This window comes from Pseudomonas ceruminis (assembly GCF_021602025.1).
GTDB classification, from domain to species: Bacteria; Pseudomonadota; Gammaproteobacteria; order Pseudomonadales; family Pseudomonadaceae; genus Aquipseudomonas; species Aquipseudomonas ceruminis.
This window is the reverse complement of the sequence record NZ_BQHW01000006.1, coordinates 56,784-112,586: the sequence shown is the minus strand read 5'-3', so window position 1 is coordinate 112,586 and position 55,803 is coordinate 56,784. Positions and strand designations below refer to the sequence as shown.

Genomic DNA, 55,803 nt, shown 5'->3' with positions numbered 1-55,803 from the left:
GCCCACAGCCACCCCGGTGCAGGTCAACAGCGACGGCTCGATAGGCCTGGACTGGGCTCGGGTCATGACCCGCGCCCTGATCCTGCTGCTGTTCGTGGCTTCGATTCTCAAGCTTTCGGCGCAGAGCTACTCGCCGTTCCTCTACTTCCAGTTCTGAGGTTGATGACCATGACCCGGACATTACGCATCACTTACTCCCTGTCGTTTCTCGGCCTGCTGGTAGGCATGGGCGTCTGGTCCACTGGCGGTCTGCAAAGTTTCCAGCGTACCGAGCAGATGACCCTGCTCAACGGCAAGCTGGCCAAGGCTGCCGAAACCCATTACGACGACCAGTTCCCGATCAAACGCCTGGGCACCAACCTCTGGGCTGCCCTGGACTTCAAGCTGTTCAACGAAGGCCGTCCGGGCGTGGTGCTTGGCCGCGACCAGTGGCTGTTCAGTGATGAAGAATTCAAACCTGCTGCCGGCGCCGACCAACTGATGCAGGAGAACCTGGCGCTGATCCGTGGCGTGCGCGACACCCTGCAAAAGCACGGTTGTCAGCTGGTACTGGCGATCATCCCGGCCAAGGCGCGGGTCTACGCCGAGTACATCGGCAAGGAACGGCCCGCCAGTTTGCACGATGACCTGTACAACCAGTTCCACGCCCAGGCGCGTCAGGCCAACGTGTTCGCCCCTGACCTGATGGCATCGCTGGAACAGGCCAAGGCACGTGGCCAGGTATTCCTGCGCACCGACACCCACTGGACGCCGATGGGTGCTGAAGTCGCCGCGCAAGCCTTGGCCGAGGCGGTCAGCCGCCAGAGCCTGCTCAATGGCGACCCGCAGACCTTCATCACTGAAGCGGGCAACACAGCGCCGTACAAAGGCGACCTGACCAACTTCCTGCCACTCGACCCGCTGTTCAGCAACCTGTTGCCGACTCCGGACAATCTGCAACAGCGCACCACACACCCAGCCGAGGCCAACGGCGATGCCGGCGACGCGCTGTTCGCCGACAGCCAGATCCCAGTCGCCCTGGTCGGCACCAGCTACAGCGCCAACCCGCACTGGAACTTCCTCGGTGCTTTGCAGCAGGCGCTGCGCAGCGATGTCGCCAACTACGCCGAAGACGGCCACGGCCCGTTGCTGCCGATGCTCAAGTACCTGCAAAGCGATGCTTTCAAGAACGCCGCACCCCAGGTGGTGGTGTGGGAATTCCCCGAGCGTTATCTGCCAATGAAAAACGACCTCAGCAGCTTCGATCCGCACTGGATCGCGCAACTGAAAAACTCCCGAAAACCCGAAGAAAACCTGGCCCTGTCGTCCAATCGGACGGACCACTGAACGTAGAGAGGAACACGCACATGACTACCAAGACTTCCATTGCCAAAGCCCTCACCCTCGCGGCCGGCCTTTCTCTGGCTTCGATGCAGGCCTTCGCCGGGGCCGACGCCGCGCTGTACGGCCCGACCGCACCGAAAGGCTCGACTTTCGTGCGCCTGTACAACGCAGCTGGCAGCCCGGCGGCTGCCAGCGTCGGCAACACCCAGATCAAACAGGTCGGCGCCCAGGCCAGCAGCGACTTCAGCTTCCTGCCAGGTGGTGACTACACCGCCCAAGTGGGTGGCAAGAGCGTGCCGGTCAAGCTGGCCTCGGACAAGTACTACACACTGGTCAACAGCAGCAGCGGCAACCCGCAACTGATCGAAGAGCCGCCGTTCAAGAACAAGCAGAAAGCCCTGGTCCGCGTGCAGAACCTGAGCGACCAGTCGCTGACCCTGAAGACCGCTGACGGCAAGACCGAAGTGGTCACGCCGGTAGCCGCCAAAGGCCGTGGCGAACGGGAGATCAACCCGGTCAAGGTCAACCTGGCCCTGTACGCAGGCGACAAGAAGGTCAGCGACGTCAAACCTGTCGCCCTGGAGCGTGGCGAAGCCGCCGTGCTGTACGTCACCGGCAGCGGCAACAGCCTGTCACCGGTCTGGGTCACCCGCCCTGTGTCCACTCACTGATCCCCTGCCTCGTTAACGACCTTATTGGAGAAACAACATGATCCCGGTAATTCTTTCTGGTGGTAGCGGTTCGCGTCTGTGGCCGCTGTCGCGCAAGCAGTTCCCCAAGCAGTTTCTGGCGCTGACCGGCGAGCACACGCTGTTCCAGCAAACCCTCGAGCGCCTGGCGTTCGAAGGCATGGACGCGCCCATCGTGGTCTGCAACAAAGACCACAAGTTCATCGTTCAGGAACAGCTCGCTGCCCTGCAGCTCGAAACCCAGGCCATCCTGATGGAGCCATTTGGCCGCAACACCGCCCCCGCCGTGGCGATGACCGCCATGAAGCTGGTCAACGAAGGCCGCGACGATTTGATGCTGGTGCTGCCGGCCGACCACGTCATCGATGACCAGAAGGCGCTGCAACGCGCCTTGGCCTTGGCCACCGTTGCCGCCGAGCGAGGCGAGATGGTGCTGTTTGGCGTACCGGCAACCAAGCCTGAAACCGGCTATGGCTACATTCGCTCCAGCCAGGACGCCCTGCTGCCCGAAGGCGTGGCCCGGGTCGCGCAGTTTGTCGAGAAGCCTGACGAAAAACGTGCCGCCGAGTTCGTCCGGGCCGGTGGCTACTTCTGGAACAGCGGCATGTTCCTGTTCCGCGCAAGCCGCTTCCTCGAAGAGCTGAAAAAGCACGACACCGACATCTACGACACCTGCGTCCTGGCCTTGGAGCGCAGCCAGCAAGACGGCGATGTGCTGAGCATCGATGAAGCCACCTTCGCCTGCTGCCCGGACAATTCCATCGACTACGCGGTGATGGAGAAGACCCAGCGCGCCTGTGTGGTGCCGATGACCGCTGGCTGGAGCGACGTGGGGTGCTGGTCTTCGTTGTGGGAGGTGCACGAGAAGGACGCCGACGGCAACGTCACCAAGGGCGATGTGGTGGTACAGGACAGCCGCAACTGCATGATCCACGGCAATGGCAAGCTGGTGTCGGTGATCGGCCTGGAGAACATCGTCGTGGTCGAAACCAAGGACGCGATGATGATTGCCCACAAGGACAAGGTCCAGGGCGTCAAGCAGATGGTCAAGACGTTGGACGCGCAAGGCCGCAGCGAAACCCAGAACCACCTGGAAGTGTATCGTCCGTGGGGCTCGTACGACTCGGTGGACATGGGTGGCCGATTCCAGGTCAAGCACATCACTGTCAAGCCGGGCGCCAGCCTGTCGCTGCAGATGCACCATCACCGCGCCGAGCACTGGATCGTGGTGTCGGGCACGGCCGAGGTGACCTGTGACGAGAATGTGTTCCTGCTTACCGAAAACCAGTCGACCTACATCCCGATCGCCTCGATCCACCGCCTGCGCAACCCAGGCAAGATCCCGCTGGAGATCATCGAGGTGCAGTCGGGCAGCTATCTGGGCGAAGATGATATCGAGCGTTTCGAGGATGTGTATGGGCGCACCTCCACACCGGTGGAGCGAGGGGTTTCGGTGAAGACCATCGCGCAGTAAGCAGCGCCCTGGGGCCGCGTTGCGGCCCATTGCCGGCAAGCCAGCTTGCCGGCAATTGGAGGGCGCCAGCCCTCCCTGCTACGATGGTCGGACCGCCCAATCTAGGTCTGCACGCCCCATGATCATCGGAGCCCTGCTCATCCTCACCTGGCTGGTGCTGCTGCTACGGTACCCGGCCAAAGCCCTGCCGATCTCCCTGGCGGCCGCCTGTGGCCTGGCCCTGGTAGCCCTGCTTGTGATCTGGCAGGACAGCCGCGAAGCCTCTCAACTGGCGCGTCTGGACCTGCGTCTGACCTATGCCCCCGAGCAATGCCCGGCCGACCGCGCCCTGCGCGTGCGCATGAAAAATGGCAACAAAGCGCCGCTGACCGAACTGCGTTGGCGGGTGGGCGCCTATGCGCCGGGCGATACCGTCAACCTTGCCGAAAACACCTACAGCGCACCGCGCTATCGTGGGCCCGGTGAGCTGCAGCCTGGCGCTGAGTGGCAGGATTGCCTGCCATTGCCGCCACTGCGGTCCGGGTATCGGCCGCAGACACTGGAGTTTCGTGCCGAGCATCTGCAAGGCACCTTCGCCAATTGATCCGGTGCCCCGTGAGGAAGCAGCACAGACACCACCTTTAACTCAGACCCAAGGCCCTCCCCCATGCCCACCGTCCTGATCACCGGTTGTTCCAGCGGCATCGGCCGCGCTTTGGCCGACGCCTTCCGCGATGCCGGCCACGATGTCTGGGCCACTGCCCGCAAAGCCGAAGACGTCGAGCGCCTGGCCACTGCCGGGTTCATCGCCCGCCAGCTGGATGTCAATGACGGCGCGGCCCTGGTACGCCTGGCCGAGGAGCTGCAAACGCACCATGGCCGCCTTGACATCCTCATCAACAACGCAGGCTACGGCGCCATGGGCCCGTTGCTCGATGGCGGCGTGGACGCCCTGCGCCCACAGTTCGAAACCAATGTCTTCGCCGTGGTCGGCGTTACCCGCGCACTGTTCCCGCTGCTACGCCGCTCACGCGGCCTGGTGGTGAATATCGGCAGCGTCTCCGGCGTACTGGTCACGCCATTCGCCGGTGCCTACTGCGCCTCGAAGGCCGCAGTACATGCCCTGAGCGACGCCTTGCGCCTGGAACTGGCGCCCTTCGGTGTGCAGGTGATGCAAGTTCAGCCGGGGGCGATTGCTTCGCAGTTTGCCAGCAATGCCCAGCGCCAGGCCGAGCAGGTGCTGGCGGCGGACTCGCCATGGTGGCCGTTGCGTGAGCAGGTGCAGGCGCGGGCGCGGGCTTCACAGGACAAGCCGACATCGGCGGCGGTATTTGCCCAAGGGGTGCTGGCGGCGGTCAGCAAGCCGTCAGTGCCAGCGGTGCTGCGGTTGGGGAATGGCAGCACAGCCTTGCCGTTGATGGCCCGGTTGCTGCCGCGGCGGTTGCTGGATTGGGCGTTGCGCAAGCGCTTTGGCCTACTGCGTCCCCTCTGAGTTTTCGACTGCCGGTATCGACCCCTTCGCGGCAACGCCGCGAAGGGGTCGATACCAGATCCGGCAATCACGCAATGGAACGCAATACCCCGCCATCAACCCGCAAAGCAGCCCCCGTAGTTGCACTGGCCTGCACCGACGCCAAGTACACCACCATGTTGGCCACCTCCTCCACCGTCGCCAGCCGCTTGATCAGCGACGTCGGCCGATGCTCGGCCAGGAAGTTGGCTTCCAGCGTTTCGGTCGATACACCCTGCTCCTGCGCAAGTCTGGCAAAGAAGTCACCCACCCCTTCAGAACGGGTAGGCCCCGGCAATACCGCGTTCACCGTGACCCCGGTGCCAGCCAAGGTTTCGGCCAACCCGCGCGATACCGCCAGCAGCGCAGTTTTGGTCATGCCGTAATGGATCATTTCAGTTGGAATCTGCAGCGCCGACTCGCTGGACAGGAACACCACCCGCCCCCATTTGCGCTCGACCATGCCCCGGGCATAGTGGCGCGAAAGGCGCACCGCACTGAGTACGTTGACGTCGAAGAAGCGCTGCCAGTCTTCATCCTCGATCTCGAAGAACGGTTTGGGTTCGAAGATGCCGAGGTTGTTCACCAGGATGTCGGTATGCGGCACCTGATCGAACAGCTTTTGCGCACCGTCCTTGCTACCGAGATCGGCAGCGATACCGATGATGCGTGCTTGTGGCAAGCGTTCGCGCACGGCCTTGAGGGCTTCGTCGACACGGGCCTGAGTGCGGCCATTGAGGACCACTTCGGCGCCCGCCTCGGCCAGGCCGATGGCGATGGCCAGGCCAATGCCGGCGGTGGAACCGCTGACAATGGCGCGCTTGCCGTTCAAGGAAATATGCATCTGTGCTTCCTCTCTAACTGTGAGAATTCGTCGGCTGCTCATCGAACGCCTGCCAGCCACCACCCAGCGCCTTGTACAGCCCCACCAGCGCCTGCGACACCGCGGCCGAGCTGTCGATCCACTGCTCCTCGCTGGCCAGCAGCGCCCCTTGCACCGTCAGCACGTTGAGAAAGTCCACCGCCCCTTCTACATACTGACGCTGGGCGGTTTCCAGGGCGATGCGGTTCTGCCGCACTGCCTCGGCCAGGGAATCACGGCGCAACTGACTGGCGTTGTACAGGCGTAGCACATCGTCAATTTCATGCCAGGCGCCCAGCACCACCTTGCGGTAGTTCAGCGCGGCTTCCTGCTGCTGCGCCTCGCGCAGTTGCAGGGTGCCTTTGAGCCGGCCGCCCTCGAAGATCGGCAGCGACATCTGCGGCCCGAAGGCAAACCGCCGCGAATCCCAGCCACCGAAGTCTGACAGCTGCATGGCCTGGAAACCGACACTGCCCGACAGCCGGATGCTCGGGTAGAAATCCGCCTGCGCCACGCCAATGCTGGCGGTGGCGGCATGCAGGCGGGCCTCGGCCTGGCGAATATCCGGGCGGCGCTCGGCCAGTTCGGACGGCAAGCCAATGGCAAACGTCTGTTGCGGCGCGGGCAACTCGCCGCCCTTGAGCAATTCAGCCTGCAGGCTACGCGGCGGTTCGGCGGCGAGCAGGCTGAGGGCGTTGATCAGGTCATCACGTCGCGCTTGCAGGCTTGGCAGGCGCGACTCGATCGAAGCGACCTGGGCGCTGGCCTGGGCCACATCCAGGCGCGTGGCAACACCTTCGGCCTGACGATCCTGGGACAGCTTCAGGCTGTGCTGGGCGACCCTGAGATTGTCCTGGGTCACATCGAGGGTGCGCTGCACGGCACGCAGCTGGATGTAGTTGCCGGCGGTTTCCGACAGCAAGGCCAGCAACACGCCACGGCGGTCGTTCTCGGCCACTTCGACGCTGGCATCGGCAGCCTCGACCTGGCGCCGCACGCGGCCCCACAGATCCAGCTCCCAACCTGCCACCAGATCGCCCTGCCAAAGGTTGAAAGCCTCCTTACCCGCCTTGCCGGACGGGTCGCTCAGGCCTTCGGCACTGTTACGAGCACGGCTGTAGCCCGCGGTTGCGTCCACCGACGGTACTTCGTCGGCAACCACAGTGCTGCGCAAGGCACGGCTTTGCAGCAGCCGCGCGCTGGCCATCTGCAAGTCGAGGTTGCGTTCGACAACACGCTGGATCAAAGCGCTGAGCTGGGCATCGTGAAAGGACTCCCACCAGCGCAGTTCCAGCGGTTCGGCCTGGGGCTGGCTGGCCGCCGCCTCGCCTTGCAGCGGCGCCCACTGTCGCGGTGCCTGGCTGTCGGGGCGCAGGAAGTCCGGGCCCATGGTGCAGCCGGTCAGCAACATGGCCAGCAGCAACGGGCTCAAGCGTAATGCCGGTTTCATCGTGCGCTTACCTCTTTGCCGTCGAGCGTGTCGCCACGGGTGTCGATGGTTGCTTCCACCGACATGCCAACCCGCAGGCGGGCGAGCAGTGGCTGGCCGTCATCGAAAACGATCTTCACAGGGATACGTTGCACCACCTTGGTGAAGTTGCCGGTGGCGTTGTCTGGCTTGACTGCGGCGAAGGTCACGCCGGTGGCCGGGGCGATGCTTTCCACATGGCCTTGCAGTTTCTCGCCGGAAAAGGTGTCGACGCTGATGCTCACCGGCTGGCCTGGTTGCACGTGTGTCAGCTGGGTTTCCTGGAAATTGCCCACCACATAGGCCTGTTGCAATGGCACCACCGACAGCAGACGGGCGCCGGGGGTGACGTAGGCGCCGACGCGCAGGGCGCGTTCGCCCACCATGCCGTCCCCCGGCGCAGTGATACGGGTGTAAGACAGGTCGAGCTGGGCCTTTTCCAGGCCGGCTTCGGCACGCTTGAGCTGGCCATCGGCGCTGGCCACCTGGGCCGTGAGAATGTCCACCTGCTTGCGCGCCGCCAGCAGCGCTGCCTGGGCATTGGCCAGGCGTGCGCGGGCCTGATCGACGCCGCTGCGCGCCTGCTGGGCGTTCTGCACGGTGCCAGCCCCCTGCTCGGCCAGGCGGCTGTAACGGTTGACTTCATGGTCGGCGAAAGCCGCTTCGGCCTGGGCCGCTTTCACTGCGGCTTCGGCCTGGGCAATCAGCGCGGCCTGGCGTTCAAGCGTGGCGCGGGCATCGGCGCTTTGCGCCTGGGCTACCAGCAACTGCGCCTGCGCGGCATCCAGCGCGGCCTGATAGTCACGGGCATCGATGGTCGCCAGCAACTGGCCAGCCGTGACCTGCTGGTTGTCTTCCACCAGCACCTCCTTGATGAAGCCGGCGACTTTGGGTGCGACCACGGTGTAGTCGGCGATCACATAAGCGTCATTGGTACGCTGGCGGTGGTCGCTGCCAAATATCCAGGGCCCGATGACTCCGGCCAACACGGCCACGGCCAGCACCGAGCCAATGAACAGGGTTTTGCGATTGTTGGTCATTTCAGTAGTTCTCGAATTCATCCAGGGTTCAGGCCACCGCACGCGGCGGATAGACCCGGGTAGGCACGAAAGGAATCAGGCAGATCAGGGCCACGGCGATGCAGGCCATGACCAGATACAGGTCGGCCGAGGTCAGTACCAGCGCCTGGTCGTGAATACGCCTGGCCAGGCCAGCGGCGTTGCCGTCGACCAGCGGGGCGTTGCCCAGGCTGTCCACCAGGTGGTTGGAATGGAAATGTCGGCGTACGGTGCCAAGGGCGTCCAGCAGGCCACCGGCGATCACCGCGGCCAGGCCCTTGACCGTGTTGAACCAACTGGAGGCGAAGGGGCCTTCCTGCGGGGTCATGCCATTGGTGGACAGCATCAGCAACGGCAGCACCGCCATGGGCTGGCCGAACACCTGCAGCAGGTAGAACGGGTAGAAGTCGCCGCGGATCCATTCACTGGTCAGCAGGCTGCTGCCGACACAGGACACCGCCAGCATCGCCAGGCCAATGCCCAGCACCCAGCGGCAGTCCACCGCGCGGATGTTGCACAGTGCCGCCGTCAGCGGCAGGGCGATCAGTTGCGGCATTGCCACCAGCATCATCAACGGGCTGGTCTGCGCCGGGCGGTAGCCCTGAATCTGCGCAAGGTAGGCCGACGGGATGCTGCCCACGCCCGAGAGCACGATCAGTACACCGGCCAGTGTCACCAGGGCAAAACTCAGGTTGCGCCGCGACAGCATGCGCAACTGGAAGAACGGCAGCGGCTCGGACCATTCGTTGTACATGAACAGCACCAGCAACAGCAGGCCACCGCCGAGCAGCCAGCAGATCAGCGGCGAGTCGAGCCAGCCCCAACGGTCGCCCAGCGACAGGCCCAGCACGATGCAACTGATGGCGGGCAGGCCAAGTAGCACGCCACGCCAGTCGAACTGCTTGAAACGTTCCAAACGCAGCGGGTCCTGCGGCAACCCCCAACCGACACAGACAATGGCCAGGGCCGACGGCAGGATGATCTGCCAGAACGCCCATTGCCAGCCAACGTATTCGGTCCACAGCCCCGCCAATGGCGTGCCGAGGTTGGGACCGAAGGTGGCGGTCAGGGCGTAGCAGGCCAGGCCATAGACTTTGATACCTGGCGGCAGGAAGCGCAGGGCCACGCTCATGAGCATCGGCGGCAGGGCACCAGAGGCGAAACCCTGCAGTATGCGCAGCAACATCAAGCTGTGCAGGTTGGGAGCGAACGGTTGCAGCAGGCCGAGCACGGCAAACAGGCCAACAGCGCTCATGGTGAAGCGCCGCAGCGAGAAGGTCGTGGCCAGCCATGGCGCAAAGGCCATGGCCGAGACCGAAGCGGCGCTGTACACCGCCAGCAGCCAGGCACCTTCGTCGGCGCCGATGCCCATGGCCCCGCGGATATCGGCCAGGGAGATCTTGGTCACCGACTCGTTGAGGCCCGCACAGAGCACGGCCAGCAAAACACCGAACAACCCAACTACTACCTGCAGGCCGAACGCAGTCTGCGCAGGCGCGGCCGGCGCCGGGGCGGCGGCCATTGCAACAGACGGGGCGGACAGGGAACTCATGGGCAGACATCTCCAGCAACAAAATTGCGACTGGAGCAAGTCTAAGAAGGTCGAATGCTTACGAAAACTGACTTGTTGGCAGCTTTATATTGCGCCAGGCGCAATCGGCGATGTTGCGATAACGCCAGGCGTGTCAAGGGTCCATGCTGCCGCAAGCCTTCAGCGTCTGCCGCAGCCAGCGATGGGCCGGGTCGTTATCGAAGCGCGGGTGCCACGCCTGCATGACATTGACCTTTTCCAATGGCACAGGGATCTCGAAGGACCGCAAGGGCAGTTTCAGCCGGTTCACGCTATTGAGGATATTGGCGGGTATCGGCAGGATCAGGTCCGAGTCCGGCAGCGAAAACATCGCTGAATGAAAGCTGGTGGTGATCAGCGCCACTCGCCGCTCCACCTTGTGATTGGCCAGCGCCACATCGATAGGCCCATTGGCGCGGCCCCGGCGTGACACGCTTATTTGCGGGTAGGCGGCGAAGCGCTCAGGGGTAATTTCGCCATCGAAGATGGGGTGGCCGTCACGCGCCAGGCCCACGAAGTAGGTATTGAACAGGCTCTGAACCTTGATTTCCGGGCCCAGTTCAATGGCTGAACTGATGATCAAGTCGATTTGCCCATTGCGCAGCACCGCATCATCGTCGCCGCTGCCCTCTGGTACAAAGCGCAATACCGTGTGTGGTGCCTGGGCCAGCATCATGCGCAGCAGTTGGGCCCCGTACAGGGCGATGAACAGGTCGTTGGTGCGGATGTTGAAAGCACGATCGAGGTTGACCAGATCGACGTCGTCACGGCTGCGAAATACCTGCCCGGCCTGCTCCACCAGCCCGTGCACCTGCTCGCGCAGCGCCAGCGCCCGCGGCGTCGGCACCAGGCCGCGGCCGGCGCGGACCAGGATGGGGTCGCCCAGTGCCTCGCGGATGCGGCCCAAGGTACGGCTCATTGCCGCCGGGCTCAGGTTCATGCGCTGCGCTGCGCCGACCACGCTGCCCTCGTCGAGCAGGACGTCGAGGGCGACGAGCAGGTTCATGTCCGGGAGTTGCATGGCCGTTTTCCGTAACGAGGTTGGGAACGGCGATATTAACAGGTCGGATGATTGCACCAGACGCAATGCGCTCGTGCGTGTCGGGGCATTTATTCATTGGCCGTGTTCGGCTTTAAATGAAGCATTGGCAGGTCTGGCCTCTCGCGGGTAAGCCCGTGAAGAGGCCGACCCTGCAGACACCTCAGCCAGCCTCTGCCAAGGATCCCGCATGCCCAGCCCTGTCCTGATCGCCATCGACGCCTCCCCTGCCTCAACGGCCCTGCTCACCCTGGCGCGCCGCTACTGCCTGCCGGGCGAACACGAGTTGCATGTACTGCTGGCCATCGACGCGACCTTCGCCGTACACGATCACCCGACGGCCTACACCGAAGAGGAACAGGAGGAATACCCCGCCGCCTGCGATGAACAGCAACTGGCCGAAGGCGCCGTGGCCAACGCAGTACGCACACTGCGCGAAGCCGGCTTCGCCAGCCAGGGCTGCATGGTGGCCGACCAGCCGGTCGAAGCCATCGTCGGCAAGGCGCTGGAGCTGCGCTGCGAACTGATCATCATGGGCCACCGGCACCTGTCGAGGCTGGGGCGGTTGCTGGACCCGTCGATCAGCGCGAAAGTGATCGATCGCGTGCAGGTGCCGGTGTTGGTGGGCCCAGCCGCTTGAAAGGCCCACGCCATGCCCCCCGTTGTAGCGGGTAGCGCAGATCACTCCTCGCTCGGTTTCACCACCACCGTACACGTCGTCCCCGCGGCCAGCAAAAACCCTTCGGGCACTTCGTCGATGTGAATCCGTACCGGCACCCGCTGCGCGAGGCGCACCCAGTTGAAGGTCGGGTTCACGTCCGCGATCAGTTCACGGCTCTGCGGGTTGTCGCGGTCGTAGATGCCACGGGCGATGCTCTCCACATGGCCCTTGATGCGCTCGCCGCTCATCATTTGCAACTCGGCCTGGTCGCCAACCTTCACGTGGGGCAATTTGGTTTCTTCGAAGAACCCGTACACCCAGAACGAATGCTCGTCGACCACCGCCATGATGGCCTCGCCGGTGCGCGCATAGTCGCCCTTGTGGATATTCAGGTTGGTCACGTAGCCATCGACCGTGGCGACGATGTGCGTGCGCTTGAGGTTCAGCTCGGCCGCTGCCAGTTCGGCCTGGGCCTGTTGATAATCGGCCAGGGCGGAGTTGGCGATATTGCTGGCGTCGTCACGGTTTTCTTTGGAGATCACCAGGTTGTCCATGTCAGCGCGGCGCTTGGCGTTGACCTTGCGCATCTCCCAGGTGGCTTTGCGCGAGGCGACCAGCGCCTTGGCCTGGTCGACCGCCAGTTGATAATGCTCAGGGTCGATCTGGATCAGCAGGTCGCCTTTCTTCACCCGCTGGTTGTCCTTGACCGGCACATCCACCACGTAGCCGGGCACATCGGCGGCAACGTTGATGATGTCGGCGCGCACGCGCCCATCGCGGGTCCACGGCGTGGTCATGTAGTGCAGCCACAACTGGCGACCGATCACCACGGCAGCGGTCAGCACCAGCAGGGTAGCGATCAGGCTGAAGAACTTTTTCATCGACGGATTCTCACCAGTAGAGCGACAGCGCCAGGGCGCCGAACAGGCAGACGAACAGGGACAGGCGCAACAGCGCCGGGTGCCAGAAGAAGCGGTAGCCATCATGGCTGGCGATGAAGCGGTCCAGGCCCCAGGCCAGGCCCAGGGCGAACAGGAACATCAAGGTCATGGTGGGCATGTACACGCCATGGAAGGCGATCTCACGGGGCATGGTGCAATCCTTTCGCCGGTGCCAGTGGCGACTGTGGGTCGAGCAGGGAGGAACGGATGAAGTGCAGGTAGCTCTGCGCACGGCGCAGCACCGACGTGTCGAAATGGCGGGCGAAAGGCTCATCGGTGGCCTGCACGCGGCTGATGGCATGGTCCACCGCCACCAGGGCGCGCTCGTGGTTGCTGGCGTTGGGCTGCAGGAACAGCCGCGCCAGTGCCCGGCCCATGACACGGATGGCCTGACGCCACGGCTGCGACTCGGCATAGGCCGGGTGAACCGGCGCGCGCGCCTGTTCCTTGCGCAGTTCGATGATCGCGTGGCCGATCTCCAGCACGGTGAACATCCAGCCCATCAGCTCGCTCTGCACCTGCGGCTTGCCGGCCGCCAGGCCATAGGCTTGGTGCAGCAGATCGCGGGTGCGGCTTTCGAAGGCCGTGCCGATGCCGCGCAGGCGCCCGCTGATGGCGAACAGCACCTGCTCGCGCAGTTCCTGCTCAAGGCGGCTCCACAACCAGCGGCTATTGGGCGGCAGGATGATGGCCCCGGCTGCGGCGCAGACGAACATGCCGATGACCATGCCGATGTAGTCGTTGATGAAGGTGTACGGGTCATACACGGTGAGGTTGTTCGGCACCGAGCCAATCGCGAAGAACACCAGCAGGCCGATGCCGTAACCGGCATAGGCCGGGCGCGACGAGAGAAACGCGCCCAGCACGAACACGGGCGCCAGCACCATGCACAGCAGCGGGAAACCGTCGATCCAGGGGAATACGAAGAAGGTTTCGAAAAACCCGACAAACGCGCCGATGGCTGTGCCGCAGGCCATCTGGAACGACATGCGCTTGGGGTTCGGTGACGCCGCCGAAAGGCCCACCGTGACCGTTGCGATCAGGGTCATCATGGCACCGCTGGGCCAGTCACTGAGCAGCCAGTAGCTGCCCAGCAGCAACAGCACCGCCGAGGCCCGCACACCAGCGGCCAGTGACACCAGCCAGCTGGTCTGCGCCACATAGGGCTCATCCCATTGCTCGCGCTGGTGCCGGTGTGCGGCCAACGAGGCATGGGTTTCGGCGTAGCTGAACATCTCGTCGACGAAGCGGTAGAGCAGCTCGAACGCGGTGTGGAAATCGAGCAGGTCCGACTCGCTGGGGTTGGTTTGCAGGTACTCGGCGCGCAGGCCGCGCACCTGGGCTTGCAGGCCCTCTTTGTAGGCCGCCAATTCCAGCGTCAGGCGCAGCGCATCGGCGTCGGTCAGCGCCCGCCCTACATAAGGCTGGAGCAGCTCGACCAAGGTGTTCAGGCCAGGCTCGATGGCACCGACGATCTGCAGCGGGCCACGGGCACGCAGCCGCTCCAGCAACCGGTGCAGCGCGTTGAACCGCGTGGTGATGGCCATGAACTCGCTGTTCATGCGCACCAGGCGGCCAGAGCGCCTGCGCATGTGAGGGTCTTCGAACGCGGTGACGTTGCGCAGGCTTTCCAGCCCCACCGCCTCAGCGACAAAGCGCACGTTGCTGGTCTCGAAGCGGTCGCGCTGGCTGTCGCCGCGCAGCGCCTCGACCACCACCCCGGCGAATACGCCAAAGCGCTGGTACAGGGCGTTGCGCATGGCCGCGCTGGCCGATTGCGGCAGGATCGCGGCGCTGACGAAGGTCGAGACGAGAATGCCCAGGGCAATTTCCAGTACGCGCCAAACGGCAGCCATGAACGCCTGGTCGGGGTGCTCCAGCACCGGCAGGCCGATCATCGCTGCGGTGTAGCCTGCCAGCACGAAACCGTAGGCCCGGAAGGTGCGGTAGCGCATGGCACCCGCCGAGCACAAGCCCACCCACAAGGCCAGGCTGGGCAGGAACAGTTCGGTGTTCTGCGGGAAAATCGCAATCAGCGCGACCATCATCGCCGAACCGGCCAAAGTACCCAGTACCCGGTAGAAACTCTTGGCAAACACATGGCCGCTCTGCGGCTGCATGACGATGAACACGGTGATCATCGCCGTGCGCGGCTGCGGCAGTTCCAGGCGCATGGCCAGCCACAAAGTGATGAACGCGGCGGCCAGCACCTTGAAGATGTAAACCCAGGTCACCCCGTCGGTGCGCGCCCAGGCAAAGAAGCCCCGGCGCCATTCCAGGCTGTGCAGCCAGCGCAGGGGCAGGCTCGATGTACTCATTCGGGGTGGTCCGCCTTGCGGTCGAAAATGGCCAGGGTCGCCGGCGTTGTCGGCGCATCCTGGCGCCCATCCTCAGGCACGTCCTTGCCAGCCTGCAGGCCCCCACCCAACGCAGTCACCAGCTCGGCATGGGCCACCAGGCGTGCAGCCTGCACCTGCTGCTGCACCTGCTGCTGGCGGAACAGCAAGGTCTGGGCATTGAGCACGTTGAGGTAGTCGGTCAGGCCACGCTGGAAGGCGACCATGGCGATGTCGTAGGTTTTCTGCGCCGCCGCCACGGATTCGGCGGCGAAGTGCGACTGTTCTTTCATCGATTCCCGGCGGATCAACTGATCGGAGATGTTCTTCAACGCGCCAATCACCGTCTGGTTGTAACGGGCCACGGCCACGTCATAGCCCGCCGAGGCCACGCCCAACTGCGAGCGCAAGCGGCCACCGTCGAAAATCGGCAGGCTGATGGCCGGGCCTACGTTGTAGTTGAACTTGCGCCCGGTCAGGAACTCCAGTGGCCCGCCACCGGTAGCCATGAAGCCCAGGCTGCCGACCAGGTCGACGTTGGGGAAGAACCCGGCATGGGCGACATCGATACCACGGGCCTGGGCTGCCACCTGCCAGCGGCTGGCAACCACGTCGGGGCGCTGACCGACCAGCTCGGCCGGCAGCGCCGACGGCAGCTTGAGGGGCGCACCGAGGGTCAAGGTCGGGCGCTGGATCTGCGCGCCCTCCCCCGGCCCCTTGCCCGCCAGCGCCGCCAGCTGGTTGCGGGTCAGGGCAATCTCCTCGTTGAGGCTGTCGAGCTGGCGATGGGTTTCGGGCAGCGGCGCTTGGGCCTGGCTCACTTCGAAATGGGTACCGATGCCGGCGTCGAGGCGGCGCTTGGCCAGGGCCAGGATCTGCTCCTGCTGTTCAAGCTCGGCCTTGACGATGTCGCGCTGGGCAAAATGCAGGCTCAGCTGGATGTAGGCGCGCACTACGTTGTTCTGCAACTCAAGCTGCGCCTGGCGTGCCTCGGCCACGCTCATGTGCGCCTGGTCCACGGCCTGTTCGCTGGCGTTGCGTTCGCGCCCCCAGAGGTCAAGGGCATAGCTGAAGCCGATGGCGGCGTTGTTGTCCCAGGTGTTGGCACCCGACAGCGCGCCAGGGCCATAGAACGGGTCCTCGGGCCAGTTATGGCGTTTGAGCGTCGCCTGGCCATTGGCCTGAAGCTTTTCCGCCGATTCGACCACACCGGCCATGGCCTTGGCCTCGCGTACCCGGGCTGCCGCCATGGCCAGGCTCGGGCTACCGGCCACGGCCAAGGTGATCCAGCGGTCCAGTTGCGGGTCGCCATAGGCATGCCACCACTGCTGGTCGGGCCAGTGGGCGTCGGTGGCGGCGTCGCGAATGGCCGCATCCGTGGTCAAGGTATTGGCTTGCAGTGTCTTGCTTTGCGGGGCAATACCCCAGGTTCCGATACAGCCGCTCAAGGTGAGACTAAGGGCACAGGCACTGAACGCCTGGAGCGTTCTGATGATGCGACGCGGCACAGCTGCGATTTCCCGAGGAAGAGGTGGAGGGGCCGAGCAATTCTAGGTGGCCGCCGCACTGGCGATAAGCGTGGATTCCTGCGAATCTTTGTTACCAAAACAGCGATAATCAGCCTTTGGTCGAAGGCACATTTTCATCTTTACACCGTTACTTCATGACACAATTTTGTCCTCTACATCGAGAGTGACCCATGGACACCCTGCAAAACATGCGTGCTTTCAGTTGCGTAGCCCAACTTGGCAGTTTCACTGCCGCTGCGGCGCAACTGGACACGACCACCGCGAACGTGTCGCGGGCGGTCTCCAACCTGGAAGCCCATCTGCAAACCCGGCTGCTCAACCGTACCACCCGGCGTATCGCCCTGACCGAGGCGGGCAAGCGTTACCTGATGCGCTGTGAACAGATCCTCACCTATGTGGAGGAGGCCGAAGCCGAGGCCAGCGACGCCCATGCACGGCCAGCCGGGCAGTTGAAAGTGCACTCGATGACCGGCGTAGGCCAGCATTTCGTGGTCGATGCCATTGCCCGCTACCGCGAATCGCACCCTGACGTGACGTTCGACCTGACCATGGCCAACCGCGTGCCTGACCTGCTGGACGAGGGTTACGACGTGTCCATCGTGCTGGCCACCGAACTGCCGGACTCAGGCTTCGTCTCGCAGCGCCTGGGTATTACCTACAGCATTGTCTGTGCATCGCCGGAATACGTGGCCAAGCATGGTTTTGCGCACAAGCCCATCGACCTGTTGCAGCACGCATGCCTGCGCATGGTCAGCCCGGTGATCCCCTTGGAGAAGTGGCTGTTCGACGGCCCGGAGGGCCAGGAGTTGGTCAATATCACCAGCTCGCCCTTCCAGGTGAACTCCGCCGATGCGATGAAAACGGCCATTCGCAGTAGCATGGGCATGGGTGTGCTGCCGATCTATTCGGCCATCGATGGCCTGCGTGACGGCAGCCTGGTGCGGGTGATGCCCGAATACCGGCTGCAGGAGCTGAACCTGTATGCCATCTACCCGTCACGCCAGTACCTGGACGCCAAGATCAAGACCTGGGTCGAGTACCTGCGCAATTCGCTGCCGGAAATTCTCGCCGCCCATGAAGCGGACCTGAAAACCCACGAGTTGCTGATCGCCAACTGAACGCACTTCACGCGTCAAGAAACAGCAGATGGGTGCATGCGCTGCTTTTTCTTGGGGCGTGAAGCTTGTAGTTTGTAGCTTTTCCGTTGGAAGTAGCCCGATGAAAAAGACCGTCCTGGCGTTCAGCCGCATCACCCCGGCCATGGCCGAACGCCTGCAGCAAGACTTCAACGTGATCCTGCCAAACCCCAAGCTTGGCGACATCAATGCCCAGTTCAACGAAGCGCTGCCCGAGGCCCACGGGCTGATCGGCGTCGGCCGCAAGCTTGGCCGCGCCCAGCTTGAAGGCGCGGCGAGGCTGGAAGTGGTGTCGAGCGTCTCGGTCGGCTACGACAACTACGACGTCGATTACTTCAACGAACGCGGCATCGCCCTGACCAACACCCCCGACGTACTCACCGAGAGCACTGCCGACCTGGGCTTCGCGCTGATCATGGGCTGCGCCCGCCGTACCGCTGAACTGGACGCGTGGACCAAGGCTGGGCAGTGGCAAGCCACCGTCGGGCCGGCGCACTTCGGCAGCGATGTGCATGGCAAGACCTTGGGTATCGTCGGCCTGGGCAACATCGGCGCCGCCGTCGCGCGTCGTGGCCGGTTCGGTTTCAACATGTCCATCCTGTATGCCGGCAACAGCCGCAAGACGGCGCTGGAACAGGAACTGGGCGCGCAGTATCGCAGCCTTGAGCAACTGCTGGCCGAGTCGGATTTCGTCTGCATCGTGGTACCGCTGTCCGACGCCACCCGCAAGCTGATCGGTGCACGCGAACTGAAGCTGATGAAGCCCAGCGCATTCCTGATCAACATCGCCCGTGGCCCGGTGGTCGACGAGGCGGCGCTGATCGACGCGCTGCAAAACGGCACGATCCGTGGCGCCGGCCTGGACGTGTACGAAAAGGAGCCACTGAGCGAGTCGCCACTGTTCCAGTTGCCCAATGCATTGACCCTGCCGCACATTGGCTCGGCCACCGCCGAAACCCGCGCGGCCATGGCCAACCGGGCAATGGACAACCTGCGTGCGGCGCTGCTGGGTGAGCGGCCGCGTGACCTGGTCAACCCGCAGGTGTGGAAGGGCTGATAGCCATTGACGGTGAGAGGCCGGTGCAGGCAACCCTTACCACGCTTGCCTGCACCGCCCAGCCTCTCCGGCTTTTTTCATCCATGCCGCCTTCAGCGGGCCAGTGCAATGTCGGGCCTGACCTTGGGCTTGCGAAACACCAGCACGTTCCCTGCCATCACCGCCACCAGGCCCAGCAACGCCGGGGCCGTCCACTCGTAGCCTTCGGCAAACGCCGAGACGTTCAGTGCCACCAGCGGGAACAGCACCGTGCAGTAGGCGGCCCGCTCCGGGCCCATGCGCCCGACCAGCGTCAGGTAGGCGGTGAAGCCGATCACCGAGCCCGGTACGACCAGGTACAGCAATGATCCGACGTAGCGGGTGTTCCACTCCATGGCGAAGGGAATGCCGCTGACCAGGCAATACACCGCCAGCATCACCGCCCCATACACCATGCCCCAGGCGTTGGTGGTCATCGGCTTGAGCCCGGCCTTCTGTTGCATGCTGGAGAGCATGTTACCGGCCGAGAAGCACAGCGTGCCGAGCAGGGCCAGGCCCAGACCGTAGAGGGTTTCGCGGCTGGCCGCATGGTGCGAGAGCTCCGGCCAGAACAGCAGGCCCAGGCCCAGCAACCCTAGCGCACCACCGCCAAGCACATTGCTGGCGATCCGTTGGCCGAAGAAAACCCGTGCATTCAGTGCATTCCACAGCGTGGCGGTGGAAAACACCACGGCGATCAGACCGCTGGCGATCCATTGGCTGGCGGTGAGGAAGCACATGAAGTTGACGCAGAACAGGCACAGGCCCTGGGCCAGGCAGATCAGGTGGCCGCGCCGGTTCATCGGCTGCAGCCGGCGGGTCAGCAGCAGGATGGCGAACAGGATCAGGCCAGCCAGGGCGAAGCGGTAGACGATCGACACCGGGATGGCGACCACGCCCAGCTGCAGTTTCAGGGCGATCCAGGTGGTGCCCCAGATCAGGACGGTAAGCACGTACAGGGACAGGTTCATGGGGAGGGATCCTTGGGTCTTTCAACGTTGGTGCCCAGCACCTGTGGAAGCTGGCTTGCCAGCGATCGACGTCGCAGTGCTTCGCCAGGGCCATCAGTGTTTGCCAAAGCCCCGGGACCACGCTTGCACAAACTTGCGCTTTTCCCTTCCAGGTAGCTGTCACCACTGGGCAAGCGCAGTACGATGGCCGTCAGAGGAATCGCCCATGACCCCACTCAGCCAGTTGCACGTGTTCAACGCCATGCACGCCTCCCCCCATGCGCGGCTGGAGCTCAGCGCGCACCTGGGCGACGGCCTGGCTGCGGCGCTGTGGAGCAACCGCAACGATGCCCGCGACTACCAGGCACCGAGCCATCACACCCTGTCGTGTTACATCGCCGACGGCACCGGTACCTTCCGCCGCCAGCGCCCGGCCGCCAAGGGCGCACCGGACAAACTGTGCATCATGCCCGCCGGTCATGAGTCGAACTGGGTGGTCAACGGCGAGATCCGCCTGGCCCACCTGTACATCAGCGAGGCGCAGTTCGCCCTCGGTTGCGTGCGCCTACTGGACCGCGAACCGCGGGAGTTGCAGTTGCAGGAGGCGACCTTTCTTGACGACCCGCAGCAGTCGGCGCGTTTTCGCCAACTGATCCGCCTGGCGTGGGATGAGCCTGGCGAGCGCTTGCTGGCCAGCAGCCTGGCGCACGAAATCGTCGATCACGCGGTACTCAGCCAGGTTGGCCTGCGCCAGGGCTTGCGCCTCAAAGGGGGGTTGGCGCCGGCCCTGCGTCGACAGTTGGTCGAATACATCGAAGCGCACCTCGACCAGCCCATTACCCTCGGTGAGCTGGCCATGCGCTGCAACCTCTCCGAATATCACTTCGCGCGCATGTTCCGCAGCAGCTTTGGTTTGCCGCCACACCAGTACCTGCTGGCACGACGGGTGCACCGGGCTTGCCAACTGCTGCGCCTGGGCCAGCTTGCGTTGGGAGAGGTTGCGTTGCTGTGCGGGTTTGCCAGCGCCAGCCATTTCAGCAACCGCTTTCGCCAGGCGCTCGGCGCAACCCCTGGCGAGTACCGGGCGGCCTTCACCTGCTAAGCGGGCCACTTTGTGGCCCCGACACATCAGAACTCGAACGTGCTCGACAGGCTCACCTGCCGCGCATCCCCGATGGCGACGAAGTACTGGTTCACCGCCGAGCTGTAGTAGACCTTGTCGAACAGGTTCTTCACGTTCAACTGCAGGCGCACGTTGTGGTCCTCGAACTGGGTCTCGTAGGTGGCAAAGGCGTCGGCGACGGTATAGCTCGGCAGGTCGAAGGTATTGGTCGCGTTGCCCGAACGCTCGCCTACATAGCGGGCCCCGGCCCCCACGCGCAGGCGATCACCACCGAACAGGCTACCGAAGTCGTACACGGCCGACAGCGAGCCGCTGTGCCTGGCCACGTTCTGCAGGCGGTTGCCCTCCAGGTCCGGGTCCTTGGTCACCTTGGCATCAGTGAAGGCATAACTGCCGATCAGGCTCCAGCGCTCGCTGAGCTGGCCGGTCAGGTCGAGCTCGACACCGCGCGAATTGACCTCACCGGCGTTGCTGTACAAGGTCTCGCCACTGCTGCTGTCGAAGTTGGCCACCAGCACATTGCGCTTGGTGATGTCGAACAGTGCCAAGGTACCGGTGAGCCTGCCCGGCATGTCGAGCTTGGCGCCGAGCTCCCAGGACTTGCCTTCCTCAGGTGCAATCGATGAGTCCAGCACCAAGCCACCGGTCAACGGCGCAATGCTCGAGTTGGGCTTGAACGACTCGCTGTAGCTGCCATAGAACGACAACTGCTCATCGACCTTGTAGACCAACCCGGCATGCGGCACCCAGGCCTGGCCACCGGTGTCGGTGTTGGCCTTGAACGGGCGACCGCGGCCTGCGTACTGGTCGTACTGCTGGAAGCGCGCACCGGCCACCAGGATCCAGTGGTCGTCCAGGTGCAACGCATCCTGCAGGAACACAGCGTCGGTGCGCAGCTTGTCGGTCTGGTCGCTGTCGCTGGCGCGCACGGTGCTGCCTTCCACTTCCTGGCCGTAGACCGGGTTCAGGTAGCTGAACGTGGACTTCGCGGTCTGGCGTATCAGGTCGGCGCGGAAGATCTTGCGGTCTTCGTGATCCAGGCCGAACAACAGATCGTGCTGCATCCCGGCCAGTTCGACGTTGCCGCTCAGGCTCAGGGTGGCGAACTGGTCGCGACTCATCGCGTTGTGGGTGCCATCGATGCTGCGCGTCAACGTACCCTTGGCTTCGTTGACGCCGGTCACGCGGACCTGGCTGGCGTCGTAGGTCTCGCGGTTGAAGCTGTAACCGAAGTGCAGTTTCCAGTCGTCGGCCAAGTGGTGATCGACTTCCAGCCGGTAGAGGTCGGAGCGCCCTTCCATGTCATTGAAGGGCTCGTCCAGGCGCCGCGTGGCCGGAATGTCCAAAGGGTGGCCATTGCTGCCAAAGGCCGTACCGCGGTCGAAGGGGGAGAGAAACTCGCGGTGCTCGTAGGCCAGCACTACCTGGGTATCTTCGCCCAGCCAGGCCAGCGACGGCGCCACTAGTGACTCACGGTGCACGCCAAAATTGCGCCAGTAGTCCTCATCTTCGTGGTCGACGATCAGGCGGTAGGCGAAGTTGCTGTCGCCCAGTGCACCCGTGCTGTCAACCCCCCCGCCACTGCCGTTCTTGCCACTGCCATAGGTAGAACCCCGTACGGTCAGGGCATTGTACTGCTGCAGTTGCGGGCGTTTGCTGACCACGTTGATCACCCCGCCCGGGTCCTGGATGCCATACAGCAGCGAGGCCGGCCCCTTGAGCACCTCGACCCGCTCGGTGCTGGCGTTGAGGCTGCGGCCCTGCACGACCGGCATGCCATCACGCATGATCGAGCCGTCGCGGTTGTCGCCAAAGCCCCGTTTCATCACGGTGTCGGAGGTGCCGCCGAAGTTGTTGCCCTGGGTGATGCCGCTGACGTTGGCCAGGGCGTCATCGAGGTTGCGCGGCGCCTGGTCGCGGAGGACCTGGGCTGGCACCACGTTGATGGCCTGGGGGATGTCCTGGGTCGGGCCTTGGCCGCGCATGATCGAGGCATTGGCCGGGGGCTGGTAGCTGTAGGTGTCCATCTGCGAGTTCACCGTGGTGGCCTGCAGGTTGAGTGCGCCGGAAGTATCCACAGGCTCGAGCGTCAGGGTCCGGGCATCGACGCGGCGCCAGGTCAGGCCGGCGTTGCCCAGCAACTGCTGCAGGGCCTGTTCAGCGCTGAACCGGCCGTTGAGGGCCGGTGCCTGCACAGCGGGCAGTTCGAGGGTGTACACCACGCTTTGCCCAGCGGCACGGCTGAAGGCGTTGAGTGCCTGGGCCAGGGGCTGGCTGGGCTGGGCGAAGGTGTGCAGTTGAACCTGTTCGGCGGCCAGCGCGCCAGGGGCAACGGTGACGGCTGCAAGCGCGGAGAAGCCAAGCCAGAGAGGGACGCAACGCGGGGTGAACTTCATGGACGCTGACCTATGAGAGGGTTATTACTGCGAATGAATCGCACTTCCACTCATTACACGGATGCCATGCCCTGTTACCTCACCCGCTTTTGAAAATAATTTTTCCAGGGCTGACCCTGTTGCCGGCGATAAGGCCTGCTCACACAAACTACCTGACAACGGTCAGCCGCCCGAGCAACGTCTGCCTGGAAAACCCCATCACCTTGCCCAAGGAATCCAGCGCCACCAACGGCTCCTGAACCGGGAAACTGCCGCTGACCTTGCGCTGCCCCAGCTCACGGTCAAGCAGCACGATCCGCCCGGGGTAATAACGCCGCAAGTCCTCGATCACCTGGGCCAACGGCACCTGGTAGTAATCGACCCAGCCCTGGCGCCAGGCCAGGCGGCTGTCACTGTCCACGGTCAGGGTCTCACCCACGCGGCCACCGCCATATGCCACTTGCTGGTTGGCCGTCAGCTCACGGGCAGCCTGCCCCTGGGCCGGGGTGACGGCCACACGCCCACGGCGCACAGTGACCTGTGCGCCGTCAGCGTGGTCACGTACTTCGAATTCGGTACCGAGCACACGCACCTGCCCCCCCGCTGCTGCCACCACGAACGGCTCACCTGTGTGCGTGACCTGGAAGAACGCAGCACCATGCAACAGCCGCACACGGCGTTCACCCTGCTCAAAATCGACCGCAATGGCACTGCCCGCATCGAGGGTCACCTGCGAATGGTCTGCCAGCGTCACCTGGCGAATTGTTTCAGTGCTGCTGAAATCGGCGCGCAGGTCCTGTAACCAGTAACCCGGATGCCAGCCCCCCGCCACGCTCACAGCCAGTGCCAGGCACGCCGCCAGCGCCAGGGCGCGACGCCAGCGCCTTGGGGCAGGCGCCTTGGCCATGGCATCGAGGTAGCGCTGCAGGCCTGCCTGCTCTTGCTCGGCCAGGCGCGCTGCGGGCACCGCGCTTGTCTGCCACAGCGCCTGGGCGTGGGCATAGGCTTGGCGATGCTTCGGGTCGGCCAGCAGCCAGCGCTTGAACGCCGCGCTGTGCTGCGCCTCGGGCTGCTCGTTGATACGGATCAGCCAGTGCAACGCCGCTTGCGAGGGGTCGGCGGTAGTCATGTCTGAATGGCTCATCGACGGTAGCTCCCAGGCCGGCGCATGGACGCGGGCTCGGCAATACTCGCCTTGCACGCTTCAAGGGCGCGCATCATATGCTTTTCTACCGTGCTCTGGGACAGTTGCATGGCCTGGGCGATCTCGCCGTACTTGCAGCCATGAATGCGGTTGAGCAGAAAGATCTGCCGGGTACGCTCGGGCAAGGCCCGCAGCGCTGCCTCGATGCACTGCAGGTCATGATCGACTTCCAAGGCCTGCTCGGGCGCCTGCGCCGAACACGCCTCATCCAGCGGCAGCGATGCTTCAGCGACACGTTCGCGGCTGCCTTCGCTGCGCAGGTGGTCGATGGCCAGGTTGCCCGCACAACGCAACAGGTAAGTATCCAGCGCTTCAACCTTGACCTCAGGGCGGCGCCAGAAACGCAGGAACAGCTCCTGGACCAGGTCCGATGCGGTGGCCCGGCAGCCGACCCGGCGGCTGACCAACGCCTCCATGCGTGCACGCTGGGCCAGAAAGACCTCAACGAAGCGTGCGCGGGGGCTTTCGCTGTCGGGCTCGATCACAGCGTCACCCGGCCACGACGGCCAGCAGCGGGCCCAGCACCACGCTGATGGCAGCCAACCCCAGCAGCAGCCGCGGCTGATAAGGCAAGACAAACACCCACAGGGTCACCCCGGCCATCAACACGGCGATCCATTCCACCAGACCATGGGCCCAGCCACGCTGGTGTACCGAGAGCACCAACGACACCAGCAACAACAGCCAACCGGCACTGCGCAGGCTACGCAACTGGCCGGGGCCGGGCTTGCGCCCAAGCAGCTCGTTGAAGTGCTTGTCCATCGCCAGGCACAAGCCGGCGAACCCGGCGAAGCCGATCAGGGCAATGCTCAGCATCAATGCACCTGCGCCGCTTGAGCCGTTGCCTTGGCCGTGCGGGGCGCGCGTTTGGCAACCGGCTTGGGGGCACGCAGCATTTTCGCTGCGGCCCAGGCCAGGAACACGCCGGTGGCCAGCGCCGTGAGGTCGAAGCCCGCCATGGCCCAGTCGCCAACCGCCAGGGAGTGGTCCAACCCTTGCCCGGTGGACAGCGCGTTGAGCAACGGCAGCAGGGTAAACGCCAGCGCGCCCAGCCCCAATTGCTCAGCCCAGGCGCGGCGCCCCGGGCGCAGCAGCGCGTGCACCAGCGACAGCGCCCAGAGCACGAAGAAGCTGTTGATTTCCCAATCGGCACGGCCCGCCAACCCCACCGGCAGCAGGCGATTGGCCCAGAAGAATGCTGCCACGGCAAGCAGCAGGCCGCTCATGCTGGCAATGTTCAGCACTTCTACCAGCCGCAATTCGCCAGGGATGCGCTCGCTCTTGGCATGTTTGAGCTGGCGTTTGCCCAGCCACATTACCAGGCCCGTGCCGATCACCGCCGTTGCGGCCAAACCGAACACAAAGTACAGCCAGCGCAGCGCTGGACCTGCGTAGTTGCCCATGTGCAGGCCCGCAAGGCTGAAGGCGGTCATCATGGCCGGGCTCTCCGGTGCGCCCTGGCTCAGCAACACGCCGGTTGCCCCGTCGAATGTCCAGCTGGCGCTGCGCTTGTAGGCCACGTTATCGGCCGACGATTGGGTGAAGGTGACGCGGGCATTGCGATCGCCAGGGTTCTGCACCTGGATGAAGCCCATGCGGGCACCGGGGACCTGCGCCTGAACCTTGGCATACAGGCCTGCCAGCGGCACCAGGGGGGTGGCGACATTGGCCACCTGGGGCACCTCGTCGCGGCCGAACAGGTCGTTGAAATAGCCATCGCTGTTGCCGCCGTAACTCGCCAGGATACCGGCCGGCATGACCAGGTACATGAACAGCACCAGGCTGCTGTAGCTGATCATCAGGTGAAACGGCAGCACCAGCACGCCAATGGCATTGTGGCCATCCAGCCATGAACGCTGGCCCTTGCCCGGGCGGAAGGTGAAGAACTCCTTGAAGATCTTTTTGTGGGTGATGATCCCCGTGATCAGCCCGAGCAACATGATGAAGGCGCAGAGCGTCGACAGCCAACGCCCCCACGGATACGGCATCTGCAGCTCGAAGTGGAAGCGGTAGAAAAACTCGCCGCCGCGGCTGTCACGTGCCTCTACCGGCAGGCCGCTCTGGGCGTCCAGGCTCTTTCTGACAAAGCCCCGGCGCCCGCCTTCGGGGTCGCGCCAGCCCACATTCAATGCCGCTTCACGCTCACTGGGCAGGCGGATCATCCAGCTTGGAGAGTGCCCGGCGTTTGCCTGTAGGTAGCGCTGGGCCAAGCCCAGGCTGGCAAGTGGATCGAGTGCATGGCGGCGCACTTCAGGCTGTGCCCAGTGACTGATCTCATCCTTGAAGTACGACAACGTACCGCTGAGGAAGATGGCGAACAGTAACCAGCCGAAAATCAGGCCAGTCCAGGTGTGCAGCCAGGCCATGGCCTGGCGGAAGCCTTCCTTCATGGGTTTCTCATCCAGTAGGCGAGCCCGTTGACCATGCCCAGCAACAGGCTTGGCAGGATGACGCCCAACCAGGCGCGCCAGGCGCTACGGCAGGCGAAGCACCAGATGAAGGCCAACAGGTAGAAAACGAAAGATGACAGCAGGCCGGTCAGGGTGGCGTCGACCTGCGACAGCGGCACCAGCAGCGCAATGCAGATGCTGGCCATTGACGCCAGCAGATAGCCGCCCAACAACGCCGCCAGGCAGCGCGAAGCCACGGCCAGACGGTAGCTGACGGGAATTCCGGCGGCGGTGCGCTTCATGGCGAGGGTCCGGGAAAATTCGGGGTAGCAATAATAATGATTTCAATTCTCATAAGCAAAGACTGAAAAGGTCGGTTGCCGAGCGCCTGGCTATATCACTACAATGCGAACAATTCTTACTACCAGTTGCGCTGCAGGGCGCCGGAGTATCACGGTGCCCAGCGCCCTTTCTTCCACGGTCGAAGGCCTTTACCACGCCCATCACGCCTGGCTGACCAGCTGGTTGCGACGGCGCCTGGGCTGCCCGCAAAGTGCCGCCGACCTGGCCCAGGACACCTATGTGCGCATGCTCCAGGCGCGCGAGGCACCGCAGTTGGTGGAGCCACGCGCGTTTCTCGCCACCGTGGCCAAACGTGTGCTGTGCAATCATTTCCGCCGCCAGGAACTAGAGCGCGCTTACCTCGAAGCGTTGGCTCAGGTGCCTGAAAACGTGGCACCGAGCGAAGAACAGAAGGCAATCATCTTTGAAACCCTCCTGGCGCTCGACCGTCTGCTCGATGACCTGCCCCCGCTGATCAAGCGCACCTTCCTGCTGGCCCAGGTCGACGGCCTCGGCCAGGCCGAAATCGCCCGCGAGCTGGGCATTTCCCTGGCCACGGTCAAGCGCTACCTGAACAAGGCAGCGTTGCGCTGCTATTTCGCACTGTGAACACCTCGTTTTCTTCCCAAGTGGCCGAACAGGCCGTGCACTGGCTGATCGAGTCCCAGGGCGAGGATTTCGATCAGGCCCAGCAACAGGCGTTGCAGCAGTGGTTGCTGGCCGACCAGGAACATCAACGGGCCTGGGCGCATATCCAGCAGGTCAATCAACGCTTGCGGGGCGTCGCTTCGCCGGTGGTGCATGCAACGCTGCAGGCGCCCTCCTCGCCTGCCCGGCGCCGTGCCCTCAAGGCACTGCTTATGGTGGGGGTGGCCAGTGCCGCCGGGATGACCCTGCCTGGGTTCAACCCCTTGCCTGAGCTGATGGCCGACTACCGCAGCCCGGTCGGCCAACGTCGGCGGGTGCCGCTGGACGACGGCAGCGTGTTGCAACTCAATACGCGCAGCGCCGCCGACGTGCACTTCGATGGGCGCCAGCGCCTGGTGCGCCTGCTGGAGGGGGAACGGGCGCTGGATGTGGCACGCGATACGCGCCCTTTGTTGCTGAGCACTGCCGAAGGTGCGCTGCGGCTCGACAGTGGCCGATTCAACGTACGGGCGTTCGACGGTTTCAGCCTGGTCTCGGTGTTCAGCGGCACGGCCAGTTTCGCCGGCCAGGCGCTGCTGGCTGGGCAGCGGGCGCGGTTTACCGCACAGGGCTGGCGGGCCATTGCGCCGCTGGACCGCAGTAGCGGCGCCTGGGTCGATGGCATGCTGGTGGCTTCGCAGATGCGCCTGACGGACTTCCTGGCCGAGCTGGGGCGTTATCGCCTGGGGCAACTGGGCTGCAGCGAACGGGTGGCCGACCTGCGGGTTTCCGGTTCCTACCCGCTGGATGACAGTGAGCGGATTCTGCAGATGCTTGAGGTGGCCTTGCCCGTACGCGTGCGGCGCTTTACCCGGTACTGGGTCACGGTCGAATCGCGAACGGGTTGAGGGCTACAGCGGCGGTTGGCACTCCAGATTTTTTTCAATCGGCTGAGCCCTTTTTCCAACCTCGCGTGACAGAGAAGGCAGACCCCCTTCTCAAAGGACCTTTCCCGATGCCCCTGCGCCCCACCCGACTCGTCCAGACCGTACTGCTCGCCACCAGCCTGGGTGTTGCCACACCCGCCCTGTTCGCTGCCCAAGCACGCACCTATCACATCGCCGCCGGCTCCCTGGAAGAGGCCCTGAACCAGTTCGGCCGCGAAAGCGGTGCATTGATCTCGTTTGGCTCGCAACTGACCCAGGGCCTGGACAGCCAAGGCCTGCAGGGCAATTACGACGTCGCCAACGGCCTGGATGCACTGCTGCGTGGCAGCGGCCTGCAGGCCCGGCAAGAGGCCGACAACGCCTTCAGCCTGCAACCGGTTGCGCCCGCCAGTTCCGGAGCAGCGGTCGAGCTCGGCGCTTCGACCGTGGTAGGCGACTGGCTGGGCGAGGCGCAGCAGGACAATGTCTTCGAGCACCCAGGCGCTCGCGACGTGGTGCGCCGCGAAGCGTTCGAACGCAGCGGCGCCACCACCGCGCGTGAAGTGCTCAACCGCATGCCCGGCGTAAACGCCCCGGACAACAACGGCACCGGCAGCCACGACCTGGCACTGAACTTCGGCATTCGCGGCCTCAACCCACGCCTGGCCTCCCGCTCGACCGTGCTGATGGACGGCATTCCGGTGCCCTTTGCCCCCTATGGCCAACCGCAGTTGTCGCTGGCCCCCATCAGCATGGGCAACATGGATGCCGTTGACGTGGTCCGCGGTGGCGGCGCAGTGCGGTATGGCCCGCAGAACGTCGGCGGCATCGTCAACTTCGTCACCCGCGCCATCCCTGAAGAGGCGACGTTCAAGGCTGCCATGCAAAATCAGATCAGCCCCTCCTCCAGCCATGACGGCCTCAAGAACAGTGCCAACCTGTTGGTCGGTGGCACCAACGACAACGGCCTGGGCGGTGCCCTGTTGTACTCGGGGGTGCGCGGCGGCGACTGGCGTGAGCACAGCGACACCCAGATCGATGACCTGATCCTCAAGGGCAAGCTGCAATTGGACCCCGCCAACAGCCTGCATGCCATGGCCCAGTACTACGAGGGCGAAGCCGACATGCCAGGTGGCCTGAGCAAGGCGGACTTCGACGCCGACCCGTACCAGTCCACGCGCCTGAAAGACAAGTTCTGGGGCCGCCGTACACTGTTCAACTTCGGCTACGACTACAAGCAGGACGACCGCCAGTTCAGCGTCAACAGCTTCTTCACCAAAACCCTGCGCAGCGGCTACCTGGACCAGGGCAGCTTCATTTCCCTGTCGCCACGCGAATACTGGGTGCGCGGCATCGAAACGCGTTTTTCGCAAGGGCTCGCCCTGGGCCAGAGCTGGCATGAACTGGGTATCGGCTACCGCTACATCAACGAAGCCGGCCACGAACTGCGCTTGCGCGAACCGGTCAATGGCAACCTGCCTACCACCGCCAGCCGCAACGACCGCGACACCCGTGGCAGCACCGAGGCCCATGCCATCTACCTGGATGACCGCATCGACATCGGCCGTTGGACCATCACACCGGGTGTGCGCTACGAGATGATCGACTCTGCTCAGAGCAACTCGCTCAACGGCCAGCGCTACCAGGGCAGCTACAACACTGCCCTGCCGGCGTTGAACGTGATGTACCACCTGACCGACCGCTGGAACCTGTATGCCAATACCGAAGGCTCGTTTGGCAGCGTCCAATACAGCCAGATGCCCAACCGCGTCACCCGCGGCGAGGTCAAACCGGAGAAGGCACGTACCTGGGAAGTCGGCACCCGCTACGACAACGGCGACCTGCAAGCCGAGATCGGTGCGTTTCTGATCAACTTCGACAACCAGTACGAGAGCAACCAAACCAACGACTCGGTGATAGCCCGCGGCGAGACCCGCCATCAAGGCATCGAGACCAGCATTCGCTACGCCCTGGACAGCATCAGCCCGGCGCTGGCAGGCTTCGATGTACATGCCAGCTATGCCTTCGTGGATGCGACCATCCGCGAGGACGGGCCGAACAAAGGCAATCAGGTGCCATTCTCGTCGCGTCACAAAGGCGACCTGGGCGTGGGTTACACCGAGGGGCCATGGCAATGGAACCTGGATGGCAGCTTTCAGAGCAGCCAGTATGCCGACAACGCCAATACCCGCGCCGAGAGCGCAGACGGCAGTACCGGCCGCATCCCTGGCTACATACTGATCAGCACCCGAGCTGGCTACGACTTCGGGCCACAACTGTCGAACCTGAAGGTGGCAGTGGGGGTCAAGAACCTCTTCAACCGTGAGTACTACACGCGCTCGTTCGATGACAACAACAAAGGTAAGTATGTGGGTGAGCCACGCACCTTGTATGTGCAGACATCGGTCGCGTTCTGATCCAGAGGGGGCCGTTTTAAGGTTCCCCGCCTGAATTTGCAACAGAACATTTATTTTCACAAAGGGGTTGAATTCACGCCTCGGTTGCCTGACCTTAGAGTCAAGAGGCGAAAAAATTCCAGGGGCCTCAATGGCCTAGGCACGCCTCCATGCGAGCAAGCTGAATAAGGATTGAATCATGCAAATCCAGGTCAACAGCAGCAACCATATCGAAGGCAACATCCGTCTCAACGAGTGGGTGCGCAGTACACTGCAAGCCACACTCGAACGTTACGAGGAGGACCTCACCCGCATCGAGGTGCACCTGCGCGACGAGAACGGCGCCAAGCCCGGCCCGCATGACAAACGCTGCCAGATGGAGGCTCGCCCGAAAGGTCACCAACCCATTTCCGTGACCCACACTGCCACTTCGCTGGACCAGGCGGTCGACGGTGCTGCCAGCAAGCTGAACAACGCCCTGGAGCATTTCTACGGCAAGCTGCGCAGCAAGCGTGGGGTACTGGAACTGAATGACCCTGACGCCTGATCTGCACATATGAACGAGAACGCCCGGCCATGAGCCGGGCGTTTTCGTATCCGTTCTGGCAGGTCACTACTTGACCACCTGCAACCGTGGCTGAGGAAACAGGTTGTCCAGCGTCTCCAGCAACCGTGCGTAGTAGATGGGTTTACGGAAGAAATCCAGCACCTGCAGACGCAGCAGGTCGCTGACATCATCCATCCCTGCATGCCCCGACATGACGATCACCGGCAGATGCTGGCGGGCCGTATGATCACGCAGGCGCTTGACCAGGCCGATACCGCTTTCTTCGGGCATGCACAGGTCAGTGATGACCAGCGCCACGTCCGGATAGCGGGTGAGCTGCTGCAGGGCCGCCTTCACCGAAACGGCGGTATGGCACCAGAACCCCGCGTTTTCCAGCAGTTCGGCCAACTCCAGCAGGACCTCTTCCTCGTCGTCCACCAACAGTATTTGCTGACGCGAGGAAGAGTGCTGCATGCCTGACTCCTGTGCGCCGGGTTCGATGGCGCTGTTCAACGTACAGTGGGTTGGTCACAAAATCCCCTGGATGGTCGTGAACATCGCGCTGATCTTGCCGGAGATGCCGGTCACGAAGCCCGCCAGCACCACCGCCACCATCGCGGCGATGACGGCATATTCGATACCGGAAGCACCGTCCTTGCGGCGCACGAAGTTCTTGCAGTGAAGGATGACCTGTTTCAGCAACATGACCAGCTCCTTGCGGCGATGACGCCGACGTGAATAGTGTCAAAGTGACACCCATCTGCCATCAAAGAATTGCCAAGCTACGGGCGTCTGCAAATATAAAAAGGCATTAATCAACAAGTGATAACTAGAAAGTATTAATGAGCTCAGTTTTTATTAACCTACTGTTTTAATTGGTTTTTCACCTCGGTCTCAAAAAAAATCGCGGCCCTCATGGCGAACGGCGATGACTGCGCTACCGTGCAATAGCGAATAGTGACCTTTTGCCACTACTGGATCAGTGCATGGAGGCCCGCAATGAGCAGTCGCTTGACCCTGCTGTTGGCTGCCCTGTTTCTGCTGGCTGCACTGCTGGCAGGGTATTGGGGGTTTGCGCTGAGCCGCCCGGCCGTACAACCTGAGCCGGCCGCGCCGCTCATCGAACAGCCGGTTGCGGTGAGCCCCCCTACCGCCCCCCAGCCACCAGAGCCGCAGCGCTCGCCTGTTGTAGTGTTGCGCAAGGCGCTGCCAGCCAATACGCCAGTGACCGAGGACGATGTGCTGGTCGAGCGCCTGCAGGTGGTGCCACCCGGGGCCTTGCAGCAGGTCGAGCAGGTAATCGGCCGTAGCAGCGCCAGGCCCCTGGCCGCTGGTAGCTGGCTGGAGGAAGCGAGCTTCCAGGCTGGCGGGCCGCTGGCACGGATGATCCGCGCCCACGAACGCGCGGTGGCGGTGGGCGTGGACGAGGTGGTCGGCGCGGCTGGGCAACTGTACCCCGGTGACTATGTCGACGTGCTGGTGTACCTGCGCGAGGAAGCCAGCAACCCGCAGTCTTCCGCCCAGGTGGTGTTGCCGGCCCTGCGGGTGCTCAGTGTCGGCGAGCAGATGGGCCTGGCCAATGATGGCCGCCCGGCACAGACCGCCGAAGAGCAGAAGGCCCGACGCGAGCAGGCGCCCTCCGGCAACTTTTCAGCCACCCGCACCGTAGTCCTGGCGGTACCGCAAGCCCTGGCCAGCCGCTTGATGCTGGCGGCACAGGTCGGCACCTTGCGCCTGGCCGTGCGCAGCGCCGACGAACAGCGCCTGGCCCGCTACTGGTCCGAGCCCAATGCCAGGGTGCAAGTGGAAAACAGCAACCGCGAGCTCTATCGCTTCAGCCAACTTTCCCAGACCCCGGTGGCCAGTGCGGTACCCGGCAAGGTCGCAGCAGGCATGCAGATCATCCGCGGCGCGCAGGCCGCCGATGCCGACAAGACTCCCTGACAAGGCAAGGATGCAGAGATGCGTAGTTCCAGGCGTTTTGGCCCCAAGCGTTGTGATTCCTGGCGACCGTTCGCCCAGGTGTGCGTTGGCCTGTTCCTGGCGGCGGCACTGGCCCAGGCCAGTGCCGCCGCCAAAGGGTGCGACGCACTTGCCCAGTTGCCCACGGTGATCGAGATGGATCAGGGCCTGCAGCAGGAACTGCGGCTGCCCTTGTCGATCAGCCGCGCGGCCATCGGCGACCCCAAGGTCGCCGACGTGCAAGCCAGCGGCGACCGTGCGGTGCTGATCACTGCTGTAGGTCAGGGCAATACCACCCTCATGTTGTGGACTGCCTGTGCACCGGCGCCGCACCGGGCCATGCTGTTCATCAAGGGCAGAGCCAGCGTCGACGTGGCCGAAGGTGGCCTGCCGCCGTCGCTGGATGCGCAGTTGCCCAGCCAGGTGCAAGCCGATATCCGCTTCGTCGAAGTGCGCCGCAACAAGTACAAGGAGGCCGGCGCGCGCCTGTTCTTCAGCGGCTCCAACAACAGCCTGATCGGCTCCCCGGGTACCGTGCCCGGGACATCGATAACACCCGGTGCGGTGCCAATCACACGCCCCGCCATCCCCCTCGACGACAATGTGTTCAACATCGTCTGGGGCGGCGGCAGCAGTCGCTTCATTGCGGCCATCAACGCCCTTGAAAACAGCGGCTTCGCTTACACCCTGGCGCGCCCCAGCCTTACCGTGCTCAGCGGCTTGACGGCCAGTTTCCTGGCCGGTGGGGAAATCCCGATTCCAGTGCCCAGCGCCGGCAGTGACAACGTCTCGATCGAGTACAAGGAGTTCGGTGTGCGCCTGGCCCTGACCCCCACAGTGATCAGCCGTGACCGCATCACGCTCAAGGTGGCGCCCGAAGTGAGCGAGCTCGACTACACCAACGCGGTGAACATTGCCGGCACTCGGGTGCCGGGGCTGAGCGTCAGGCGCACCGACACCAGTATCTCCCTGGCCGATGGCGAGAGTTTCATCATCAGCGGCCTGGTCAGCAACAACACCCGTTCATCCGTGGACAAACTTCCCGGGCTTGGCAACCTGCCGGTCCTCGGGGCGTTTTTCCGGCAGTCGGCCCTGGTGCGTGAAGAAACCGAGTTGCTGATGATCGTCACCCCGCACCTGGTCCAGCCACTGGCCGCCAATGCCCGCCTGCCGCAGCTCCCCGGCGAGCACCTGCGTACCTACGACCCCAGCTGGGGGCAGCTGTTCTTCATGGAAAACGGCAACTTCGACGGCCAAAGCGGGTTATCACGATGAACGAGAGCCTCAACCAGACCTTTCTGGCCATCACTCGCAACGAAGAAGACATGCAATGGCTGCAGGCGGCGCTGGCCCCTCAGGGGCAGGTGATCGGCGCCAGTGGCGGCAGCCTCGATGAGTTGCTGGCGCTGGTCAACGCGACCTTCAGCAACCTGGTATTCATCGGCCTGGACCGCGAGCAGTTGGTCAGCCAGTGCGCGCTAATCGAGGGCGTACTGGAGGCCAAGCCGATGCTGGCGATCGTCGCCCTGGGCGATGGCATGGACAACCAGTTGGTGCTGCATGCCATGCGCGCCGGCGCCCGTGATTTCGTCGCCTACGGCTCACGCGCCAGCGAGGTGGCCGGGCTGGTGCGGCGTTTGGGCAAACGCATGCCCACCGTGACCAGCAACCCCAGCCTGGGCGGCCTGACCGTACTTTACGGCGTGCAGAGCAGCGCCGACGGGGCGTTGTTGACCACACACCTGGCGCGGGTGGTGCAGGAAAGCGGCCAACGGACCCTGCTGCTCGACCTGGGTTTGCCCCGGGGTGACAGCCTGGCCTTGCTCGGGCTAGAGGCGTCGTTCTACTTCGGCGATGCCCTGCGGCACCTGCGCCGCCTCGACACCACCTTGATCGACAGCGCCTTCACCCGCGACAAGAAAGGCCTGCGCCTGCTGTCGTATGCCGAGAACGACGAGCCGCTGCAGCAGACCAGCGCGGCCGAGCTGTACATGTTGCTGAGCGCACTGCGCCAACACTTCCAGCACATCGTCGTGAACCTCACCGGGCATGCCGACAGCGAAGCCCTGCGTACCATCGTCAGCCACTGCGACAAGCTCATCGTCTACACCGACCAGAACATCCTTGCCTGCCGGCGCAACCTCGAAGTGCTGGAGCTGTGGCGTGACCATGGCATCAAGCTGGAGCACGCCAGCCTGCTGGTGGACCGCTACCTGGCCACGGTCGCACCGGATGCCGACAGCCTGGCCAAGCGTTATGGCTTGCCGTTGCTGAAGATCATGCCGTACAGCCCCGAAGTTCGGATGAACGTGAAGAACCAGGGCCTGAGCCTGTTCGAACTGGCCCCGCGCGAAAACCTGACCCAGGCCCTGCGGGGTCTGGGTGAACGCCTGGCACAGCGCTCGGAAAGCCTTTCGCCACCGGCCTTCCCCTGGCTGCGTCGGCTGTGGGGGAGCAAATGAACAGCGACCAACCCTTTGGCGGCCAGCACCATGCCTCGGCCGATCCCCATGCACTCAAGCGTGCCCTGCACCGTTTTGCCATCGATGCCATCGAAGACAGCGGCCGCAACCTGCTGGAAGGCACCCGTCCGGCCCTCACCCAGTTCGTTCTGGAGCAGGTAGGCGATTACGTTGCCCGCCTGCGCCTGGCGCTGTCACGTTACGAGATGGAGCGTCTGGCCGAGGAACTGGTCGATGAGCTCACCGGGTTCGGCCCCCTGGAGGTGCTACTGCGTGACCCCAGCGTCACCGAAATCCTGGTCAACGGGCCGCACCGGGTCTTCGTCGAGCGGGCCGGGCAGCTGCAACAGACCGACCTGCGCTTTATCGACGCCCACCACGTCGAGCGGGTGATGCAGCGCATCCTCGCCCCGCTTGGGCGACGCCTGGACGAATCCTCGCCAATGGTCGATGCCCGCCTGCCCGATGGCAGCCGGGTCAATGCCATCATCCCGCCTGTGGCGCTGGATGGCCCCTGCCTGTCGATCCGTAAGTTCCGCCAGGACATGCTCAAGAGTGCCGACCTGCTCGCCACCCGTGCTATCGACCAGCACATCTTCGACTTCCTCGAGCGTGCCGTGGGTCGGCGCTGCAACATTCTGGTCAGCGGTGGCACGGGCACCGGCAAGACCACCCTGCTCAATATCCTCAGCCAGATGATCGCCCCGCGCGAGCGCCTGGTGACCATTGAAGACGTTGCCGAACTGCAATTGCACCACCCCCACGTGGTGCGCCTGGAAACCCGACCACCCAATGCCGAGGGGCACGGCGAGATCAAGGCCAGCGAGCTGATCCGCAACGCCCTGCGCATGCGCCCTGATCGCATCATTCTGGGCGAGATCCGTGGGACCGAAGTGCTCGATGTGCTGACCGCAATGAACACCGGCCACGACGGCTCGATGAGCACCGTACACGCCAACACCGCTCAGGATGCGTTGCTGCGCCTGGAAACACTGGTTGGCCTGAGCGGGCGCCAGATTGCCGAAAAAACCTTGCGGCAGATGATCTGTGCAGCACTTGACGTGGTGATCCAGTTGACCCGCCTGGCCGACGGCCGGCGTTGCGTCAGTGAAGTGCTGGAAGTGGTGGGTGTGCGCGACGACGTGTACGTGACCAACACTTTGTTCCGCCTCGACCGGCGCGGCGGCGACGCGTTCTTGCGGGAAGCACCGAACCCAGCGGGCAGCAAGTTGCGCCATGAAGGTGTGCAGTGACCGGCCCGCTGTTGCTGGCACTGGCGCCGCTGTTGCTGGGCGTGGCGTTGCTGTTGTTCCGCCGTGGCCTGTACAAGCGCAGCGAACAGCGCATTCTCCAGCGCCTGGGACGCGCGTTTGAGCTAGTACGCAGTGGCGCCCCCCGGCGTGACTGGCTCGCCCCCCTGCTGCAACGTGCCGGCCTGGGTGCAAGCGACTGGCACCCGCAGCGCTGGGTGCTGGCCTGGTTGAGCCTGGTGCTGTTGGCGTTGCTCAGTGCAGGTTGGGTCGCCGGCCTGATGCTGCTGCTGGGCCTGCCGCTGGTGGGGTACTGCATACTCGGTTGGTTGTGCCGCCAGCGCGTACGCCAACTGGTCGAACAGTTGCCCGCGCTGCTGGACTACAGCGTGCGCAGCCTCAAGGCCGGGCGCACCCTCAATGACGCCGTGCTCGGGGGCATCAACAGCGCCCGCGAACCGCTGCAGTCGACCATGGCGCGGGTGCGGCGCAACGTGCAGTTAGGCGTGCCGCTGGATGAAGCGGTCAATGAACTGGCCGAGCTGTACGACCGCGATGAGCTGCGGCTGTTCGCCATGGGTTTGCGTATCAACCAGCGCTACGGCGGCAACACCAGCGAACTGATGGAAAACCTGATCAAGCTGATCCGCGAGCGCGAGCAAGGCGCCCGCCAGCTCAAGGCCATGACCGGTGAAACCCGTATCACTGCGGTGATCCTCGGAGCCTTGCCGCTGTGCATGGTCGCCTACTTCCTGATGGCCAACCCGCATTACCTGCTGGCCATGTGGCAAGACAGCAGCGGCCAGATGATGCTGCTGTTGGCGTTTGCCCTGCAGGTGCTCGGCTGCCTGGTGCTCTGGCGAATGATGAGGAGCCTCTGACATGGCGTTACTGCTCTGTGCGTTGTGCCTTTTTGCTGCGGGCGTGTTGCTTGGCCTGCAGGCCGTTCGCCAATTGCGTGCCCGCCACCTGGTGGCGCGACGGCTACAGGGGCGGTTGGATCAGGAGGAACGGCTGGGGAACTGGCTGCACTGGCTGGGCAGCAGCCCCTTGGGGCAACGTCTGCAACAGCTCGACGGCGAAACCCAGGCCCTGCTCGACCGTGTCGGCTGGCGCCGCAGCCGCCAGCGTGCGCTGTTCGCTGCTGTGCAACTGGGGCTGCCACTGCTGGCAGTGGCGCTGACCTTGCTGTTTCAACAGGGGGTATTGGGCGGTGGCGTTGTGCACTGGCTGATGTGGCCGTTGTGCGCCCTGGGCATCGGTTACCTGTTGCCCAAGCGCCTGCTGGCAGCCGTCGCCAAACGCCGCCAGCAGCGTATTGCGTTGGAAGTGAGCCTGATGATTCCACTGCTGCGCATCCTCTTCGAAACAGGCCTGGCCGTTGAGCAGGCGTTGCGCGTGCTGAGCCAGGAGGGCCGCCCGCTGGTACCGCAGATCAGCGAGGAACTGCGCCAGGTGCTGCAGCGTGTGGACTCGGGTTTGGCGCTCGGCCCGGAGCTGGAAAAGACCGCGCGCATGCTGGCTGTGGACGAATTCATCGATACCTGCGTCATTCTCCAGCAGTTGCTGGTTCAGGGCAGCGGCGCGATGAAGTCGCTGCAGGGCCTGAAGGAGCTGCTCGATGACCGGCGCCTGACGCACATGCAGGAACGGGTATCGAAGATGTCGGCAAAGATGTCGGCGGTGATGATGGTGTTTCTGTTTCCGGCGTTGCTCATCGTGCTCGCCGGGCCTGGATTTTCCGCATTGGCGCGCGCCTTGGGCACCTGAGGAGAGAAGGATGAAAGCAATCCTGTTGTTCACCAGCCTGATGCTGCTTGGCGGTTGCGCTGGCCAATCGACAGAAGGCTTCGGCCAATTGTTCGGCACATCGACCTGCACCAAGCCTGATGCCGACCAGCAACTGGCGCTGAACCTGGCGGACGAGATGTTCAACGAAGGCCGTCCGCATGCCAGCCTCGCCCACCTGGAACAGTTGCCGGACACCCTCGCCCAGGTACGCCTGCGCAAGGCCAGGGTCTCGCGCCTGCTGGGGCGCAGCGAGGCAGAACCGTTGTACCGCAGCCTGCTCGGTGGCTGCCTGGCGGCTGAGGGTGAACACGGCCTGGGCCAGCTCGCCTCGGCCCGGGGCGACGACGTACAGGCGTTGCAGTACCTGCAGCGCGCGGTGCACCTTGCCTCCACCGACGAGCGTATGCGCAACGACCTGGGTGTGGTGTTGATGAGCCTGGGGCGTTTTGATCAGGCGCGGTTCGAGTTCCTGACCGCGATCGAACTGAAAGACGACAACCCGCTCCCGGCCGTCAACCTGGTGACCCTGTCGCTGCTACAGGGCAACTGGCAGCAAGCGACCGACTTGGTGGGTCGTCTGCGGCTCAAGCCTGGCCAGTTTGCCGAAGCACAGGCCCGTGCGAGCCAGATCAAGGCCACAGGCCGTGGCCCGATTGCCTCGGCCAGTGGTGCAGACGTGGTGCTCAACTGAGGAATGGAGGTAGTCATGATCAAATACCTGATAGTGCTGGCCTGCTGCGCCAGCGCCGCTATGGCACAAGCAGAAGCGCCCATCCGCGAGCAGCAGGCGACGCAGACAGCGACCGAAGCGCTGTTGCAGGTGCAGGCCAGCGGCGAGCAGGCCTCGAACCGGTTGCAGGTGCAGACGGCACGGGAGCGCGACCTGTCGATGCAGCGCTGGTTGGAAAGCTACAAATACGCCATCCCGGATTTCTTCCGCTGGACCAAGGTGTCGTCGAACAATTGACCGGCGCTTACTGCAGGCACGCACTGGTCAACAGAAAGCCCACCAGCACGTAAGGCGCGAACGGCTGCTTGTCAGCCGCCTGCCCTGCCCTGCGCCGCCGCAGCCCGATCCACAGCAGCAGCGCGGCGGCGGCACCGATGAACGTGCCGAGCACGTAATCCTGACTGGTGGCCAGGGCCAGCGCGCCGAGGAGCTTCACATCGCCGGCGCCGAAGCGGCCGAGCACGTAACCTGGGAGAGTCAGCAGCAGGACGATGGCCAACGCCCAGCCGGCATCACCGGGCTGGGCACCGATCCAGCTGCGCCCGGTGACGGCCAGCCACAGCAGCGCACAGGCGCCGACACCCAAGGTCAGAAGGTTGGAGATCTGCCGTTCGCGGATATCTTGTCCGCTACATGCGACAAGCCAAAGCAGCAAGGCAACACTGGATATTGGCAATTGGCCATCCCTGTTCGTCGAACGCTTCTATGCTGTAACTCAGGACTCTCGGTCAGGGTAGACGCAATCATGCAAGCAAACCCGGCAGGACGGCAAAAAGGGGCGGCAGCGATCGAGTTCGTGGCCGTCTTCATGATCTTTTTCGCGGTGTTTTACGGCCTGGTGAGCTACACCCTACCGATGCTGATGCTGCAATCGTTCAACCAGGCCAGCAGCGAAGCAGTGCGCCGCTGCGTCGCCCTGGACCCGAACAGTGCCAGTTATGCTGCCGATGTCCAGACCGTGGCACGGGAGGCGCTGCGCCAGCAGTTGGCCTGGATGCCCGCGGCATTAAACTTTCTGCCTGCCAGTGACGCGCAGGTGAGCCTGGACGCGAACCGATTGCTGAAAGTGACCATCACGTACCCAAGGGCAAAACTCACCAATGTGCTGCCGCTGCTGGTAATACCCGTAATTGGCGAAGTGCCACGCCTACCCGCGCAGTTACGCGCCGAAGCGAGCCTGCAACTGTGAGCGGCCTGTTCGACCGCTGGCTGGACAGCCATGCCGCCATGCCGATACCCCAGATGCCTCAGCCCGTCGGTCTGCAGGTATGGCTCAATGAGCACGGGCAGGTGCTGCGCCTGTCCGGGCCTTTACGGACACTGCTGGCCGTGCCTGGCCAACCCCCCACCCAAGTGCACGACTACCTGCTGCGGCACAGCTGGGTGGTGCTGGAAGGCACGCCTGCCGACTGGCAAGGGCAGCCGCTGGACCTGGATTTTCGCACCGTGCTCGGTCACCCCCTGCATACCCGAGGCTGGCTGCAACGGCAGGCGGACGGCTGGATGCTGCAGCTGTTCGACATCGGCGACTTGCTGCGCGCTGGCGACACTCAGGACCACTGCCAGGCTCAGCGGCAGCTGGCCGCCGGCATAGGCCAGGCGCTGCGCGACTGCAGCGCAGAGCGGCTGGCGCAGACCACCAGCGAACAACTACAACGCCTGGCGACGCACTGGCAGGCGGGCTCGGTACGGCTGATGCTGGCGAGCGGGTCGGGCTGGCGCACGCATGCCTGCAGCAACAGCACCTGGCCCTGGGCCAATGACGAACGCTTGCACCCCTGGTTGCAGGCGCTCCCCGCCAGTTTCCAGCAGGTGGCAGCTGAGTCAATGCAGTTGCAGGCGCAGGGCGCCGGCCTGTCGATGTTCGTCCTGCCCTATAGCCATGGGCATGAGGTTCAGGCTTGGCTGCTCTGCGCCGGTGCGCCTGCGGTGCCTGCCCCTGAGCCGGCCACGGCACTGCTGCTAGCCTTGGCCGAGCCCTTGCTGACACGCCTTCGACAACACCAGTTGCAGCGGCGCACCCAAGACCTCGACGCCTTGCAGCAGCAACTGGGCGCCGGCCGCTGGGAGTGGCCCTTGCAGGGGCCACTGCGGTTCGACCCAGCCTTGGCTGCAAGCCTTGGCCTGGACGCTGAGGCCAGCATCGAGCAGTGGCTGGCCCGCCTGCACCCAGCCGACCGCGAGGCCGCGCACATGGCGCTGGAGCAACTGTGCGATGGCGTTGCACTCAACCTGAACTTGCGCCTGCTGGCGCCTGACAACGTGGCCGGCCCACGCTGGCTGCACTGGGTCGGGCAACTGCAGGGCAGCCAGGCACAGGGTTTTCTGCTCGACATCAGCGCCCTGAAAGCCCAGGAGCTGCAAGCCGGCGCTGCCCGTGCCCGCCTGGAGAACCTGATCGCCAGTTCCCCGGCCGTGATCTATATCCAGCGCTACGCCGAAGGCGCGTTGCACACTGAGTTTTTCAGCGCCAGTCTGACGCCGATGCTCGGCTGGCCAAAAGACAGTGACCTGGCGCGTCAGCCGGGCCAGGCGGTCCATCCAGAGGACCGCGCGCTCTGGCTGGAAAGGACACGCAGCCTGCTGCGCGATGGCCATGTACGCAGCCGATACCGTCTGCGTGATCACCTGGGGGGCTACCACTGGGTGCTGGATGAGGCTCGCCTGCTGCGCAACGACCTCGGTCAGCCGGTCGAAGTCGTCGGCTTGTGGCTGGATGTGAGCGAGGCGACCGAAGCCGCCGAGCGCGTGCGCCAGAGCGAAGAGCGCTATCGAGTACTGGTGGAAGACTCGCCGGCGATGATCTGCCGCTACCGCCCGGACCTGACCCTGCTGTTCGGCAACCAGCCGCTTGCCGAACAGTTGGAGTGTACGCCGCAGCAACTGACCGAGATGAACCTGGGCCAATGGATGTCTGAGAGCCAGCGCCTGGCGTTCCTGCAGCGCCTTGCGGCGCTGACCCCGGACCAGCCGTTGAGCAGCGCGGAGATCTGCCTGCAACTCCCGGGGCGCCAGCATGCCTGGTGGGTGTGGGCCGACCGCGGGCTGTTCGATGACCAGGGCAAGCTGCTGGAAGTGCAAGCGGTGGGCCGCGACAACACCCAGGTACGGCACAGCCAGCAGCAACTGCTGCAAGGGGCCAAGATGGCCACGCTCGGTGAGTTGGCGACTGGGCTGGTGCATGAGATCAATCAGCCGCTGAACGTGATGCGTTTGGCCGTGGCCAATACCCTGAAGCGCCTGGAAAGCGGCATGGCCGATATCGAGTACCTGACCAGCAAGCTGCAGCGCATCGACGCCCAGGTTGAGCGCGCCGCCCGGCTGGTCGAGCATATGCGCGCCTACGGGCGGCGCTCCGAGGTCGAACGCCAGGCGTTCGCCGCCTGGGTTGCGGTGGACGGCGCGGTGGCGCTGCTGGCTGAAGGCCTGCGCGGCAAGGGCGTCGCGTTGCAGATCGAGGAGCCCGACGATTGTCCGGAAGTGCTTGGCCATGAGGACCAGCTGGAGCAGGTACTGATCAACCTGATGGTCAACGCCCGCGACGCCCTGCTCGAACGGCAGGTTAACCGCCCCCTGATCCAGGTATCCCAGCGAATCGAAGACGGGCGGCTGTGCTTGCGGGTGCAAGACAACGCCGGAGGGATCGACCCGCGCCTGCTCGATCGCATCTTCGAACCCTTCTTCACCACCAAGCCCGCAGGCGTTGGCACCGGGCTCGGGCTCTCGGTTAGCCACGGTATCGTCCAAGCCATGGGCGGCCGCCTGGAAGCGATGAACAACAGTGATGGCGCCTGCTTCCAGGTCGTCCTGCCGGTCTACAGCATCAGCTGAGCGCGGCCACCGGAACAACTGAGGTTGGCGCCCACCTCGGCATTGACCAGGTCGATGCCGAGCACTTTCAACAATACGTTCAGCAGCGGGTCGATCAGCGGGCTGAGCAACCCTTTGATCAACGGGTCGATAATGCCCCTGACCGTACCGAGCACACTGTCGGCCAGGACCAGCAGCTGACCGAGGCCGCTATTGCCGGTGGGTTTGTAGGCCTGTAGCTGGATGCCAAGCAATGTGTCACTGAGGCTGCCGACCACGTTGTCGTTGATTGTGCGCATGTTCATGTAGGCCGACGGCTGGCCGATGTTGGGTGGCATGCTCCCGGGGGCCTGGAAGACCAGCGGCTGCTCCACCGGACCACTGCCGAGCAGCTTGCTGTCGACTCGCACACCCAGGCCACCACCGGCAAAGGGCACACGCGGATCGCACGTCCCGAGGATCAACAGCTTGGTACAGCGTTTGGTACCGATATCAATCAACGGCAGCGCCTTGACTGCGGTAGTCCCGCTGGTGAAGAACGCATCGGGGGAGTCGAAACGCCCCACCGCAAGCTTGGCTGCAGAGCTCTGCGCGCGGGTCGTAAGGCGTTTGGGCGAACAACTGAACGTGTCGGGCGCCTGCGGGTTGAGACGCGTAGTGGCTTCGGCGACCTCCAGGCCGATATCCAGTTGTAGCTTGTCGGGAACCAGCACGATATCGCTGACGGTGCAGGGCACGCCTAGCAAGCAGAACACAGACTCCAGTGTGGAAGCGAGGTTGAGGCTGAGCAGGTTATTAAGCACATTGGTCAGTGGCGAGGCCAGGTCGAGCACCGCGTTGACCAGCCCGAAAATACCGCTGAGCAATGGTAGATCGAGTGAAATCATCGCCCGCACCTGGGCGGTGTGGACCCGCAGTTCATCGGTCCGCGGGTCACCCACCGACGAGATCTGCTGCGGCTCGATCACCTTCAGGCGGACCCGGCCGTTGACCAGCCCGAGCACGCTGATGGGCAGGTCGACATTGGCGGCGCTTTCGCTGGCCGCCAGCTGTATTACCCCCTGCACCAGTTGCAGCAACTGGATGCTGGCATCCAGGCCAGCCTGGGCGGTACCGTTCTGGATGTCGAGAATCTCACCCAGGTGCAGCAATGTGCTGTTGCCAGCCCCCAATGCGATCTTGCCCAGGTTGGTCACCACATCGGCTGCGGCACCGCTTTGCTGCAGCACCTTGACCGCTGCCTGCAACAGTTGCGTGGCAGTGGCATCGGCCTTGAGCAGTTGCTGGTAATCACCGACCTTCAGCTTCAGGTCGACGGCGAGTTGGTCGAGGTAGCTGAGTAACTTGAGGTCGGTGGCGGCGATGCCTTTCCAGCCCGCCAGGTCGAGCTGCACGCTGCCGCCCAGCGCACTGAGCAAGGCATTGAGCAGCACCGACTGGCGCGAATCGACGGTGGCCAGGGTCGTGCGGATGCTCAGCATGGCCTGTGGCGGCAAGGGTTTGGACGCCACGGCATGGGCATGCAAGGTGGTGGTCAGCGGCACCCCGCCCCCTTGCGCCAAGGTGTAGATGCCGGCGGCGAAACTGGTGGTGACCGTGTTGCTGACATCGACCCTGATCGCTTCGCTGCGGCTATTGTCGTTGGTAAAGCTGCGTAGGCTCTGGGCCCCGGTCTGCAGGTAACCGCAACTGGCCACCAGCGGGTTGCCTGGCGCGTGGCCATTACGGGTGGCGGCATTGCGGGCGATGGCCGTGGCCTGCGGCCCATTGCCAGTACACACTGCATACCGGCCTGCCGCTTCCAGTGCAGCCATGTCGGCGATGCGTTGCAACTTGCGTTGCTCAAGGTAAAGACGGCCGCTGTCGACCGCCACCAGCAGAAACAGCAAGGCCATGGCCAAGGTGGTCACGGCCATCAGGCCGATCGCGCCCCGTTGCCGGGCAGCAGAAGAACGAACCACGGGCACTCCTTTGCAGGCCTTTGGCCAAGCATCGCCGCTGCGATGACAGGAGTGTAGCTACAGTGATGGCCATTTGCCTTTAGGCGTGATCATTTTCATTGCTGCCGATCAGCGGCCCTGAACCAATCGGCCTGGGGTTGAGTCAACCCCTGCAATCCTTCACTGCAGATACCGACCATGCACAACCCCTTCGAGCAGATCAGCGCCGCCTTCGCCCCCGAATACCGGATCAACCTGAGCATCGAACGCCTGGACGGCAGCATCATGCTGACCCTGTCCGACGACGCGGGCGTGGTGGCCAAGCGGCTGATCAGCCAGGCCCAGCGCAACGACCCGGCGCGGCTGCAGCGGGTGATCGACAGCATCCGCCTGGGCCTGGCCATCGAACGGGGGCAGAACCCCTTGCAGGTACTTGCCGCCCTGACCCGCGACCCGCGCCATCAGCCGCGACACTTCATTGCCAACTGAGGGCTACTTGCCCTCCTCCACTTCCTTGCCGTTGGCGTCCAGCACCTTGGTCGAAGGGTAGCGATACGACGCGTAGCGCACCACCAGGATGGAGAACGCCAGCAACAGGATGCCGCCGCACAGGTACAACAGCCCCTCGTCCGGCGCCTTGTGGTGCGAGACATCGCCGATCAGCAGGCGCGTCAGCGCGGTGATCGCCACGTACAGCAGAAAGCGGATTGGCATATGGTTGGTCTTGAAGTAGATCCCGACCATCGCCCCCAGCTCCAGGTAGATGAACAGCAACAGAATGTCATCGACGCTGACCCCACCCTTGCCAAGCATGTCCAGGAACGTCATCACCGCCGCATAGGCGGTAATTGCGCCGATACCGAACAGCGCCAGGTAATGAAACGCTTCGACGCACAGATTGCCCAGCGAATCGGCTGAGCCATGCAGGCCTTTGCGCAGCTTTTCCGCCCATTTGATGTTCACGATGTCCCACTCCCCGATACGCCCTGAAGGATGATGCGTCACGCCTGTGACATTTGTGCCATGCAGTTAAAGGGCCAGGCCCCTGCGTTGGAAGGCGGCCGATTGCCGCAAGGCACCTGTGGGCAGGCTTTTTTACGGCAAGGGTTGCGCCTGGGGTGTCATTGCCATTACTGTATATGGATACAGTAATTGTTCACTTAACCGCAAAAAAGGCACAGAGGTGATGAATGGCCGTCGAAGTGGTGTACCGCAGCAGCCGCGACCCGGAGCGCTTGTTCATGGATAAGGCCGAAGCAGATCGTCACGACAAGATGCTCGAACTGGCCGAGCGCCTGGCCGAGGTGCTGCACAAGGCGGTACCTTCGCTGACCGAACAGCAGGTCGAAGAGGCTGGCATTTACATGGCCAAGAACCGCGATGTGTTTGCCCGCGCGTTCAAAAGCCAGCCAGATGCATTGGCCGAACTGCTCGAAGGCGCCTCAGCCGTATAACAACCGCTCCGCCAGCATCTGCGCCACACGTGCCGGCGAGCGTTTCTCGGCCTGGGCATGGGCGAACACTTCGGTCAGCCGGGTCGGTATGCGCGCCAGGTGCGCAGTGATGGTCCCCAGTTCTTCACCCCGGTGCTTCATCGCCACGTAGATCAACCCGCCCGCATTGATCACATAGTCCGGTGCGTAAAGAATGCCGCGCGACTCCAGCTGGTCTGCCACCTGCAAGGTGGTCAGCTGGTTGTTCGCAGCGCCAGCGACCGCCGCGCAACGCAGCTGCATCACGGTCTGCCCGTTGAGCACAGGGCCCACGCCACAAGGCGCAAAAATATCGCAGGGTGTACTGAGCAGCGCGTCGTTGGTAACCGGGTGGGCATTGAACTGCTCTACGGCCAGGCGCACGCGCCCCGGGTCCAGGTCGCTCACCAGCAACTCAGCCCCAGCTGCGTGCAACTGCTCGGCCAAGGCGTAGCCGACATTCCCCAGCCCTTGCACCGCCACCCGCAAACCTTCGAGATTGCCGCTGCCCAAGCGCGCCCGCGACGTGGCTCGGATGCCCGCGAACACGCCCATGGCCGCATGCGGCGATGGATCGCCCGAGGCAGTGGTACTGGTCACGTGGGGCGTGCTTTGGGCGATGCAGTCCATGTCCAGCGTAGAGGTTCCGCTGTCCACGGCGATGATGAAGCGCCCATGCAGGGTATCGATGAACCGGCCGAACGCTTCGAACAAGGCCGCGCGGTTTTCCACATGGGGGTTACGCATGATCACGGCCTTGCCGCCACCCAACGGCAACCCAGCCAGTGCTGCCTTGTAGCTCATGCCTTGAGCCAGGCGGATGGCGTCCGCCATGGCACTTTCGTCATCGGCATAAGGCAGGTAGCGGCACCCCCCCATTGCCGGGCCCAGGGTTTGGCTGTGAATCGCCACCACCGCCTTCAGGCCAGTTGGCGGGTCGACAAACAGGTGCAACGACTGGGTACGGGTGCTTTGCATCAGCGCGAACATCGACGGGCTCCCCAACGAGGTGCTCCTACCAGTATAGGCAGCCCCTCACGCACCAAGCTGTCACCGGACCACTGGACGAATCACCGGGCCAGGGCTAATACTCAAGCGAAGTGGAGAAGCCCCATGAACCCACGCCAAGCCTGCCTGGCCTGCCTGGAACGCGAGCCTGTCGCCCTGCTGGAAGCCGCCCTGTGGATCGCCGCCGAGCATGATCGAAAGGTCGAGCCCGCAGCGAGTTTTGCCACACTGCACAACCTGCAAGCTGAAATCAGTGCCAGCCTGCCGATGCTGCCTTTGAGCGAACTGGCCCAGCCGCTGCTGCGCCAGTTGAATGCGTTGGGGTTTCAGCAGGACGAATATCACCCCTTGCGCCCACAGGCGGCACTGCTGGACAAGGTCCTGCAGCGCCGCCGTGGCCAGCCGCTCGCGCTGGCCATCCTCACCCTGGAACTCGCCCAGCGCCTGTCGATCCCGTTGGAAGGGGTGGCATTCCCTGGCCACTTCCTGTTGCGCGTACCCGGCGCCGACCACCTGCTCGACCCTTGCGGCGGCCGGCGCCTGTACCCCAACGACTGCCGCGAGCTGCTTGCCCGCCAGTTCGGCCCCCAGGTCCCGCTCACCGCCGAGCACCTGCGTACGGCAAGCCCTGCGCAGATGCTGCAACGCCTGTCCCGTAACCTGCGCCAGTTGCACATGAGCAATGACAACCACCTCGCCGCCCTGATCGACGCTGAACGGGTCATGCAACTTGGCCCGGTGCAGGTCAGCGACTACATGACGCGCGCCTCGCTGTATCAACAGCTCGATTGCCCGCAGGCCGAGCGTTTCGACCTGGAGCATGCCCTGCTGTTGAGCGACGACCCGGTGCAACGCCTGAAGCTTTCCGAGCGCATCGGCAAGCTACCGGCAGCCAACCGTTCGATTCACTGAGCCGGCGTATCCACCTGGCACGACGGATGCGCCTTGGCAAAGGCCGGGTGCTCGGCGGCAAGCGCCGCAACCCGACGAATACGCGGGTAACCGCCCAGGTCGAGGTTGAAACGCTCGGCGGCATACAGCTGCGGTATCAGGTAGACATCCGCCAGCCCAGGCGCGTCGCCAAAGCAGTAGCCGCGTTCACCGATCAATTGTTCCACGGCCGCCAGGCCCTGGCCGACCCAATGGGCAATCCACTGGTTGACCTGCCCCTCGTCATGGCCCAGCTGACGCAGTTGGTTGAGCACACTGACGTTGTGCAGCGGATGAACATCGCAACCGATGATCGCCGCCACGCCACGGACCTGGGCCCGCGCTTCGGCACCCGCTGGCAACAGCGCAGGCTGTGGATAAACCTCGTCCAGGTATTCGATGATCGCCGGGGACTGCACCAGCAGCTGACCGCCATCGGTGCGCAAGGCCGGCACGCGGCCTTGCGGATTCACCGCGACGTAAGCGCTGCCGCGCTGCTCCCCTTGGAGCAGGTTGACCGGCAGGGCCTGGTATTCCAGGCCCTTGAGCGCCAAGGCGATACGCACCCGGTATGAGGAGGTGGAACGGTAGTAGGTGTACAGGTCCATGGCGCTGCTCCCTCAGTTGGCCGCAACGACCTTGCCGCGGCATTCACCAAAGCCGATGCTCGCCACCCCCTCTCGCTGGCAACGGGCACGCAGGATGACCTCATCGCCGTCCTCGAGGAACGTGCGCACCTCGCCGCTGGCCAGTTCCACCGGCTGTTTGCCGCCCACAGTGGTTTCCAGCAGGCTGCCATAGGCGTCAGGCGTGGGGCCGGACAGCGTGCCACTACCGAACAGGTCGCCTGGCTGCAACTGGCAGCCGTTGACGCTGTGGTGGGCGATCAACTGCGCCACGGTCCAGTACATGTTCAAGGTATTGCTCAGGGCCAGGCGGTGGGGCGGCAGGCCTTGCTCACGCATGCGTTCGGTGAGCAGCAACACTTCCAGCTCGATATCGAACGCGCCAGTGGCCTGGTCACGCGCGTCCAGCAGGTACGGCAATGGCTGCGGGTCACCTGCCGGCCGCGCGGGTTGCGCGCAGCGGAATGGCTCCAGTGCCTCGGCGGTCACCACCCAAGGCGAAAGCGTGGTGATGAAACTCTTCGACAGGAACGGGCCCAATGGCTGGTACTCCCAGGCCTGGATGTCCCGCGCCGACCAGTCGTTGAGCAAACACAGGCCTGCCAGGTGCTGCTCGGCTTCGCCAATGGCAATGGCCTGCCCCATCTCGTTGCCCTGGCCGATCCAGATGCCCAACTCAAGCTCGTAGTCCAGCCGCGCACACGGGCCGAAGCTGGGTTCGCTGTGACCTGCAGGCAGCGTCTGGCCCTTGGGACGGCGAACATCGGTACCTGAAGGACGCAAGGTCGAAGCACGGCCGTGATAACCGATCGGCACATACTTGTAGTTGGGGAGCAGGGGGTTGTCGGGGCGGAACAGCTTGCCGACGTTGGTGGCGTGTTCGATGCCCACGTAGAAGTCGGTGTAATCACCGACCTTGGCGGGCAGGTGTAGCTGGCAGTCACTGGCCGGATACAGCGCAGCCTCCAGCGTGGCCTGGTGTTCGCTGTGCTCACCCAGCAGCACCAGCAACCGCTCGCGCAGGGCCACGCGGGCCTTGCGACCCAGCGCGAAGAAGGCGTTCAGCGCCCCGCCACGGGTGGCCTGCACGGCGGCCTTGGCCTGGCCATCGAACAGGCCTGCGGCCAACACGGCCTCCAGGTCGAGAATGGCATCACCGATGGCCACACCACAACGCAGCGCTTCACCCGGACGGCTGAAGATGCCCAGCGGCAGGTTCTGCAGCGGGAAGTCGCGGTGCCCATTGGCATGCTCTACCCAACTACGGGCAATGGCGGTCTGGTTCATGGGTTATCTCCGGTTCGGGTTGAAGGTGCTCGGCAGCGTGGCCCAGCAACTGTCGTAATCGGCCTGCAATTGCGGGCTTTCGAGGGCATCGCTGCTCGGGCGCAGCACCTGGCTGGTCTCGAACATGAACGCCATGGTGTTGTCGATCTTGTGCGGCGCCAACTCGGCGGCGATGGCCTTTTCGCACGTCTCGGCATCAGGCCCGTGGGCGCTCATCACACCGTGCAACGACGCACCGCCAGGCAGGAAACCTTCGGCCTTGGCGTCGTAGGCACCGCTGATCAGGCCCATGAACTCGTTCATCAGGTTGCGGTGGAACCATGGCGGACGGAAGGTATTCTCGGCCACCATCCAGCGCGGTGGGAAAATCACGAAGTCCATGTTGGCCAGGCCGTGCACGCTCGTTGGCGAGGTCAGCACGGTAAAAATCGACGGGTCGGGGTGATCGAAGCTGACCGTGCCAAGGGTGTTGAAACGGCGCAGGTCGTATTTGTAGGGCACGTTGCTGCCGTGCCAGGCAACCACGTCCAACGGCGAATGCTGCAGCTCGCAGGCCCAGTGCTCGCCGAGGAACTTCTGCACCAGTTGCACCGGCCCTTCAGCCTCTTCGTAGTGCGCAACGGGCGTGAGGAAGTCACGCGGGTTGGCCAGGCCGTTGCTGCCGATCGGCCCCAGGTCGGGCAGGCGCAGTGGCGCGCCGTGGTTTTCGGCGATATAGCCGCGAGCGTGGCCCTCGGGCAGTTCGACGCGAAACTTCATGCCACGGGGTATCACGGCAATCTCCAGCGGCTCGACCTCCATCACGCCCAGTTCGCTGGCGATGCGCAGGCGGCCCTGCTCCGGCACCAGCAGCAACTCGCCGTCGGCATTGAAGAACACCCGGTCCATGGAGCGATTGGCGCAGTAGATGTAGATGCTGACCCCCGCCGGCTTTTGCGCCGCCGAGTTAGCCACCATCGGCCGCCAGCCCTCGATGAAATCGGTTGGCTCGCTGGGGATCGGTTGGGGGCTCCAGCGCAGGCGATTAGGGGTGATCTCACCCAGCGGCCCCGTCAGCGGCTGACGGGCCAGGCGCTCGAATCGCGGGTGCAAGGCCGAGGGGCGGATGCGATACAACCAGGTACGGCGCAGTTCGCTGCGGGCCATGGTGAACGCCGTACCCGACAGTAGCTCGGCGTACAGCCCGTAAGGGGCCTTCTGCGGTGAGTTCTGCCCGACAGGCAGCGCGCCGGGCAATGCTTCACTGGCGAATTCGTTGCCGAAACCGCTCAGGTAGTGAAGGTCGGGGGACGGGTCGCGGTTCATCGAAGCCTCCGGATTTTGTTTTTATCGTAATCTGATTACGAATAACGTAATTTGCTCCCTGCAAGGCGTCAAGCTATAAAGGCGCGACCTGCACATTCGGAAGTTGCCCAACCATGGCCAAAGCCAGCTCCCCCACCGACAACGGCAAACAGAAGGTCCGCTCGGCGGAAGTCGGCACCGACATTCTCAAGGCCCTTGCCGAGCTGTCCCCGTCCACCCCGCTGTCGCGCCTGGCAGAACACGTGCAGATGCCGGCAAGCAAGGTGCACCGTTACCTGCAGGCGCTGATCGCCAGTGGCTTTGCCGAGCAGGATGCCGCCACCAACCATTACGGGCTTGGCCGTGAAGCATTGCGGGTGGGGCTGGCAGCGCTGGGTAGCATCGACGTGCTGAAAGTGGCAGCGCTGCCGCTGTCGCAGCTGCGCGATGAACTCAATGAAAGCTGCTTTATCGCCGTGTGGGGTAACCAGGGCGCAACCGTGGTGAGCATCGAGCCTGCGGTCCGTGCCGTCACGGTAGTGACGCAGATCGGCTCGGTGCTGCCGCTGCTCAGCTCCTCCACCGGGCTGGTATTCGCCGCCTACTTGCCTGAGCGCGAGACCGTGGACCTGCGCGACCGTGAACTGGCCGCGCTGCAGCACAGCGCCAGCGACTACGAGGTATTGCTTGCCGGGATCCGCGAGCGTGGGCTGCACCATGTGCACGGGTTGCTGATGCCGGGCGTGGATGCGCTATCAGCGCCGGTGTTCAATGCCATGGGGCAGATCGCGGCAGTGATGACCGTTGTAGGGCCGACGTCGATCTTCCACGCCGATGAGCATGGCCCTGCGGCGCGGCGCTTGCTGGCAGCAGCGAAGGACACCAGCTGGCGCATGGGCTATTCGCCGACAGCCTGATGAGTGAACCCGGCACTGTTGCCCGAAACGTAAAGGTGAATGTCAGTTGGGGCTATTTTTCCTACCGGATCAAGCCCTTATTCTTAACTCACTGGCCGGCATGAAGGGCTCTACCCCCCGCCTTTCAGGCCCGCGAGGTTCACCGACGTAGATTTTGAAGCTCCTTGATCTAACGTCTCGATTGGCCGCTGCGTTTGCAGCGGCTTTTTTTATGGGTGAACCATTCTGGTATCGGTATGACCCGCAAACCGGCGAACACAGACCACAAAAAATCACCCCAGCGGGTACCTCTGCACGTTCGCCATCATTTGCTGCAGCGCCTGCAAGCTGTCTTGCGGATGCACTGCCTCGGCAAAATCACCGATCTGCGCCCAGCTGTCGGCCACCTGCTCCGGGGTAACCCCTTCACGGGGGTCGAAGCCCACCCCGAGGCTGCGCTCCCAACGCACCTTGCCTATCCAGCCCCCACCCACCTCGAACAATTGACCGCTGTCCTGGCACTGCTCGCTGCCCAGGTACACCACCAAGGGGCTGACCAGTTCAGGCTTGAGACGCTCGAACACCTGTGGCGGAATCAGCCCCTCGGTCATGCGCGTGCCACCCGTTGGCGCAATGGCATTGACCAGCACGCCATGCCTGCGCCCTTCGATGGCCAAGGTACGGGTCAAACCGTACAACCCCAGCTTGGCCATGCCGTAGTTGGCCTGGCCGAAGTTGCCATAGATGCCCGATGTCGAGGCCGTGAAGATCACCCTGCCCCAGTTCTGCTCGCGCAAATGCGGCCAGGCTGCACGGGTCACCTTGTACGCACCTTCGACGTGGACCTGATACACCTGGTCCCAGTCGCTGTCGTCCATCTTGTGGAATGTCTTGTCGCGCAGGATGCCGGCGTTGTTCACCAACACATCGACCCGGCCAAAACTGTCCATGGCCTGTTCGACGATGCGCGCGCCGTCGCTGACCGAATCATGGCTGGCCACTGCCGCCCCCCCAGCGGCACGAATCTGGGCCACCACCCGATCGGCTGCCGAAGCGCTGGCACCTTCGCCGTGGGTCGACCCTCCGAGGTCATTGACCACCACCTTGGCGCCCCGGGCGGCAAACAGCAGCGCATGGGCGCGCCCCAGGCCGCCACCGGCCCCTGTGACAATCACCACACGGTCTTGCAGACGTACCGGCTCGCTCATGCTCATGGCTCCCGCTCAGGTTGGACACGCTCGAGTGTCCGCCAGCCCCTGCCAGCGGACAATCAAGCTCGCCCAGGCTGAATGCCAGGCAATAAACCAGGAAGATGCCAGCCAGGTCAGGACCAGGCGACTTTCTGCGGCAGGTAACTCAGCAAGTGTTCGCGAAAGGCCAGGTAATGACGCAGTACCTGTACCGGCGCTTCGGTATGCGGGTAATGGCCAATGCCTTGCAGTTGCACGGTATCCGGGTTGGGCACCAACTGCCGATAGCGCTCTACCATGCGCGCACCAGACAGCGGGTCGACGGTCCCATTGATGAAGCGCAGGGGCACGCCTTCGCGTTGCAGGGCGCCTACCCAACGCTCGCGGTGCATCCTGCGCTCAGTCACGAAACCGACCAGCTTGTGCAGGATGCGGGTGCCGCCATTGGCAGCGATCAAGCTCCAGCAGTCATCCAGCGCGCTTTCACTGGGATGGGTGCAGGGCCCGTAGACGTGGGTGACATTGCGCACCAGGTCGTCGCGCCCGAACGAGCGCGCCACCAGCCACCCCAGGCGGCTGAGCAGCAGTTTCTGGATTAGCAGCACATGGCAACTTTCGGGGAACAAGCCGCTGTTGAGGAACACACAACTGGCGAGCGATGCACGGTCTTCGTGGTGCCGGCACAGCAACTCCTGCGCCACGCTGCCGCCGTAGTCGTGCGACAGCAGGTGCACGGGCTGGTCGACCTTGAGGTGGGCAAGCAACGCCTGTTGCAGGTCGGCTTGCTCCATCAGGTTGTAAGCGTGGTTGAGCGGCTTGGCCGAATCACCAAAGCCCAGCATGTCGCAGGCGATGACCCGGAAACGCTGGGCCAGCGGCGCCCACAGGTAGTGCCAATCCCAACTGGCGGTGGGGAATCCATGCAACAGCAGCAGGGGCTCTCCTTGCCCTGCGGTCCAGTAGCGGATGCTCTGGCCCCGGAATGAAAAACTCTGAGCCCGGGTACGCCAGACGCACAATGGTATCTCGGCCAAAGGCATCAGAATCGTCCCGGTGAATAACGGTTGAGGGTATAGGGCAAGGCTGCGGTCATTGCATGTCACCTCGGCACTTACATGTGCTCTCTATGTCGAGGCTGAGTCTAGTCAGCACCCAAACCGGTGAAACTTGCGTTGCCAGCCAGCTTGATGACCGAGCGAGTCAGTGGCACGAACGGTCACAGTACCCGCGTCAGCAGGGGGGCGGCGAACAGGTTGAGCAAGCCGGTGAGGACCATGACCAGACCGGCAACCGAGCCTTCTTCGCGCCCCACTTCCTGGGCACGGCTGACCCCCGCGCCATGCGCGCCAACGCCGAACAGCGCGCCGCGCGCCAGCGGTGTACGCAACGGTAACCAGCGCAGCAGCACACCCCCGAACATGGCGCCCAGCACACCGGTGAACATCACGAACACTGCCGTCAGCTCCGGTACCCCGCCCAAGTCATGGGCCAGCGGCATGGCGAACGGCGTGGTGATCGAACGAGGCACCAGCGACAGGCTGATCGCGTTATCCAGCGCCAGCAGATGAGCCAGCCCCCAGGAGCTGGCGATGGAGGCCGCACTGCCGGCCACCATTCCGACCAACAGTGCCGGCC

The 55,803-nt window shown here is 64.0% G+C and carries 56 protein-coding genes (2 of these 56 running past the window's edge); 28 read left to right on the top strand and 28 right to left on the bottom strand.

Going from position 1 to position 55,803, the window contains the following annotated elements; genetic code table 11:
* From L6D80_RS09580 to L6D80_RS09555, 6 genes are all read left to right on the top strand, one after another.
* Positions 1–157, top strand: the 3' portion of a protein-coding gene (locus tag L6D80_RS09580) for an MBOAT family O-acyltransferase (protein ID WP_054899217.1). 1,301 nt of this gene lie to the left of the window's left edge; only the last 157 of its 1,458 coding nucleotides appear in the window; the start codon falls outside the window, past its left edge; its stop codon occupies positions 155–157.
* 11 nt (positions 158–168) lie between these two features.
* The gene (locus L6D80_RS09575; RefSeq protein WP_176515708.1) at positions 169–1,326 is read left to right on the top strand and encodes an alginate O-acetyltransferase; all 1,158 of its coding nucleotides are present in this window, start codon (positions 169–171) and stop codon (positions 1,324–1,326) included.
* Between the two features lie 20 nt (positions 1,327–1,346).
* The gene (locus tag L6D80_RS09570; protein ID WP_054899216.1) at positions 1,347–1,994 is read left to right on the top strand and encodes an alginate O-acetyltransferase AlgF; all 648 of its coding nucleotides are present in this window, start codon (positions 1,347–1,349) and stop codon (positions 1,992–1,994) included.
* 37 nt (positions 1,995–2,031) lie between these two features.
* The gene (locus tag L6D80_RS09565; protein ID WP_054899215.1) at positions 2,032–3,486 is read left to right on the top strand and encodes a mannose-1-phosphate guanylyltransferase/mannose-6-phosphate isomerase; all 1,455 of its coding nucleotides are present in this window, start codon (positions 2,032–2,034) and stop codon (positions 3,484–3,486) included.
* Between the two features lie 118 nt (positions 3,487–3,604).
* Entirely contained in the window at positions 3,605–4,069 is a 465-nt protein-coding gene (locus L6D80_RS09560) for a hypothetical protein (RefSeq protein WP_054899214.1), read from the top strand.
* 63 nt (positions 4,070–4,132) lie between these two features.
* Entirely contained in the window at positions 4,133–4,957 is an 825-nt protein-coding gene (locus L6D80_RS09555; RefSeq protein WP_176515706.1) for an SDR family oxidoreductase, read from the top strand.
* A gap of 67 nt (positions 4,958–5,024) precedes the next feature.
* Here L6D80_RS09555 and L6D80_RS09550 read toward each other — a convergent pair whose 3' ends face one another.
* From L6D80_RS09550 to L6D80_RS09530, 5 genes are all read right to left on the bottom strand, one after another.
* The gene (locus L6D80_RS09550; protein ID WP_176515704.1) at positions 5,025–5,819 is read right to left on the bottom strand and encodes an SDR family NAD(P)-dependent oxidoreductase; all 795 of its coding nucleotides are present in this window, start codon (positions 5,817–5,819) and stop codon (positions 5,025–5,027) included.
* 13 nt (positions 5,820–5,832) lie between these two features.
* A complete protein-coding gene (locus tag L6D80_RS09545) occupies positions 5,833–7,287 on the bottom strand; it encodes an efflux transporter outer membrane subunit (protein WP_054899211.1) in 1,455 nt (484 codons plus the stop codon).
* Entirely contained in the window at positions 7,284–8,345 is a 1,062-nt protein-coding gene (locus tag L6D80_RS09540) for an HlyD family secretion protein (RefSeq protein ID WP_176515702.1), read from the bottom strand. The genes L6D80_RS09545 and L6D80_RS09540 overlap by 4 nt, the downstream gene beginning before the upstream one ends.
* Before the next feature lie 28 nt (positions 8,346–8,373).
* Positions 8,374–9,915, bottom strand: coding sequence for an MFS transporter (locus L6D80_RS09535; RefSeq protein ID WP_054899209.1), 1,542 nt, complete (start codon positions 9,913–9,915; stop codon positions 8,374–8,376).
* 133 nt (positions 9,916–10,048) lie between these two features.
* Complete coding sequence (locus L6D80_RS09530) at positions 10,049–10,954, bottom strand: LysR family transcriptional regulator (RefSeq protein WP_054899208.1); 906 nt, start codon at positions 10,952–10,954, stop codon at positions 10,049–10,051.
* Between the two features lie 208 nt (positions 10,955–11,162).
* Between L6D80_RS09530 and L6D80_RS09525 the strand changes: the two genes are divergently transcribed.
* The gene (locus L6D80_RS09525) at positions 11,163–11,612 is read left to right on the top strand and encodes a universal stress protein (RefSeq protein WP_176515700.1); all 450 of its coding nucleotides are present in this window, start codon (positions 11,163–11,165) and stop codon (positions 11,610–11,612) included.
* Positions 11,613–11,653: 41 nt separating this feature from the next.
* Here the strand turns inward: L6D80_RS09525 and L6D80_RS09520 are convergent, their stop codons facing one another.
* From L6D80_RS09520 to L6D80_RS09505, 4 genes are read right to left on the bottom strand one after another with little or no spacing between them, the layout of a single operon-like run.
* Positions 11,654–12,514, bottom strand: coding sequence for an efflux RND transporter periplasmic adaptor subunit (locus L6D80_RS09520; RefSeq protein WP_176515698.1), 861 nt, complete (start codon positions 12,512–12,514; stop codon positions 11,654–11,656).
* A 10-nt stretch (positions 12,515–12,524) separates the two neighbouring features.
* Positions 12,525–12,725, bottom strand: a complete 201-nt coding sequence (locus tag L6D80_RS09515; protein WP_008097766.1) for a DUF1656 domain-containing protein — start codon at positions 12,723–12,725, stop codon at positions 12,525–12,527.
* Positions 12,715–14,892 carry an FUSC family protein gene (locus L6D80_RS09510; RefSeq protein ID WP_054899205.1) on the bottom strand — a complete coding sequence of 726 codons (2,178 nt, stop codon included), beginning with the start codon at positions 14,890–14,892 and terminating at the stop codon, positions 12,715–12,717. The genes L6D80_RS09515 and L6D80_RS09510 overlap by 11 nt, the downstream gene beginning before the upstream one ends.
* On the bottom strand, positions 14,889–16,418 hold the full coding sequence (locus tag L6D80_RS09505) for an efflux transporter outer membrane subunit (protein WP_054899204.1): 1,530 nt from the start codon (positions 16,416–16,418) through the stop codon (positions 14,889–14,891). The genes L6D80_RS09510 and L6D80_RS09505 overlap by 4 nt, the downstream gene beginning before the upstream one ends.
* A gap of 191 nt (positions 16,419–16,609) precedes the next feature.
* On the opposite strand from L6D80_RS09505, the gene L6D80_RS09500 reads away from it, so the two are divergent.
* Both L6D80_RS09500 and L6D80_RS09495 read left to right on the top strand, forming a co-directional pair.
* On the top strand, positions 16,610–17,557 hold the full coding sequence (locus tag L6D80_RS09500) for a LysR family transcriptional regulator (protein ID WP_054899203.1): 948 nt from the start codon (positions 16,610–16,612) through the stop codon (positions 17,555–17,557).
* A gap of 100 nt (positions 17,558–17,657) precedes the next feature.
* The gene (locus tag L6D80_RS09495; RefSeq protein WP_176515696.1) at positions 17,658–18,632 is read left to right on the top strand and encodes a 2-hydroxyacid dehydrogenase; all 975 of its coding nucleotides are present in this window, start codon (positions 17,658–17,660) and stop codon (positions 18,630–18,632) included.
* A gap of 92 nt (positions 18,633–18,724) precedes the next feature.
* Here the strand turns inward: L6D80_RS09495 and L6D80_RS09490 are convergent, their stop codons facing one another.
* On the bottom strand, positions 18,725–19,621 hold the full coding sequence (locus L6D80_RS09490) for a DMT family transporter (RefSeq protein WP_176515694.1): 897 nt from the start codon (positions 19,619–19,621) through the stop codon (positions 18,725–18,727).
* A gap of 205 nt (positions 19,622–19,826) precedes the next feature.
* Here L6D80_RS09490 and L6D80_RS09485 point away from each other — a divergent pair, with 205 nt between their 5' ends.
* Positions 19,827–20,702 carry a helix-turn-helix domain-containing protein gene (locus L6D80_RS09485; RefSeq protein ID WP_176515692.1) on the top strand — a complete coding sequence of 292 codons (876 nt, stop codon included), beginning with the start codon at positions 19,827–19,829 and terminating at the stop codon, positions 20,700–20,702.
* Between the two features lie 26 nt (positions 20,703–20,728).
* Here L6D80_RS09485 and L6D80_RS09480 read toward each other — a convergent pair whose 3' ends face one another.
* The 6 genes from L6D80_RS09480 to L6D80_RS09455 all read right to left on the bottom strand — a co-directional run bounded on the left by L6D80_RS09480 (position 20,729) and on the right by L6D80_RS09455 (position 26,994).
* Positions 20,729–23,119 carry a TonB-dependent siderophore receptor gene (locus L6D80_RS09480; RefSeq protein ID WP_176515690.1) on the bottom strand — a complete coding sequence of 797 codons (2,391 nt, stop codon included), beginning with the start codon at positions 23,117–23,119 and terminating at the stop codon, positions 20,729–20,731.
* Positions 23,120–23,267: 148 nt separating this feature from the next.
* The gene (locus tag L6D80_RS09475) at positions 23,268–24,242 is read right to left on the bottom strand and encodes a FecR family protein (RefSeq protein ID WP_176515688.1); all 975 of its coding nucleotides are present in this window, start codon (positions 24,240–24,242) and stop codon (positions 23,268–23,270) included.
* Complete coding sequence (locus L6D80_RS09470) at positions 24,239–24,787, bottom strand: RNA polymerase sigma factor (RefSeq protein ID WP_156358049.1); 549 nt, start codon at positions 24,785–24,787, stop codon at positions 24,239–24,241. Before L6D80_RS09470 ends, L6D80_RS09475 begins: the two co-directional genes overlap by 4 nt.
* A gap of 4 nt (positions 24,788–24,791) precedes the next feature.
* On the bottom strand, positions 24,792–25,118 hold the full coding sequence (locus tag L6D80_RS09465; RefSeq protein WP_054899197.1) for a DUF3325 domain-containing protein: 327 nt from the start codon (positions 25,116–25,118) through the stop codon (positions 24,792–24,794).
* Positions 25,118–26,692: a PepSY-associated TM helix domain-containing protein gene (locus L6D80_RS09460; RefSeq protein WP_176515686.1), complete on the bottom strand. Its 1,575-nt coding sequence runs from the start codon at positions 26,690–26,692 to the stop codon at positions 25,118–25,120. Before L6D80_RS09460 ends, L6D80_RS09465 begins: the two co-directional genes overlap by 1 nt.
* A complete protein-coding gene (locus tag L6D80_RS09455; RefSeq protein WP_054899195.1) occupies positions 26,689–26,994 on the bottom strand; it encodes a DUF3649 domain-containing protein in 306 nt (101 codons plus the stop codon). Before L6D80_RS09455 ends, L6D80_RS09460 begins: the two co-directional genes overlap by 4 nt.
* Positions 26,995–27,097: 103 nt before the next feature.
* On the opposite strand from L6D80_RS09455, the gene L6D80_RS09450 reads away from it, so the two are divergent.
* The 4 genes from L6D80_RS09450 to L6D80_RS09435 all read left to right on the top strand — a co-directional run bounded on the left by L6D80_RS09450 (position 27,098) and on the right by L6D80_RS09435 (position 31,530).
* Positions 27,098–27,643, top strand: coding sequence for a sigma-70 family RNA polymerase sigma factor (locus tag L6D80_RS09450; RefSeq protein WP_176515684.1), 546 nt, complete (start codon positions 27,098–27,100; stop codon positions 27,641–27,643).
* A complete protein-coding gene (locus L6D80_RS09445; RefSeq protein WP_176515682.1) occupies positions 27,640–28,569 on the top strand; it encodes a FecR domain-containing protein in 930 nt (309 codons plus the stop codon). Before L6D80_RS09450 ends, L6D80_RS09445 begins: the two co-directional genes overlap by 4 nt.
* A 107-nt stretch (positions 28,570–28,676) precedes the next feature.
* On the top strand, positions 28,677–31,004 hold the full coding sequence (fecA, locus tag L6D80_RS09440; RefSeq protein WP_176515680.1) for a TonB-dependent Fe(3+) dicitrate receptor FecA: 2,328 nt from the start codon (positions 28,677–28,679) through the stop codon (positions 31,002–31,004).
* A 178-nt stretch (positions 31,005–31,182) separates the two neighbouring features.
* Positions 31,183–31,530, top strand: coding sequence for an HPF/RaiA family ribosome-associated protein (locus tag L6D80_RS09435; protein WP_054899191.1), 348 nt, complete (start codon positions 31,183–31,185; stop codon positions 31,528–31,530).
* A gap of 66 nt (positions 31,531–31,596) precedes the next feature.
* Here the strand turns inward: L6D80_RS09435 and L6D80_RS09430 are convergent, their stop codons facing one another.
* Positions 31,597–32,004, bottom strand: coding sequence for a response regulator (locus tag L6D80_RS09430; RefSeq protein WP_054899190.1), 408 nt, complete (start codon positions 32,002–32,004; stop codon positions 31,597–31,599).
* Between the two features lie 54 nt (positions 32,005–32,058).
* On the bottom strand, positions 32,059–32,235 hold the full coding sequence (locus L6D80_RS09425; protein ID WP_054899189.1) for a Flp family type IVb pilin: 177 nt from the start codon (positions 32,233–32,235) through the stop codon (positions 32,059–32,061).
* Between the two features lie 294 nt (positions 32,236–32,529).
* Between L6D80_RS09425 and cpaB the strand changes: the two genes are divergently transcribed.
* The 8 genes from cpaB to L6D80_RS09385 are packed head-to-tail and all read left to right on the top strand — an operon-like array spanning position 32,530 to position 39,962.
* A complete protein-coding gene (gene cpaB, locus L6D80_RS09420) occupies positions 32,530–33,474 on the top strand; it encodes a Flp pilus assembly protein CpaB (RefSeq protein WP_054899188.1) in 945 nt (314 codons plus the stop codon).
* A gap of 18 nt (positions 33,475–33,492) precedes the next feature.
* Positions 33,493–34,767, top strand: a complete 1,275-nt coding sequence (locus tag L6D80_RS09415) for a type II and III secretion system protein family protein (protein WP_176515678.1) — start codon at positions 33,493–33,495, stop codon at positions 34,765–34,767.
* The gene (locus L6D80_RS09410; protein ID WP_054899187.1) at positions 34,764–35,954 is read left to right on the top strand and encodes a CpaE/TadZ family protein; all 1,191 of its coding nucleotides are present in this window, start codon (positions 34,764–34,766) and stop codon (positions 35,952–35,954) included. The genes L6D80_RS09415 and L6D80_RS09410 overlap by 4 nt, the downstream gene beginning before the upstream one ends.
* Positions 35,951–37,207, top strand: a complete 1,257-nt coding sequence (locus L6D80_RS09405) for a TadA family conjugal transfer-associated ATPase (RefSeq protein ID WP_176515676.1) — start codon at positions 35,951–35,953, stop codon at positions 37,205–37,207. The genes L6D80_RS09410 and L6D80_RS09405 overlap by 4 nt, the downstream gene beginning before the upstream one ends.
* Positions 37,204–38,085, top strand: a complete 882-nt coding sequence (locus L6D80_RS09400) for a type II secretion system F family protein (protein WP_176515674.1) — start codon at positions 37,204–37,206, stop codon at positions 38,083–38,085. The genes L6D80_RS09405 and L6D80_RS09400 overlap by 4 nt, the downstream gene beginning before the upstream one ends.
* Position 38,086: 1 nt before the next feature.
* Entirely contained in the window at positions 38,087–38,974 is an 888-nt protein-coding gene (locus tag L6D80_RS09395; RefSeq protein WP_176515666.1) for a type II secretion system F family protein, read from the top strand.
* A gap of 10 nt (positions 38,975–38,984) precedes the next feature.
* Positions 38,985–39,686 carry a tetratricopeptide repeat protein gene (locus L6D80_RS09390; RefSeq protein ID WP_054899183.1) on the top strand — a complete coding sequence of 234 codons (702 nt, stop codon included), beginning with the start codon at positions 38,985–38,987 and terminating at the stop codon, positions 39,684–39,686.
* A 15-nt stretch (positions 39,687–39,701) separates the two neighbouring features.
* Entirely contained in the window at positions 39,702–39,962 is a 261-nt protein-coding gene (locus tag L6D80_RS09385) for a DUF3613 domain-containing protein (protein WP_054899182.1), read from the top strand.
* 7 nt (positions 39,963–39,969) lie between these two features.
* Here L6D80_RS09385 and L6D80_RS09380 read toward each other — a convergent pair whose 3' ends face one another.
* The gene (locus L6D80_RS09380) at positions 39,970–40,395 is read right to left on the bottom strand and encodes a prepilin peptidase (RefSeq protein WP_176515721.1); all 426 of its coding nucleotides are present in this window, start codon (positions 40,393–40,395) and stop codon (positions 39,970–39,972) included.
* A gap of 75 nt (positions 40,396–40,470) precedes the next feature.
* Between L6D80_RS09380 and L6D80_RS09375 the strand changes: the two genes are divergently transcribed.
* Together L6D80_RS09375 and L6D80_RS09370 are read left to right on the top strand one after the other, a co-directional pair.
* Entirely contained in the window at positions 40,471–40,914 is a 444-nt protein-coding gene (locus tag L6D80_RS09375) for a TadE/TadG family type IV pilus assembly protein (RefSeq protein ID WP_176515664.1), read from the top strand.
* A gap of 38 nt (positions 40,915–40,952) precedes the next feature.
* Positions 40,953–43,556: a PAS domain-containing sensor histidine kinase gene (locus tag L6D80_RS09370; protein ID WP_176515719.1), complete on the top strand. Its 2,604-nt coding sequence runs from the start codon at positions 40,953–40,955 to the stop codon at positions 43,554–43,556.
* Here L6D80_RS09370 and L6D80_RS09365 read toward each other — a convergent pair.
* Positions 43,541–45,496 carry a pilus assembly protein TadG-related protein gene (locus tag L6D80_RS09365; RefSeq protein ID WP_223849184.1) on the bottom strand — a complete coding sequence of 652 codons (1,956 nt, stop codon included), beginning with the start codon at positions 45,494–45,496 and terminating at the stop codon, positions 43,541–43,543. The two genes, L6D80_RS09370 and L6D80_RS09365, sit on opposite strands and share 16 nt — an antisense overlap.
* 177 nt (positions 45,497–45,673) lie before the next feature.
* Here L6D80_RS09365 and L6D80_RS09360 point away from each other — a divergent pair, with 177 nt between their 5' ends.
* Entirely contained in the window at positions 45,674–45,964 is a 291-nt protein-coding gene (locus L6D80_RS09360) for a DUF3509 domain-containing protein (RefSeq protein ID WP_054899179.1), read from the top strand.
* 3 nt (positions 45,965–45,967) lie between these two features.
* Here L6D80_RS09360 and L6D80_RS09355 read toward each other — a convergent pair whose 3' ends face one another.
* Complete coding sequence (locus L6D80_RS09355) at positions 45,968–46,438, bottom strand: phosphate-starvation-inducible protein PsiE (RefSeq protein WP_054899178.1); 471 nt, start codon at positions 46,436–46,438, stop codon at positions 45,968–45,970.
* Between the two features lie 227 nt (positions 46,439–46,665).
* Here L6D80_RS09355 and L6D80_RS09350 point away from each other — a divergent pair, with 227 nt between their 5' ends.
* Positions 46,666–46,929 (top strand): YebG family protein, encoded by a 264-nt coding sequence (locus tag L6D80_RS09350; protein ID WP_054899177.1) that lies wholly within the window; start codon positions 46,666–46,668, stop codon positions 46,927–46,929.
* Here the strand turns inward: L6D80_RS09350 and L6D80_RS09345 are convergent.
* Positions 46,918–47,937 carry a Leu/Phe/Val dehydrogenase gene (locus L6D80_RS09345; RefSeq protein ID WP_054899176.1) on the bottom strand — a complete coding sequence of 340 codons (1,020 nt, stop codon included), beginning with the start codon at positions 47,935–47,937 and terminating at the stop codon, positions 46,918–46,920. The genes L6D80_RS09350 and L6D80_RS09345 overlap by 12 nt on opposite strands.
* A gap of 123 nt (positions 47,938–48,060) precedes the next feature.
* On the opposite strand from L6D80_RS09345, the gene L6D80_RS09340 reads away from it, so the two are divergent.
* Positions 48,061–48,867 (top strand): SirB1 family protein, encoded by an 807-nt coding sequence (locus L6D80_RS09340; protein ID WP_054899175.1) that lies wholly within the window; start codon positions 48,061–48,063, stop codon positions 48,865–48,867.
* Here L6D80_RS09340 and maiA read toward each other — a convergent pair.
* From maiA to hmgA, 3 genes are read right to left on the bottom strand one after another with little or no spacing between them, the layout of a single operon-like run.
* Positions 48,861–49,493 (bottom strand): maleylacetoacetate isomerase, encoded by a 633-nt coding sequence (gene maiA, locus L6D80_RS09335; RefSeq protein ID WP_176515662.1) that lies wholly within the window; start codon positions 49,491–49,493, stop codon positions 48,861–48,863. The genes L6D80_RS09340 and maiA overlap by 7 nt on opposite strands.
* 12 nt (positions 49,494–49,505) lie before the next feature.
* Positions 49,506–50,798 (bottom strand): fumarylacetoacetase, encoded by a 1,293-nt coding sequence (fahA, locus tag L6D80_RS09330; RefSeq protein ID WP_176515660.1) that lies wholly within the window; start codon positions 50,796–50,798, stop codon positions 49,506–49,508.
* Between the two features lie 3 nt (positions 50,799–50,801).
* The gene (hmgA, locus tag L6D80_RS09325; protein WP_176515658.1) at positions 50,802–52,103 is read right to left on the bottom strand and encodes a homogentisate 1,2-dioxygenase; all 1,302 of its coding nucleotides are present in this window, start codon (positions 52,101–52,103) and stop codon (positions 50,802–50,804) included.
* A gap of 113 nt (positions 52,104–52,216) precedes the next feature.
* On the opposite strand from hmgA, the gene L6D80_RS09320 reads away from it, so the two are divergent.
* Positions 52,217–52,999: an IclR family transcriptional regulator gene (locus L6D80_RS09320; RefSeq protein ID WP_054899171.1), complete on the top strand. Its 783-nt coding sequence runs from the start codon at positions 52,217–52,219 to the stop codon at positions 52,997–52,999.
* Positions 53,000–53,271: 272 nt separating this feature from the next.
* On the opposite strand, the gene L6D80_RS09315 is transcribed toward L6D80_RS09320, so the two are convergent.
* The 3 genes from L6D80_RS09315 to L6D80_RS09305 form a co-directional block, all read right to left on the bottom strand.
* On the bottom strand, positions 53,272–54,186 hold the full coding sequence (locus L6D80_RS09315; protein WP_176515656.1) for an SDR family oxidoreductase: 915 nt from the start codon (positions 54,184–54,186) through the stop codon (positions 53,272–53,274).
* A gap of 116 nt (positions 54,187–54,302) precedes the next feature.
* Positions 54,303–55,208: an alpha/beta fold hydrolase gene (locus L6D80_RS09310; RefSeq protein ID WP_054899170.1), complete on the bottom strand. Its 906-nt coding sequence runs from the start codon at positions 55,206–55,208 to the stop codon at positions 54,303–54,305.
* Between the two features lie 176 nt (positions 55,209–55,384).
* On the bottom strand, positions 55,385–55,803 hold the 3' portion of the coding sequence (locus tag L6D80_RS09305) for an LrgB family protein (protein ID WP_176515654.1). It continues 268 nt past the right edge of the window; the window shows 419 of its 687 coding nt (coding positions 269–687); the start codon falls outside the window, past its right edge — the gene reads right to left on this strand; its stop codon occupies positions 55,385–55,387.

Coding starts and splice junctions, on each gene's coding strand:
- L6D80_RS09575 (WP_176515708.1), top strand. CDS start 169: ATGACCCGGACATTACGCATCACTTACTCCCTGTCGTTTCTCGGCCTG.
- L6D80_RS09570 (WP_054899216.1), top strand. CDS start 1,347: ATGACTACCAAGACTTCCATTGCCAAAGCCCTCACCCTCGCGGCCGGC.
- L6D80_RS09565 (WP_054899215.1), top strand. CDS start 2,032: ATGATCCCGGTAATTCTTTCTGGTGGTAGCGGTTCGCGTCTGTGGCCG.
- L6D80_RS09560 (WP_054899214.1), top strand. CDS start 3,605: ATGATCATCGGAGCCCTGCTCATCCTCACCTGGCTGGTGCTGCTGCTA.
- L6D80_RS09555 (WP_176515706.1), top strand. CDS start 4,133: ATGCCCACCGTCCTGATCACCGGTTGTTCCAGCGGCATCGGCCGCGCT.
- L6D80_RS09550 (WP_176515704.1), bottom strand. CDS start 5,819: ATGCATATTTCCTTGAACGGCAAGCGCGCCATTGTCAGCGGTTCCACC.
- L6D80_RS09545 (WP_054899211.1), bottom strand. CDS start 7,287: ATGAAACCGGCATTACGCTTGAGCCCGTTGCTGCTGGCCATGTTGCTG.
- L6D80_RS09540 (WP_176515702.1), bottom strand. CDS start 8,345: ATGACCAACAATCGCAAAACCCTGTTCATTGGCTCGGTGCTGGCCGTG.
- L6D80_RS09535 (WP_054899209.1), bottom strand. CDS start 9,915: ATGAGTTCCCTGTCCGCCCCGTCTGTTGCAATGGCCGCCGCCCCGGCG.
- L6D80_RS09530 (WP_054899208.1), bottom strand. CDS start 10,954: ATGCAACTCCCGGACATGAACCTGCTCGTCGCCCTCGACGTCCTGCTC.
- L6D80_RS09525 (WP_176515700.1), top strand. CDS start 11,163: ATGCCCAGCCCTGTCCTGATCGCCATCGACGCCTCCCCTGCCTCAACG.
- L6D80_RS09520 (WP_176515698.1), bottom strand. CDS start 12,514: ATGAAAAAGTTCTTCAGCCTGATCGCTACCCTGCTGGTGCTGACCGCT.
- L6D80_RS09515 (WP_008097766.1), bottom strand. CDS start 12,725: ATGCCCCGTGAGATCGCCTTCCATGGCGTGTACATGCCCACCATGACC.
- L6D80_RS09510 (WP_054899205.1), bottom strand. CDS start 14,892: ATGAGTACATCGAGCCTGCCCCTGCGCTGGCTGCACAGCCTGGAATGG.
- L6D80_RS09500 (WP_054899203.1), top strand. CDS start 16,610: ATGGACACCCTGCAAAACATGCGTGCTTTCAGTTGCGTAGCCCAACTT.
- L6D80_RS09495 (WP_176515696.1), top strand. CDS start 17,658: ATGAAAAAGACCGTCCTGGCGTTCAGCCGCATCACCCCGGCCATGGCC.
- L6D80_RS09490 (WP_176515694.1), bottom strand. CDS start 19,621: ATGAACCTGTCCCTGTACGTGCTTACCGTCCTGATCTGGGGCACCACC.
- L6D80_RS09485 (WP_176515692.1), top strand. CDS start 19,827: ATGACCCCACTCAGCCAGTTGCACGTGTTCAACGCCATGCACGCCTCC.
- L6D80_RS09480 (WP_176515690.1), bottom strand. CDS start 23,119: ATGAAGTTCACCCCGCGTTGCGTCCCTCTCTGGCTTGGCTTCTCCGCG.
- L6D80_RS09475 (WP_176515688.1), bottom strand. CDS start 24,242: ATGAGCCATTCAGACATGACTACCGCCGACCCCTCGCAAGCGGCGTTG.
- L6D80_RS09465 (WP_054899197.1), bottom strand. CDS start 25,118: ATGCTGAGCATTGCCCTGATCGGCTTCGCCGGGTTCGCCGGCTTGTGC.
- L6D80_RS09460 (WP_176515686.1), bottom strand. CDS start 26,692: ATGAAGGAAGGCTTCCGCCAGGCCATGGCCTGGCTGCACACCTGGACT.
- L6D80_RS09455 (WP_054899195.1), bottom strand. CDS start 26,994: ATGAAGCGCACCGCCGCCGGAATTCCCGTCAGCTACCGTCTGGCCGTG.
- L6D80_RS09450 (WP_176515684.1), top strand. CDS start 27,098: ATGCGAACAATTCTTACTACCAGTTGCGCTGCAGGGCGCCGGAGTATC.
- fecA (WP_176515680.1), top strand. CDS start 28,677: ATGCCCCTGCGCCCCACCCGACTCGTCCAGACCGTACTGCTCGCCACC.
- L6D80_RS09435 (WP_054899191.1), top strand. CDS start 31,183: ATGCAAATCCAGGTCAACAGCAGCAACCATATCGAAGGCAACATCCGT.
- L6D80_RS09430 (WP_054899190.1), bottom strand. CDS start 32,004: ATGCAGCACTCTTCCTCGCGTCAGCAAATACTGTTGGTGGACGACGAG.
- L6D80_RS09425 (WP_054899189.1), bottom strand. CDS start 32,235: ATGTTGCTGAAACAGGTCATCCTTCACTGCAAGAACTTCGTGCGCCGC.
- cpaB (WP_054899188.1), top strand. CDS start 32,530: ATGAGCAGTCGCTTGACCCTGCTGTTGGCTGCCCTGTTTCTGCTGGCT.
- L6D80_RS09415 (WP_176515678.1), top strand. CDS start 33,493: ATGCGTAGTTCCAGGCGTTTTGGCCCCAAGCGTTGTGATTCCTGGCGA.
- L6D80_RS09410 (WP_054899187.1), top strand. CDS start 34,764: ATGAACGAGAGCCTCAACCAGACCTTTCTGGCCATCACTCGCAACGAA.
- L6D80_RS09405 (WP_176515676.1), top strand. CDS start 35,951: ATGAACAGCGACCAACCCTTTGGCGGCCAGCACCATGCCTCGGCCGAT.
- L6D80_RS09395 (WP_176515666.1), top strand. CDS start 38,087: ATGGCGTTACTGCTCTGTGCGTTGTGCCTTTTTGCTGCGGGCGTGTTG.
- L6D80_RS09390 (WP_054899183.1), top strand. CDS start 38,985: ATGAAAGCAATCCTGTTGTTCACCAGCCTGATGCTGCTTGGCGGTTGC.
- L6D80_RS09385 (WP_054899182.1), top strand. CDS start 39,702: ATGATCAAATACCTGATAGTGCTGGCCTGCTGCGCCAGCGCCGCTATG.
- L6D80_RS09375 (WP_176515664.1), top strand. CDS start 40,471: ATGCAAGCAAACCCGGCAGGACGGCAAAAAGGGGCGGCAGCGATCGAG.
- L6D80_RS09370 (WP_176515719.1), top strand. CDS start 40,953: ATGCCGATACCCCAGATGCCTCAGCCCGTCGGTCTGCAGGTATGGCTC.
- L6D80_RS09360 (WP_054899179.1), top strand. CDS start 45,674: ATGCACAACCCCTTCGAGCAGATCAGCGCCGCCTTCGCCCCCGAATAC.
- L6D80_RS09350 (WP_054899177.1), top strand. CDS start 46,666: ATGGCCGTCGAAGTGGTGTACCGCAGCAGCCGCGACCCGGAGCGCTTG.
- L6D80_RS09345 (WP_054899176.1), bottom strand. CDS start 47,937: ATGTTCGCGCTGATGCAAAGCACCCGTACCCAGTCGTTGCACCTGTTT.
- L6D80_RS09340 (WP_054899175.1), top strand. CDS start 48,061: ATGAACCCACGCCAAGCCTGCCTGGCCTGCCTGGAACGCGAGCCTGTC.
- maiA (WP_176515662.1), bottom strand. CDS start 49,493: ATGGACCTGTACACCTACTACCGTTCCACCTCCTCATACCGGGTGCGT.
- fahA (WP_176515660.1), bottom strand. CDS start 50,798: ATGAACCAGACCGCCATTGCCCGTAGTTGGGTAGAGCATGCCAATGGG.
- hmgA (WP_176515658.1), bottom strand. CDS start 52,103: ATGAACCGCGACCCGTCCCCCGACCTTCACTACCTGAGCGGTTTCGGC.
- L6D80_RS09320 (WP_054899171.1), top strand. CDS start 52,217: ATGGCCAAAGCCAGCTCCCCCACCGACAACGGCAAACAGAAGGTCCGC.
- L6D80_RS09315 (WP_176515656.1), bottom strand. CDS start 54,186: ATGAGCGAGCCGGTACGTCTGCAAGACCGTGTGGTGATTGTCACAGGG.
- L6D80_RS09310 (WP_054899170.1), bottom strand. CDS start 55,208: ATGCCTTTGGCCGAGATACCATTGTGCGTCTGGCGTACCCGGGCTCAG.